The 57,671-nt window shown below is 37.4% G+C and carries 50 protein-coding genes, 1 pseudogene and 3 riboswitches (2 of these 54 cut by a window edge); of the genes and pseudogenes, 40 read left to right on the forward strand and 11 right to left on the reverse strand.

What is annotated here, in order from left to right:
* From NLW78_RS13605 to NLW78_RS13655, 11 genes are all read left to right on the forward strand, one after another.
* A protein-coding gene (locus tag NLW78_RS13605; RefSeq protein ID WP_254497703.1) for a zinc-binding dehydrogenase crosses the window boundary here: on the forward strand, nt 1-141 show its end. The gene continues 918 nt to the left of window position 1, outside the view; the window shows 141 of its 1,059 coding nt (coding positions 919-1,059); its start codon lies beyond the left edge, outside the window; the stop codon is at nt 139-141.
* Between the two features lie 67 nt (nt 142-208).
* Nucleotides 209-1,018: a sugar phosphate isomerase/epimerase family protein gene (locus tag NLW78_RS13610; RefSeq protein WP_254497704.1), complete on the forward strand. Its 810-nt coding sequence runs from the start codon at nt 209-211 to the stop codon at nt 1,016-1,018.
* A gap of 172 nt (nt 1,019-1,190) precedes the next feature.
* The gene (locus tag NLW78_RS13615) at nt 1,191-2,240 is read left to right on the forward strand and encodes a Gfo/Idh/MocA family protein (RefSeq protein WP_254497705.1); all 1,050 of its coding nucleotides are present in this window, start codon (nt 1,191-1,193) and stop codon (nt 2,238-2,240) included.
* Nucleotides 2,241-2,252: 12 nt separating this feature from the next.
* Complete coding sequence (locus tag NLW78_RS13620; RefSeq protein ID WP_254497706.1) at nt 2,253-4,607, forward strand: glycoside hydrolase family 65 protein; 2,355 nt, start codon at nt 2,253-2,255, stop codon at nt 4,605-4,607.
* Nucleotides 4,604-5,734, forward strand: a complete 1,131-nt coding sequence (locus NLW78_RS13625) for a glycerate kinase (protein WP_254497708.1) — start codon at nt 4,604-4,606, stop codon at nt 5,732-5,734. Before NLW78_RS13620 ends, NLW78_RS13625 begins: the two co-directional genes overlap by 4 nt.
* Before the next feature lie 55 nt (nt 5,735-5,789).
* The gene (locus NLW78_RS13630) at nt 5,790-7,469 is read left to right on the forward strand and encodes a sugar phosphorylase (RefSeq protein WP_254497709.1); all 1,680 of its coding nucleotides are present in this window, start codon (nt 5,790-5,792) and stop codon (nt 7,467-7,469) included.
* Nucleotides 7,470-7,787: 318 nt separating this feature from the next.
* Nucleotides 7,788-9,080 (forward strand): ABC transporter substrate-binding protein, encoded by a 1,293-nt coding sequence (locus tag NLW78_RS13635; RefSeq protein ID WP_254497710.1) that lies wholly within the window; start codon nt 7,788-7,790, stop codon nt 9,078-9,080.
* Nucleotides 9,081-9,165: 85 nt separating this feature from the next.
* Nucleotides 9,166-11,325: an alpha-galactosidase gene (locus NLW78_RS13640; RefSeq protein WP_254497711.1), complete on the forward strand. Its 2,160-nt coding sequence runs from the start codon at nt 9,166-9,168 to the stop codon at nt 11,323-11,325.
* A gap of 496 nt (nt 11,326-11,821) precedes the next feature.
* A complete protein-coding gene (locus NLW78_RS13645; RefSeq protein WP_254497712.1) occupies nt 11,822-12,634 on the forward strand; it encodes a transporter substrate-binding domain-containing protein in 813 nt (270 codons plus the stop codon).
* 81 nt (nt 12,635-12,715) lie between these two features.
* Entirely contained in the window at nt 12,716-13,375 is a 660-nt protein-coding gene (locus tag NLW78_RS13650) for an amino acid ABC transporter permease (RefSeq protein ID WP_254497713.1), read from the forward strand.
* On the forward strand, nt 13,372-14,094 hold the full coding sequence (locus NLW78_RS13655; RefSeq protein WP_254497714.1) for an amino acid ABC transporter ATP-binding protein: 723 nt from the start codon (nt 13,372-13,374) through the stop codon (nt 14,092-14,094). Before NLW78_RS13650 ends, NLW78_RS13655 begins: the two co-directional genes overlap by 4 nt.
* Nucleotides 14,095-14,210: 116 nt before the next feature.
* Here the strand turns inward: NLW78_RS13655 and NLW78_RS13660 are convergent, their stop codons facing one another.
* A complete protein-coding gene (locus NLW78_RS13660; protein ID WP_254497715.1) occupies nt 14,211-15,254 on the reverse strand; it encodes a phosphatidylglycerol lysyltransferase domain-containing protein in 1,044 nt (347 codons plus the stop codon).
* A 191-nt stretch (nt 15,255-15,445) separates the two neighbouring features.
* Here NLW78_RS13660 and NLW78_RS13665 point away from each other — a divergent pair, with 191 nt between their 5' ends.
* Nucleotides 15,446-16,183, forward strand: coding sequence for a metallophosphoesterase family protein (locus NLW78_RS13665; protein WP_254497716.1), 738 nt, complete (start codon nt 15,446-15,448; stop codon nt 16,181-16,183).
* Nucleotides 16,184-16,226: 43 nt separating this feature from the next.
* Here the strand turns inward: NLW78_RS13665 and NLW78_RS13670 are convergent.
* Nucleotides 16,227-16,447: pseudogene (locus NLW78_RS13670) on the reverse strand (ectoine synthase); the annotation flags it as partial.
* 147 nt (nt 16,448-16,594) lie between these two features.
* On the opposite strand from NLW78_RS13670, the gene NLW78_RS13675 reads away from it, so the two are divergent.
* From NLW78_RS13675 to NLW78_RS13735, 13 genes are all read left to right on the forward strand, one after another.
* Nucleotides 16,595-17,851, forward strand: coding sequence for a M20 family metallo-hydrolase (locus NLW78_RS13675; protein WP_254497821.1), 1,257 nt, complete (start codon nt 16,595-16,597; stop codon nt 17,849-17,851).
* Nucleotides 17,852-18,055: 204 nt separating this feature from the next.
* Nucleotides 18,056-18,138, forward strand: a riboswitch (cyclic di-GMP riboswitch).
* Nucleotides 18,139-18,256: 118 nt separating this feature from the next.
* Nucleotides 18,257-21,562 carry a response regulator gene (locus NLW78_RS13680; protein ID WP_254497717.1) on the forward strand — a complete coding sequence of 1,102 codons (3,306 nt, stop codon included), beginning with the start codon at nt 18,257-18,259 and terminating at the stop codon, nt 21,560-21,562.
* Between the two features lie 12 nt (nt 21,563-21,574).
* Nucleotides 21,575-22,432 (forward strand): CheR family methyltransferase, encoded by an 858-nt coding sequence (locus NLW78_RS13685; protein WP_254497718.1) that lies wholly within the window; start codon nt 21,575-21,577, stop codon nt 22,430-22,432.
* Between the two features lie 51 nt (nt 22,433-22,483).
* Complete coding sequence (locus NLW78_RS13690) at nt 22,484-24,643, forward strand: two-component system response regulator (protein WP_254497719.1); 2,160 nt, start codon at nt 22,484-22,486, stop codon at nt 24,641-24,643.
* 225 nt (nt 24,644-24,868) lie between these two features.
* Nucleotides 24,869-25,906 carry a Delta(5) desaturase DesA gene (gene desA, locus NLW78_RS13695; protein WP_254497720.1) on the forward strand — a complete coding sequence of 346 codons (1,038 nt, stop codon included), beginning with the start codon at nt 24,869-24,871 and terminating at the stop codon, nt 25,904-25,906.
* A gap of 102 nt (nt 25,907-26,008) precedes the next feature.
* A complete protein-coding gene (locus NLW78_RS13700; protein WP_254497721.1) occupies nt 26,009-27,145 on the forward strand; it encodes a sensor histidine kinase in 1,137 nt (378 codons plus the stop codon).
* Nucleotides 27,142-27,744 carry a response regulator transcription factor gene (locus NLW78_RS13705; RefSeq protein WP_254497722.1) on the forward strand — a complete coding sequence of 201 codons (603 nt, stop codon included), beginning with the start codon at nt 27,142-27,144 and terminating at the stop codon, nt 27,742-27,744. Before NLW78_RS13700 ends, NLW78_RS13705 begins: the two co-directional genes overlap by 4 nt.
* 239 nt (nt 27,745-27,983) lie before the next feature.
* A riboswitch (cyclic di-GMP riboswitch) is annotated at nt 27,984-28,066 on the forward strand.
* A gap of 12 nt (nt 28,067-28,078) precedes the next feature.
* Complete coding sequence (locus tag NLW78_RS13710) at nt 28,079-28,963, forward strand: hypothetical protein (RefSeq protein WP_254497723.1); 885 nt, start codon at nt 28,079-28,081, stop codon at nt 28,961-28,963.
* 276 nt (nt 28,964-29,239) lie between these two features.
* A riboswitch (cyclic di-GMP riboswitch) is annotated at nt 29,240-29,321 on the forward strand.
* Between the two features lie 66 nt (nt 29,322-29,387).
* The gene (locus NLW78_RS13715) at nt 29,388-31,235 is read left to right on the forward strand and encodes a sensor domain-containing protein (RefSeq protein WP_254497724.1); all 1,848 of its coding nucleotides are present in this window, start codon (nt 29,388-29,390) and stop codon (nt 31,233-31,235) included.
* 106 nt (nt 31,236-31,341) lie between these two features.
* Complete coding sequence (yhdJ, locus tag NLW78_RS13720) at nt 31,342-32,229, forward strand: adenine-specific DNA-methyltransferase (RefSeq protein ID WP_254497725.1); 888 nt, start codon at nt 31,342-31,344, stop codon at nt 32,227-32,229.
* 150 nt (nt 32,230-32,379) lie between these two features.
* Nucleotides 32,380-33,222, forward strand: coding sequence for an SAM hydrolase/SAM-dependent halogenase family protein (locus NLW78_RS13725; protein ID WP_302328569.1), 843 nt, complete (start codon nt 32,380-32,382; stop codon nt 33,220-33,222).
* Between the two features lie 71 nt (nt 33,223-33,293).
* Nucleotides 33,294-33,629, forward strand: a complete 336-nt coding sequence (locus tag NLW78_RS13730) for a DUF2680 domain-containing protein (RefSeq protein ID WP_254497726.1) — start codon at nt 33,294-33,296, stop codon at nt 33,627-33,629.
* A gap of 109 nt (nt 33,630-33,738) precedes the next feature.
* On the forward strand, nt 33,739-34,620 hold the full coding sequence (locus tag NLW78_RS13735; RefSeq protein WP_254497727.1) for an NAD(P)-dependent oxidoreductase: 882 nt from the start codon (nt 33,739-33,741) through the stop codon (nt 34,618-34,620).
* Nucleotides 34,621-34,775: 155 nt separating this feature from the next.
* Here the strand turns inward: NLW78_RS13735 and NLW78_RS13740 are convergent, their stop codons facing one another.
* Nucleotides 34,776-35,711, reverse strand: a complete 936-nt coding sequence (locus NLW78_RS13740; RefSeq protein WP_367617689.1) for a ketopantoate reductase family protein — start codon at nt 35,709-35,711, stop codon at nt 34,776-34,778.
* A 73-nt stretch (nt 35,712-35,784) separates the two neighbouring features.
* On the opposite strand from NLW78_RS13740, the gene NLW78_RS13745 reads away from it, so the two are divergent.
* Complete coding sequence (locus tag NLW78_RS13745; RefSeq protein WP_254497729.1) at nt 35,785-36,984, forward strand: serine hydrolase domain-containing protein; 1,200 nt, start codon at nt 35,785-35,787, stop codon at nt 36,982-36,984.
* A gap of 180 nt (nt 36,985-37,164) precedes the next feature.
* Nucleotides 37,165-38,094: a DMT family transporter gene (locus NLW78_RS13750; protein WP_254497730.1), complete on the forward strand. Its 930-nt coding sequence runs from the start codon at nt 37,165-37,167 to the stop codon at nt 38,092-38,094.
* A 20-nt stretch (nt 38,095-38,114) separates the two neighbouring features.
* Here NLW78_RS13750 and NLW78_RS13755 read toward each other — a convergent pair whose 3' ends face one another.
* The 3 genes from NLW78_RS13755 to NLW78_RS13765 form a co-directional block, all read right to left on the reverse strand.
* Nucleotides 38,115-38,609, reverse strand: a complete 495-nt coding sequence (locus NLW78_RS13755; protein WP_254497732.1) for a LysM peptidoglycan-binding domain-containing protein — start codon at nt 38,607-38,609, stop codon at nt 38,115-38,117.
* A gap of 236 nt (nt 38,610-38,845) precedes the next feature.
* Nucleotides 38,846-39,853, reverse strand: coding sequence for a rod-share determining protein MreBH (gene mreBH, locus NLW78_RS13760; protein WP_302328570.1), 1,008 nt, complete (start codon nt 39,851-39,853; stop codon nt 38,846-38,848).
* Between the two features lie 133 nt (nt 39,854-39,986).
* Nucleotides 39,987-40,118: a YflJ family protein gene (locus NLW78_RS13765; protein WP_254497733.1), complete on the reverse strand. Its 132-nt coding sequence runs from the start codon at nt 40,116-40,118 to the stop codon at nt 39,987-39,989.
* Between the two features lie 149 nt (nt 40,119-40,267).
* Between NLW78_RS13765 and NLW78_RS13770 the strand changes: the two genes are divergently transcribed.
* On the forward strand, nt 40,268-41,017 hold the full coding sequence (locus NLW78_RS13770; protein ID WP_254497734.1) for a YkgJ family cysteine cluster protein: 750 nt from the start codon (nt 40,268-40,270) through the stop codon (nt 41,015-41,017).
* A gap of 89 nt (nt 41,018-41,106) precedes the next feature.
* Here the strand turns inward: NLW78_RS13770 and NLW78_RS13775 are convergent, their stop codons facing one another.
* Nucleotides 41,107-41,946 carry an HAD family hydrolase gene (locus tag NLW78_RS13775; RefSeq protein WP_254497735.1) on the reverse strand — a complete coding sequence of 280 codons (840 nt, stop codon included), beginning with the start codon at nt 41,944-41,946 and terminating at the stop codon, nt 41,107-41,109.
* 313 nt (nt 41,947-42,259) lie between these two features.
* Between NLW78_RS13775 and NLW78_RS13780 the strand changes: the two genes are divergently transcribed.
* A complete protein-coding gene (locus tag NLW78_RS13780; protein WP_254497737.1) occupies nt 42,260-42,925 on the forward strand; it encodes an SOS response-associated peptidase in 666 nt (221 codons plus the stop codon).
* Between the two features lie 82 nt (nt 42,926-43,007).
* The gene (locus tag NLW78_RS13785; protein ID WP_254497738.1) at nt 43,008-43,730 is read left to right on the forward strand and encodes a ZIP family metal transporter; all 723 of its coding nucleotides are present in this window, start codon (nt 43,008-43,010) and stop codon (nt 43,728-43,730) included.
* 44 nt (nt 43,731-43,774) lie between these two features.
* Here the strand turns inward: NLW78_RS13785 and NLW78_RS13790 are convergent, their stop codons facing one another.
* On the reverse strand, nt 43,775-45,172 hold the full coding sequence (locus tag NLW78_RS13790) for an alanine/glycine:cation symporter family protein (RefSeq protein WP_254497740.1): 1,398 nt from the start codon (nt 45,170-45,172) through the stop codon (nt 43,775-43,777).
* A 189-nt stretch (nt 45,173-45,361) separates the two neighbouring features.
* On the opposite strand from NLW78_RS13790, the gene NLW78_RS13795 reads away from it, so the two are divergent.
* Genes NLW78_RS13795 through NLW78_RS13805 form a run of 3 tightly spaced genes read left to right on the forward strand, consistent with a single transcriptional unit; the run spans nt 45,362 to nt 46,967 of the window.
* Nucleotides 45,362-45,832, forward strand: coding sequence for a low molecular weight protein-tyrosine-phosphatase (locus NLW78_RS13795; RefSeq protein ID WP_254497741.1), 471 nt, complete (start codon nt 45,362-45,364; stop codon nt 45,830-45,832).
* A 16-nt stretch (nt 45,833-45,848) separates the two neighbouring features.
* Entirely contained in the window at nt 45,849-46,121 is a 273-nt protein-coding gene (locus tag NLW78_RS13800; protein WP_254497742.1) for a hypothetical protein, read from the forward strand.
* Between the two features lie 15 nt (nt 46,122-46,136).
* Entirely contained in the window at nt 46,137-46,967 is an 831-nt protein-coding gene (locus tag NLW78_RS13805; RefSeq protein ID WP_254497743.1) for a YihY/virulence factor BrkB family protein, read from the forward strand.
* A 14-nt stretch (nt 46,968-46,981) separates the two neighbouring features.
* On the opposite strand, the gene NLW78_RS13810 is transcribed toward NLW78_RS13805, so the two are convergent.
* Nucleotides 46,982-48,919: a heavy metal translocating P-type ATPase gene (locus NLW78_RS13810; protein WP_437181982.1), complete on the reverse strand. Its 1,938-nt coding sequence runs from the start codon at nt 48,917-48,919 to the stop codon at nt 46,982-46,984.
* A gap of 229 nt (nt 48,920-49,148) precedes the next feature.
* Here NLW78_RS13810 and NLW78_RS13815 point away from each other — a divergent pair, with 229 nt between their 5' ends.
* Entirely contained in the window at nt 49,149-50,090 is a 942-nt protein-coding gene (locus NLW78_RS13815) for a DMT family transporter (RefSeq protein WP_254497744.1), read from the forward strand.
* On the opposite strand, the gene NLW78_RS13820 is transcribed toward NLW78_RS13815, so the two are convergent.
* A complete protein-coding gene (locus NLW78_RS13820; protein ID WP_254497745.1) occupies nt 50,087-51,268 on the reverse strand; it encodes an MFS transporter in 1,182 nt (393 codons plus the stop codon). The two genes, NLW78_RS13815 and NLW78_RS13820, sit on opposite strands and share 4 nt — an antisense overlap.
* A 215-nt stretch (nt 51,269-51,483) precedes the next feature.
* On the opposite strand from NLW78_RS13820, the gene NLW78_RS13825 reads away from it, so the two are divergent.
* Nucleotides 51,484-52,290 (forward strand): YfkD famly protein, encoded by an 807-nt coding sequence (locus NLW78_RS13825; RefSeq protein ID WP_254497746.1) that lies wholly within the window; start codon nt 51,484-51,486, stop codon nt 52,288-52,290.
* Nucleotides 52,291-52,302: 12 nt separating this feature from the next.
* Here the strand turns inward: NLW78_RS13825 and NLW78_RS13830 are convergent, their stop codons facing one another.
* On the reverse strand, nt 52,303-53,178 hold the full coding sequence (locus NLW78_RS13830; RefSeq protein WP_254497747.1) for a mechanosensitive ion channel family protein: 876 nt from the start codon (nt 53,176-53,178) through the stop codon (nt 52,303-52,305).
* Nucleotides 53,179-53,266: 88 nt separating this feature from the next.
* Here NLW78_RS13830 and NLW78_RS13835 point away from each other — a divergent pair, with 88 nt between their 5' ends.
* From NLW78_RS13835 to rlmD, 5 genes are all read left to right on the forward strand, one after another.
* Nucleotides 53,267-53,419 carry an SE1561 family protein gene (locus tag NLW78_RS13835; protein ID WP_254497748.1) on the forward strand — a complete coding sequence of 51 codons (153 nt, stop codon included), beginning with the start codon at nt 53,267-53,269 and terminating at the stop codon, nt 53,417-53,419.
* A gap of 115 nt (nt 53,420-53,534) precedes the next feature.
* Entirely contained in the window at nt 53,535-54,851 is a 1,317-nt protein-coding gene (locus NLW78_RS13840; protein WP_254497749.1) for a Na+/H+ antiporter family protein, read from the forward strand.
* A gap of 104 nt (nt 54,852-54,955) precedes the next feature.
* Complete coding sequence (gene pdaA, locus NLW78_RS13845; RefSeq protein WP_254497750.1) at nt 54,956-55,762, forward strand: delta-lactam-biosynthetic de-N-acetylase; 807 nt, start codon at nt 54,956-54,958, stop codon at nt 55,760-55,762.
* 97 nt (nt 55,763-55,859) lie between these two features.
* Nucleotides 55,860-56,729: a DNA-3-methyladenine glycosylase family protein gene (locus NLW78_RS13850; protein WP_254497751.1), complete on the forward strand. Its 870-nt coding sequence runs from the start codon at nt 55,860-55,862 to the stop codon at nt 56,727-56,729.
* A gap of 9 nt (nt 56,730-56,738) precedes the next feature.
* On the forward strand, nt 56,739-57,671 hold the 5' portion of the coding sequence (rlmD, locus tag NLW78_RS13855) for a 23S rRNA (uracil(1939)-C(5))-methyltransferase RlmD (protein ID WP_254497752.1). The gene runs 483 nt beyond the window's last position; 933 of the gene's 1,416 nt are visible here — the first part of the coding sequence; its start codon is at nt 56,739-56,741; the stop codon falls past the right edge of the window.

Below are 57,671 nucleotides of genomic sequence, written 5' to 3' on the forward strand. Positions count from 1 at the left end.
ATGCTTAGTAATGGAACACTAAATTGTGAATACATTGTTTCTCCAGTTGTACCATTTCAAGAATCAGCGAAAGCTTATTGCGAGTATGTTGATCATCACCCAGAGAAAAGTATCAAATTGGGAGTTACGTTTCAGAAATAGAATAGCTTAACTGACTTTGGAAACATCATAGAATGATATTAAAAGTCTAGAAAAAAAGAGGGATATCATGAAATTAGCTACACAAGATAAACCGTTTTTTCCTGAAAGTTTAAAAGAGAAGCTAGAATATATAAAATCGATTGGATTTGAAGGATTTGAAATCGATGGAAAGCTCTTGCTGGAACGTTTTGATGAGGTACAGAGAGCAAGCGAAGCAACAGGTGTACCGATTATTGCAGCGTGCGGTGGATATGAAGGTTGGATTGGTGATTTTGATGAGGCTAAACGGAAAAACGGTCTTTCGGAAATTAAGGATATATTAAGGAAGCTTGGAAAGTTGGGGGGGCAGGGCATTGTCGTACCAGCGGCCTGGGGAATGTTCTCAAAACGACTTCCACCTATGGTTCCACCACGTTCTGATGAAGAGGATCGAAGGATTCTAATAGAATCCTTAAGCCAGTTAAATGAAGTGGCAATAGAAACAGGAACATACGTGTATTTAGAACCTCTTAACCGCTACGAGGACCATATGATTAATACACTAGAGGTTGCTTCTAGCTTAATTGAAGAAGGAAACTTCTCAAATGTGAAAATTATCGCTGATTTTTATCATATGAACATTGAGGAACCTATTATCGCTGAAAGTTTAAAGCGTGAAAAGAAATACTTAGGTCATGTTCATATCGCGGATAGTCATCGGTATCAGCCGGGGCACGGACATTTAGATTTCATTTCCGGATTTAGCGCTCTTCAGGAAATCGGCTATAACGGTTATATGACATTTGAATGTCGTGTACTAGGCGAAGATGAACGAAAGCTATACACTCAATCTATTCGCTATATTAAAGAATGTATTGAAAAAAGTAGAGCTAAGTAATAAATAGACGATGTTAAAAAACCTAGTGAGGGTTGTGTGCAAATGCAATCCCCACTTTTTACAGGGACAAGCTGGAGCATTTCTATCATGGTTAATGTCTAATATCTTTTTTTGTGTACGGAAACTGAGCCTTCCCCTTAACGAATGTCCCCATTTTCAGGAGGGAAAAAGAATGAAAAAATTACGCGTCGGAATTATCGGACCTGGGCAAATAGCACAGACAGCTCACATTCCGAATTATGTAAAGCGCCCGAACGAAGTTGAAGTAGTTGCACTAGTTGGTACTTCTAAACATAAAGCAAATCAAATCGCTAATCAAATGGACATACCGTATGCTTTTGATGATGTACAAGAAATGCTGGATACATGTGACCTTGATGCTGTAAGTATTTGTACACCTAACAAATATCATAAAGAAGCTGCCATTTTAGCTTTACAAGCAGGTTGTCACGTATTTTGTGAAAAGCCGCCAGCTATTTCGGTGCAAGAAGCCATAGAAATGGAAGAGGCGGCAAAAGACTTTGGTAAAGTTCTTACTTTCAACTTACACTATCGGCATAGTTCCGAAGTTGAAATGATGAAAAGATTTATTGGTGAAGGAGAACTTGGTGAAATATATTCCGCTCGTGTACATGCACTGCGAAGAAGGGGAATTCCAGGTTGGGGTGTTTTCACAAATAAAGATATACAAGGTGGAGGTCCGTTAATTGATATCGGTATCCATATGCTTGATGTAGCCTTATATTTGATGGACTATCCACAACCAGAAAGTATTTTAGCCGCAACCCATCAACGAATTGGTACGAAAGAGGGGGTTGGCTTGATGGGGGATTGGGATCCTGTTAAATTCTCCGTTGAAGATGCAGCAATGGGGATGATTCGTTTTGAGAATGGAGCATCACTTATTCTCGAAACATCCTTCGCTTTGAACATGAAAAGCAAGTCAAAGATGAACGTGGAATTATTTGGTGACAAAGGGGGAGCAAATGTGTTTCCCCCAACGATTTATCAGGAAAAACATGGTGCTTTAGTAGATATTGATATTCCATTTTTGCCGGACATAAATAAATATGAGAAGGCAATCAATGATTTTATTGATAGTTGTATAGGGAAAAAGGAGCCGCTGATAACGGCCAGACAAGGTGTTATGTTACAGAAAATCATTCATTCATTTTATCAATCAGCAGAAACGGGAAATGCTATTAACTTTAAAAAGATATAGGGGAGCCATTGTATGCTTAGTTACAACCTTGGGAGTGGTGAAAATAGAAACTGGGTCATAGCTGAAACAGAGTTTAACTCAAGCTTATTAGGTAAGTGCGAAACCATTATGGCTTTAGGCAACGGTTATATGGGAGTTAGATCTTCAACGGAAGAATCATATGTAAAACAAACGCGTAATTTGTTCGTCGCCGGTACGTTTAATAGATTCGATCAGACGGAACCATCAGAATTGCCTAATACAGCAGATGTTACGGCACTGGAGATCAACCTAAACGGCGAACAGTTTTCATTGGATAAAGGTACAATACATCGTTATTACCGTTATTTACATTTAAAAACCGGAGAATTAGTGCGTGTTGTGGATTGGGAAAGTCCTAAGAAAGAACGGTTTGAGTTAACGTTTAGAAGATTTATTTCCCTTAAAAATTTACATTTAATAGGTATGAGAGTGGATATAAAACCTTTATCTGAAAAAGCGAATATACAAGTAACATCGGGCATTAATGGACAAATGACGAATTCTGGTGCCCAACATTTCCACGAAGGTGAGAAGCGAATTTTTGATAAAAAATTCCTACAACTGATTCAAACAACAACAGAAACGAATATCGATTTTGTAATTAATGCGACACATCGTTTAAAAATGAATCATGAAGAGATCGACCTTTCACCCCAAATGTCACTAGGAAGGAGAAGGGTAGATTTACAGTATAGCGCAACAGTTGCAAAAGATAAAACATATACAGTGGAAAAACTTTCCACTGTCCATACAAGCCGGGACAGTCAAATAGATTCCCGTTCGTATGACCTGGAAGAACTTAGAAAATTATCTTTAGATGGTATACAAAAAGCACGTGCAGTAGGATATGAACAACTATTTGAGGAAAGTAAAAGTGAATGGTTAAAGTACTGGAACCAAGTGGATATTCAAATTAATAGTGAAAATGAAATTGATCAACTTGCTGTCCGATTTGCCTCGTATCATCTATTAATCATGACCCCACATCATGATTCAAGGTTTGGAATTGGTGCGAAAGGACTAACGGGAGAAGGATATAAAGGTCATTCCTTTTGGGACTCTGAAATCTTTATTCTTCCGTACTTTCTCTATACGAAGCCAGAAATTGCCCGTTCGTTGCTGGAATATCGTTATCACACTATTGATGGAGCAAGAAAAAAGGCGAAAGATAACGGCTACGATGGCGCGATGTATCCGTGGGAATCTGCTTTCACAGGAGAAGAAGAAACACCTTTATGGGCAGCGGTTAATATTTTAACAGGAAAAGCAACGAAAGTTTGGTCAGGGATTATTGAACAACATATTACCGCTGATATTGCTTTTGCGGTTTGGAATTATTACACCGCAACACAGGATGTTGACTTTATGAATAAGTACGGTAGTGAGATTTTGTTTGAAACAGCAACATTCTGGGCTAGCCGAGTTGAATGGGACGACGGAAAAGAACAGTATATCATTACAGATGTAGTTGGCCCTGATGAATATAAAGAGCATGTTGATAACAATGCCTTCACAAATTACTTAGCACATTGGACCATTCAAACAGCCATTAGACATTACGACGAATGTAAAACAAATCGAAAAAACGTATTTGAGCGCCTAAATGACAAATTATCATTAGAAGAGAAATATAAGAAATGGAAACAGGCTGTGGATCATATTTATTTACCTGTACCTAGAGAATCAGACAACTTAATTCCGCAGGATGACACATATTTATCAAAGCCAATCATTGATATTACAAAGTATAAGACGGATTCAGCAGTACAAACAATTTTGCAAGATTTCAGCCGAGAACAAGTGATAGATATGCAGGTTTCAAAGCAAGCAGACGTTGTAATGTTACTTTATCTACTAGGTGATCGTTTTTCAGATTACGTAAAAAAAGTAAATTTAGACTATTATGAATCAAGAACAATCCACGATTCTTCATTAAGCATGGCCGTTCACAGTATCGTTGCAGCAAATGTAGGTGATGTGAAGGATGCCTATGAATATTTTACAAAGGCTTCTTTAATCGATCTTGGCGAAAACATGGAATCATCTGATGCTGGAGTCCATGCCGCATCCTTAGGTGGAATATGGAAAGCAGTTGTGTTCGGTTTTGCTGGCATAAAGCTAACTAGTGAAGTACTAATGATTAAGCCCAATCTTCCAGAACAATGGAATAGTATAACCATTCCAATTTACTGGAGAGGTGACCGATTAACCGTTGAACTTACTTTGAACTCGATCATGATAAGAAACGAAACCGGTAACAACCCAAGTTTACCGATAGAGTTCAATGGAACAAGGTTTAGTTTGCAAGATGTTATTGAACTTAGGAAAGTAGGGAAAGGTATATGAAAATCGTAATAGCACCCGACTCATTTAAAGAATGTATGTCGGCTCAAAAAGCATCAATAACGATGAAGGAAGCTGTACGTAAGGTCCTCCCAAACTCTGATGTTTCAATGCTCCCTGTTGCAGACGGTGGAGAAGGGACGTTAGAAGTTCTAACATATGCAACCAACGGTAAAATCTATGAAACAACTGTTACCGGTCCATTAGGGGAAGAGGTAACAGCACGCTATTCTATTTTAGGGGATAAAAAAACTGCTGTTGTAGAAATGGCAGAGGCGAGTGGCTTACATTTAGTACCGCTTGAAAAGAGAAACCCGCTTTTAACGACTACCTTTGGTACTGGTGAACTGATGAAGGCAGCGTTACAACATAATATCGAACATTTAATCGTGACAATTGGTGGAAGTTCGACAAACGATTGTGGTGTTGGCATGTTGCAAGCCATTGGCGCAAAGATTACTGATGATGAAGGAGTCGACATTACATTCGGTGGGGGATCACTCGATCAAGTTGCTCACATTGACTTAAGTCAAATTGATTCCAAAATGAATCAAGTTACTTTGTCTGTTGCTTGTGATGTCAATAATCCCTTAACTGGTGAAAATGGTGCAAGCTATGTTTTTGGACCACAAAAAGGTGCTACCCCTGAAATGGTTGAGCTATTAGATCGCAATATATCCCACTTCTCTTTGGTTGTAAAAAAAGCTACAGGTATCGATATAGGCTATAAGCGTGGGTCTGGAGCAGCAGGTGGATTAGGTGCAGCACTTCTTATGTGTGGGGGAAAGCTTAAGCGCGGTATTGATTTAGTATTAGATGCACTACAATTCGATGACCAGATTGTAGGAGCGAGCTACATTTTCACGGGTGAAGGGAGAATTGATAACCAGACACCTGATGGAAAAGTGATCGCAGGAATTGTACAGCGAGCATCAAAAATGAATATCCCTGTTATTGCTTTTGGGGGCTCGGTTGCAAGAGGATATGAGCCACTATATGAACAGGGGTTACTATCTGTACACAGCATCACACAAGGACCATGTTCACTGGAACAAGCATTACAAAAAGGTAGAGATAATTTATCGCATACAGTTCAAAATGTTATGAGGGTAATAGCTGGAAATCCGTAAAAACAATTTATATGATGCATCAAAAAAATCTACCTATTTATTAGGAGGCTGGCAAATGAATATTACGATGAGAAAGAGTATAGAAGATAAGCTTCAACTATTGTATGGAGATAGAAGTGAAGAAGTTTATAAAGGGATCGAAAAAGTAATAGAAAAATACGTTAACCGTAGTTCTTCTGAGAAACCATGGGTAACAGAAAATGATGTGATGCTCATCACCTATGGAGACTCTATTAAAGAAACGGGGAAGGCTCCGTTGCAGACGCTGAGGGAATTTTTGGTGAAATATGCGAATGATACATTAACAGCAGTTCATATTTTACCCTTCTATCCTTACACATCTGATGATGGGTTTTCAGTTACTGATTACCGTGAAATTAATCCTGACTTAGGTTCATGGGAGGACGTAAATGAATTAGCGGAACATTTCGATTTAATGTTCGATGCAGTCATTAATCATATATCTAAAAGTAGTGAATGGTTTCAAGGCTACTTGAACGGGGACCCTAAGTACAAGGACTATTTTATTGAAGCTGACCCTTCGCTCGATTATAGCCAAGTTACTAGACCACGGGCATTACCGTTACTGACACCTTTCGAAACAAGCCGGGGTGTTAAGCATGTATGGACAACATTTAGCGAAGACCAGATTGACTTAAACTTTAAAAATCCCGACGTACTGCTTGAAATTCTTGATATTTTAAGTATGTATGCTACGAACGGTGCACGTTTCCTTCGCTTAGATGCAATAGGCTTCATGTGGAAAAAACAAGGGACGACTTGTATGCACCTTGAAGAAACACATGCCTTAATTAAACTCATTCGAGAGGTTCTAGAAATTAGTGCACCTGGAACGATACTGATTACAGAAACAAATGTACCTCATAAGGATAACATTAGTTACTTTGGAAATGGGTATGATGAAGCCCAAATGGTATACCAATTTCCACTTCCGCCATTAACACTATTTTCCTTTTTGACCGGAAATGCCCGAAAACTTTCAGAATGGGCTGCAAGTCTTGAACCAACGACTGAAGCGACATCTTTTTTTAATTTCTTATCATCCCATGATGGGGTTGGGATGCGCCCGACTGAAGGTATACTCACTTCCGAAGAAAAGCAGTACATGGTTGATAAGACACTAGAGAGTGGAGGACAAGTTTCATATAAGGATAACGGAGATGGTACAAAGAGCCCTTATGAATTAAATATTAATTATTTAGATGCGTTAGCAGGACTGGAGGAAGATGACAACGTAAGAGTTGATAAATCTTTGGCTGCCCATACCATTTTATTATCTGTTATCGGCGTACCTGGTATATATGTTCATAGTTTACTTGGCTCACGAAACTACTACAAAGGTGTTGAAGAGTCAGGTATTAACCGACGTATCAACCGTGAAAAGCTTGACCTCGATGAATTAGTCAAAGAGTTGGAAAGCGATTCTCTTCGTCACAAGATCTTTTGTAATATGTCAGATCGGATTAAACTTAGAAGAACACAAAAAGCATTTAGTCCAAATGCATCACAAGAAGTACTGTTTCTTGATGACCGTCTGTTTTCTATTGTACGTCATAATGAGGAAACAGGAGATAAAATTACTGTTCTCGTAAATGTATCCAACGAACAAGTATCACTATCAAATGCTAGTATACAAGGGAAAGACATTATTAGTGGCCGAAATGTAAAAGGCAAACTAGTGATCAATCCGTACCAAGCTATGTGGATTCAGTAGAATTAGTGGCATCTAAAATAGTGTCCTACTCCAGTTAACTTTTTCGACAATTCTAGCAATTATGATATTGACTTGAAAGCGTTTTCCTTATATAATGAAAGCGGTTAAACCAAAAACGTTTTCGTTGATTTAACTAGGTTGGTGATAGAACTATCCGTTCTATCCAAATGAGATTTAGATAGAGAAGAGGGGATATAAGGGGATCTTTAACTTCAATATTATTAATCAAGTTGAATTCATTCTAGTTTTTATTTCATTCTGTTTTTTTACGAAAAACCAAAAACGTTTTTGTATAAGGTGAAAGGGGAGAAAGTTACATTGAAAAAGATATTAGGAGCAGGGATATTTGCTTTATCATTGTTGGGTCTAACTGCATGTGGTGGAAATTCAGGAAGCCAAGGCGACGAAGTAGAAATTCAATATTGGCACATGAATGTTGAGGAAGAGCGTGTAGAAGTCATTAAAGATATCATTGCAGGGTTTGAAGAGGAAAATCCAGGAATTACAGTGAAACAAGTACCAATCGTTGAGGGAGATTATCCAACAAAGATCTCTGCAGCATTAGGTGCTAACCAAATGCCTGCATTGTTAGAGGCAGGAGTTGATACTTCTTTACTACTAGGTGAGGAAGAAGTAGTTGAAACTGGAATACATGAAGACATCATTAATGATTTTGGAAAAGATGATTTCTTCCAAGGTACATTAGATCTTGTTGAATCTCCAGCAGGGGACGGATATTACGGTGTACCATTCTATGGATGGGTACAAGGTGTTTGGTATAGAAAAGATATTTTTGAAGCAAATGGTTTAGAGGCACCAAATACTTGGGAAAATATTTTAACAGCTGCTAAGACGTTACATGATCCTGATAATAAAAAGTACGGTATTGTAATAGGTACACAACAAGACGAATTTGCTGAACAAGTATTTAGTCAATTCGCTTTATCAAACAATGCGAATGTATTTGATAGCGATGGAAATGTAAGTTTTGATTCACCAGCAATGATTGAGGCACTAGAATACTATAAAGATCTTGCGGAATTGACACCTCCAGGTGCTGAAACATGGAGAGAAGCGAAGGATTTATACTTAGCAGAAAATACTTCAATGGTTATGTATTCTTCTTACCTAATGGGCGCGTTAGTTGATGCAGATTTGGCAAATGAAACTGGATTCGCTACACCTGAAAACTTACAGCCTGCAACGTTCGGCCAAATTACATCTTTAACGATTCCAAATACAGTTAGTGATGAGGAAAAAGAAGCGGCTAAGAAATTTGTAAACTATGTTTTAGAGGAAGAAAACTATATTAAGTATCTTCATATGTCTCCAGGTGGGCAAAACCCAACTAGAGCATCTATCGCGGAAGCGCCAGAGTATGTTGACAATGAGGTCTTAAATGCATACGGTGAAGAATCTGCAGTTATCGCATCCGGACTTGAAAACTTACAGCGTTTTGGATTCCAAGACGGAATTCTTTACCCATCAATGGGTGATATCTCAGCAAAACTCATTGTAGGTGAAGCGATATTTAACATGACTCAGCAGGATGCAAGTCCTAAAGAAGTTGCCGAAAAAGCGCAACAAAAGATGGAGGATACTGTTAATTAAACTTATGAAGTCTATATAGAAAAGGCAGGTTCTAATACTAGAACCTGTCTTCCTTTGTTAAGGAGAGATTGAAGGAGGGAACAGGATGCCAATCTACTATCATAAACAAGACAATATCTTTCACATTCAGTCTAAAGGTATGAGCTATATCATCAAAGTATTAGATGGGTTTCCCGTTCATTTGTATTGGGGAAAACGGTTGGAGGACCAAAGCAATTTTTCGTATTTGATTGACCCCATGCGTAGTGAAACAATTGATCGCTTACCCCAAGAGTATCCGCAGTATGGCAGTGGAGATTTTAGGCATCCTGCATATCAAGTACAACTTAAAGACGGAAGCCGTATCACTGAACTTATTTATAAAGGATATCGAATATTTCAAGGAAAACCTTCGTTAGAGGGTTTACCATCTACATACGTTGAGGATAAGCAGGAAGCCCAAACTATACAACTTGAATTGTTAGATGAATATAGTGGGCTTTTCGTAGTGTTATATTATACCGTTTACGAAGATGAGAATGTCGTTACGAGATCAGCAAGATTAATCAATAACGGGAACGGAGACGTGCAAATATTACGCGCACTGTCGGCTAGCCTTGATTTCCATGATCCTGATTATGAAATGATTTATTTATCAGGTGCTTCTAGACGGGAAAGACATATACAAAGAAAGGCTATTGCCCCGGGTAGTGTGAGTATTGAAAGCAGACGAGGGAATGCGAGCAGCCACCATCTTAACCCTTTCTTTGCAATGGTTCGTCCTCATACAACGGAGGATTATGGGGATGCTTTTGGCTTTAGCTTAATTTATAGTGGGAGTTTTAGGGCAGAGATCGAAGTGGATCCGTTTTTTACAACTAGAGCCTCAATCGGTATTAATCCCTTTGATTTTTCGTGGTTACTACACAAGGGGGAGAGTTTTCAAACACCAGAAGTTGTGATGGTGTATTCCTCTGAAGGAATAGGTGATATGTCTAGAACTTATCACAGATTATATCGTAATCGGTTATGTCGTGGAGTTCACAAAGATAACGAACGGCCGATTCTCGTCAATAATTGGGAAGCGACCTACTTCGACTTTGACGAAGATAAAATATTGTCTATAGCAAAAACGGGAAAAGAATTAGGGTTAGAATTGCTCGTTTTAGATGATGGTTGGTTTGGAGAACGTAATGATGATACAAGCTCACTAGGTGATTGGTTTGAAAATAAAGTGAAGCTGCCGAATGGCTTAAAGCATTTGGCAAAACAAGTAAATGAACAGGGACTACAATTTGGTTTATGGTTTGAACCTGAGATGATCTCCCCTAATAGTGAGCTTTACCGTAAACATCCGGATTGGTGTATTCATGTGCCGGGCCGAAGGAGAACGGAATTTCGCAACCAGTTAGTACTTGACTACTCGAGACAGGATGTTCGAGATTATATTTTTACATCCTTGGCTAACATTTTTAAAACAGTACCAATTTCTTACGTGAAGTGGGATATGAATCGTAATTTGATGGAGGTAGGATCTGCTGACCATCCTGTTACTCAGCAACAAGAAATAGGTCATCGTTATATTCTAGGACTTTATGATTTACTTGAAAAGATTACAAATACCTTCCCTCATATATTGTTTGAAGGATGTGCAGGGGGAGGGGGACGATTTGACCCAGGTATGTTACATTACATGCCGCAAATTTGGGCTAGTGATAACACTGATGCGGTGGAACGATTAAAAATTCAATATGGAACTAGTATTGTTTATCCGGTGAGCACAATGGGTTCACATGTTTCAGCTGTACCGAATCACCAGGTAAATCGGATAACTCCCCTAAAAACACGGGGTGATGTCGCTATGTCAGGAAACTTTGGTTATGAGTTAGATCTAACTCTCTTTACTCCAGAGGAAAAAGAAATTGTAAAGAACCAAGTGGAACTATATAAGGAAATACGTTTATTAGTTCAGAGTGGGGAAATGTATCGATTGAAAAGTCCTTTTGAAGGAAACGAAACGGCTTGGATGTTTGTATCGAATGATCAAAAAGAAGCAATCGTTTTCTATTCGAAAGTATTAGCCGAAGCTAACTTACTTCCAAAGGACCGGCTAAAATTAAAAGGTTTAAAACCTTCATTAATATATCAAGTAGATGGTATAAATAATGACTATTTAGGAGACCAATTATTGTATGCAGGATTACCAATCCCCCAATTAAAAGGAGACTTTCAAAGCATGATGTTTTGCTTGAAAAGTCTTTCATAGTGATGGATATAATTGAAATATGGAAGGACAATCTCGATGTATACCGGGATTGTTCTTTTTGTTCGTTAGCAAACTGAGATTATCCGTACTAAGTAAGTGCGGAATACTGTTGATCCTTCTGGATAAAAAGATTCATAAATGTTCTTTTTAGAGAATATGATTGAATTATCATTGTCCTATACCTATACAAATGAGTAACAATTCGTGGGAAATGAATGTGATATGTGCATGATTATGCTAAATATTTTATAAACAGTGATATAGTCCTAAGACTAACTTCGTATATCGTAGAAGATAATAAACAAATGTGGACTAAAGGCGAGTATTTTTGTCAAAATAAAAGTTTTTGTAACGATAGGTTAGGTGAACTGTATTAAATGTGCATAAACAGAAAATAATTCCCAGTTATAGTTGTATATTCAATTTCGTATTTTCTGAAAATTATGGGACAATGTGAATAGAACGACATAAATATTTGGGAGGAGATTTACTTACAATGAAGAAATTATTTTTCTTACTTTTCGCTATTGTTCCGTTTGGAATCCTAGCAGCTTGTGGGACAAGTACTAGCGGTGATGGTGATGGTGATGGCTCAAATAATGGGGATGGGAATGGAAATGGTGAAGAAGAAGTACCAACATACTCTGTCGCGACAGATGCTAACTTCCAGCCATTTGAATACAAAAATCCAGACACAGGTGAAATGGAAGGTTTCGATATTGATTTAATGAGAGCTATAGCTGAAGAAGCAGGTTTTAATGTTGAATTTGAAACAATGGAATTTGATGGTCTGCTAGCTTCTATGCGTACAGGTAAAAACGATATTGGAATTGCAGGAATTTCAATTACAGAAGAACGTAAAGAGTACATTGATTTCTCTGATAAATATTATGATTCCGGTCTAATCTTGGCTGTTCCAGTTGACTCTGATGTTCAGTCAATTGAAGATGTTGACGGCCTTAAAGTTGGTGCACGTCAAGGTTCAACAAGTAACGACTATTTAAAAGAAAATACAGATGCCGAAGTTTCAGCATATCCAGAAATTGTTACAGCTTACATGGATCTTCAACGTGGTCGTCTAGACGCTGTGCTTTATGACTTACCGAACGTTCAATACTATATTAAAGAAAATGCTTCTGACGAGTTAAAAACAGTCGGGGACGTATTGGAAGGACAGCCATATGGTATTGCTACACCAAAAGGATCTGATTTAGTTGGTCCTATTAACGAAGCTTTAGCTACGTTGAAAGAAAATGGTAAGTATGCGGAAATCTATGAAAAATGGTTTGGAACACAACCACCACAATAAAAAAGTACAGCGAAGTTATAACAAATCAAGCGTAACAAGTTGAGGCTTGTTACGCTATTTTATTAAGGAGAGGTTTACTGAATGATAGAAACATTCATAGATAGTGCTTTTGTGAAAAGTTTGCCTTATTTGTTTGAGGGATTAAAGATAACAGTTAGTATTACAGCAATCGGTCTGTTTTTCGGTATGATTATCGGTGCGATGGCAGGGTTAGGAAAACTATCAAAAATAAAATTTGTTCGCAACTTTTGGTCTATTTATGTTGAGGTTGTACGGGGTACACCAATTCTGGCGCAAGCTCTTTTCTTATATTACGGTATTTCGGATATAGGAATAGATATTAGCTCATTTACCGCCGGTGTCATTGCCATTGCAGTAAACGCTGGTGCATACATTGCAGAAATTGTCCGTGGAGCAGTATATTCTATCGATAAAGGGCAGCGTGAGGCAGGAAGATCTTTAGGGCTTTCTGAACGTCAAACAATGCGCTTTATTATTTGGCCGCAAGCATTTAAGCGGATGATACCGCCTCTAGGTAACCAGTTCATTATTAGTTTGAAGGATACGTCTGTATTCTCGGTTATCGCTGTACACGATATTATCTTTATGGGTAAAGAATATTGGAACGCAACATTTGAAATATTTGAGACGCTTGTAATGGTTTGTTTACTTTATTTATGTGTTACGATTCCATCCGCACTCTTTTTGAACAGATTAGAAAGGAAGATGGATGTTAAATGATTACAGTAAAAGATTTACACAAGTCGTTCGGTGATTTAGAAGTTTTGAAGGGAATCGATGCTGAAATTAAAGAACAAGAAGTTGTATGTGTTATTGGCCCATCCGGTTCCGGAAAAAGTACATTTCTTAGATGTTTAAATCTACTGGAGGAGATTACTTCTGGTAGCGTTACAATTGATGGTGAAGAGTTGACAGATCCATCTACAAACATTAACGAACTACGTACGAAAGTAGGAATGGTTTTCCAACACTTCAACCTATTCCCTCACAAAACAGTCTTGCAAAATATTACGTTAGCACCTGTAAAAGTAAAAGGGCTTTCAGAAGAAGAGGCAAAAGAAGTTGCCCTGCCTTTACTTGCTAAGGTTGGGCTGGCTGATAAAGCTGATGCCTATCCTGATAGCTTATCAGGTGGGCAAAAACAACGTGTTGCAATTGCTCGGGCACTTGCCATGAACCCGAAAGTCATGCTTTTTGATGAACCGACATCTGCCCTTGATCCAGAGTTAGTTGGAGATGTGCTAGAAGTTATGAAAGACTTAGCAAAAGAGGGTATGACAATGGTAGTTGTTACCCATGAGATGGGCTTCGCTCGTGAAGTGGGGGACCGTGTCTTGTTTATGGATGAAGGTGTAGTGATGGAGGAAGGAGATCCAGAGCAAATCTTTGAAAATCCACAAGATCCTCGTACTCAATCCTTCTTAAGTAAAATTCTATAATAATAGCTTATAAAAAATCCCCTGTGTTGTACTGCCAAAAGGTAAGATTAAATTCTCGCTTTTGGGTCTACAGTACATAAAGGGGATCTTTTTATTTCTCTCTATATATAAAGGCTTTATACAGTTTCTTCTATCATTTCATCATAATGACCTTCGTTAGGTTGTTGATGGATAAGTGTTAATAATTGTATGAACGTTAATGGTAAGAAACTCGAGTGATATGCTATATATTTTGGCTCCCACGTACATGCAAACTTGTCCTTGAAACGTTTTAGTCCTTTAAAGTTATATCGTTTATTACTCTTTTCATAAATGAAGTGTAATAACTTCTCATAATAACTTGCGTTTGCGTCTGTACCCACGTTTGTAAGTGGAGCCATTCCTAAACTGCACTGTTCAAAGTCTTTTTCTTTTGCCCATTTAAAGATATGAACGAATAATGCCTCCATCGTTCCATTTGGACTGTGAGGGGTTTTACGCATTAAATCTATGCTTATCTTTTTACGATAATTTGTAGCTAAAGTAGCGAAAGCCACGATATCACCATTTGGGTCGGTTATAATCCCTAATGGAAAATGTGAAATATAATCCTCTGAAAAGAACGCTACTGAAAAGCTCTTTTCTTGCCTGCTTCCTAACCATTGTTGCGATATGCTCCTTAATTGGGCGATCGTTTTTTCTGAATAGGGTGGTTCCATAATTTGAAAGGAATACCCACTTCGATTTAACTTATTTAATGCTGTACGCAAATTTCCTTTACTTTTCCCACGTAAAGAAAAATGATGAAGATTCACGATTGCTTCTTCCCCAATTTTTATAACACGATAACCAGTTTCAAGGTAATGTGGTATAAACTGCTGGCTTACTTGGTAGAAGAATACGTTACACCCATTTTTTTGACTATATGTTATAAACTGTTTAATACCTTCATAAAAGAAGAGCGGGTCACCTAGGGGGTCTCCTAATACAAAAAGTTTTTTTCCAATGCGTTTATATAGAATGAGTACTTTTCGTTGTGGATCCCAAAAAAACTCTTTATCTTTAAGAAAACTAAGATGTGATACATGGTTTCCGCCGTATTTCTTTAGGAATGATTTCAGTGATTGGATATCCTTGTCGTTAACAGGGGATAACTCCTTGTTATTCCATAGTCTAATCATGGTCGATGTAGTCTCCTCCTCAAATATCACCTTTATAAAGATAGCACAATATAGTTCCAAAGGAAAAGGGACTTTTTTATCGGATAATAATTACTATAAAATCAATAAGAAAGAGATAATCTTCTCTTTTAAATTAAATAGAAATGGGAAATGTAATTAAAGGGTACAAAAAAGAGTTAAGGGGATTCAACATGGCGGAAAAAGTTGCAATTATTACGGATATTCACGGTAATTATAATGCGTTAAAAGCGGTCTTACATGACATTAATAAGGATGAAGATATAGTTCATATTTATTGTTTAGGTGATTTAATTGGAATTGGTCATGAAACAAATGAAGTTCTCTCATTATTGTCCGTACAAAAGAACATTTCCTTTGTGGCTGGTAACCATGATCAAGCAATTTTAAATATTTTTGCGGGTAAGGAACCTGGAAGTAAGGGAGAAGAAAAAGAACACCATAAATGGATTGCTTCCCGGTTAGATCCTGCTTACCTACCGATGCTATCTGGTCTTTCGCAAAAGTTATACGCAAATCATAATGGGAAAACGTTTTATTTTACCCATTACCATGTAAATGAACGGGGTGATTTTTTACCCGTCGATCAAACCCCTTCAGTAAATAAATTAGATGAGTTGTACCGGGAGTCAACCGCGGACATCGTTTGTTTTGGCCACCATCACGTTGTTCATCATTTTAAATCGAAAGAACGGCTGTATGTAAATCCAAGCTCATTAGGATGTAATCATAAGCCGTTAGCACCATACGGAGTTGTTGAATTAGGAGCATTTGGGAATATAAATATATCGTTTCGAGAAGTACCATATGACAATAAAGACTTTTTACTCTCATACGAGCGCTTAAATGTTCCTGGGAAGGAATTTATTTTAGAAGTTTTTTACGGAAACCAACATTTGCGATATATATAGCAAAAGACAACCTCTTTCAAACTCCGTGGAAGAGGTCGTCAGACTATTCATCGTCTTCAACTAAGGGATACACACCGTTTCGTCGTGAACCTCTTTCCCGGTCAAAGGTGGATTGAATGCGCAAACCATGCGCATATCATGTTTATCTAGGGCATATATTTTACCTGCTGAAATCACAAAAAGCACCTTACCACTGACAATGTCTCGACTTCACCTTCCCCTTTTATACAATAAAACATCTTCATGGTGGCTTTGATACCAAAGCTCTCTCCTAAATAAAAATCATGCTCAATTTATAGAAAATTCTGGTTCTTTACCTTATAATAGTTTGAAATACCTTTGAATAAATACGGTAAGTAAAGGAGACTTCAATTCGTGTTACATAAAAAAGACGATTTATATCATAATTTAATGGCTGATTTCGATTACACATTAAATCATTCAGGTGTATCCGGTAATAGAGTGGCTTCCCGTCTGAATGAGTTATCCTTAATCGGTAAAACAGAGTACGGTGGGTCTTATCGTGTAGGATTTTCTGCTAAAGAAGCTGAAGCGAAAAATAAAGTAATAGATTGGATGAAAGAAGCGGGGTTAGCCGTAACGACTGATGGTGCGGGCAATGTTTTTGGTAGATTAGAAGGAAAAAATCAGTCACTACCTCTCCTGATGTCTGGTTCACACGTAGATAGCGTTCCAAATGGAGGGCATTTTGATGGGCCGTTAGGTGTATTAGCAGCATTAGAAGTAGTTGAAGCGTGGAAAGAAACTGGCTATACACCAGAACGCACGGTTGAAGTTGTGATTTTTACAGATGAGGAAGGGGCACGCTTCAATGGTGGGTTGTTAGGAAGTCAGGCCTTTACTGGGCAAAATGATAAAGAAACGATAACAAAGTTAACAGATACAGAGGGGAAATCTTTCTCTGAGGTTCTAGATGAAATTGGCTTAACAGAAGAAGAATTCTTTCAATCCGAACGGGATCTAACGAAGATAGAAGCTTTTATAGAAGTTCACATTGAACAAGGGAAACGCTTGGAAAAAGAGCAACTCCCTGTTGGTATCGTAACAGGTATTGCTGGACCTTGTTGGTTATCTATGAACTTTAAAGGACAAGCAGGTCATGCTGGAAATACCCCCATGGATGAAAGATGTGACGCCCTCGTTGCTGCCGGAAAGTTTGTAAGTGAGATTCATAATCTACCTCCACGAGTTAGTTCAACGGCAGTAGCAACTGTTGGAAAATTGAACGTCAAACCAAATGGGGTAAATGTAATTCCAGGTGAAGTGGACTTAACGGTTGATATTCGTGATATCCATGAGAATACACGTGATCAACTTGTTGGGTTAATAACCGATGCAGCACAAAGTGTTGCCAAGAAGTACGGCATAAACGTTGCATGGAATGAAACCGTACGAGTTGATCCGTTGTTAATACGAAAGGATCTACAACAAAAGTTAGATGCATCGATTGTGGCAAATGGCATAGAACCTTTCTATTTACCGAGTGGAGCAGGTCATGATGCAATGGTCGTTGGGAGAAAAATTCCATCTGCCATGTTGTTTGTGCAAAGTAAAGATGGTATTAGTCATAACCCGGCAGAATGGTCTTCCTTGAACGATTGTGTTCAGACGATCCATGTTTTAAAACACTTCATAGAAAACTACTAATGATTCATATACGCTGTGCCTAGAATAGGTACGGCGTTTTTCTATATAAATGGTTTCAAGTCATGGTGACCTACATCTATTTTAAAATGGAATTTTATTTCATTCTATAATAATTACCATCATCCTAGAATGAAAAATATGTTAAAATAAAAATAGTGAATATGTACTAGAAATATATAAAATATAGAAAGAAATAAAATAATGGTACGATAAAGGCAAACTTGTCGAAAGATGAGGACGCAAAGCCTCAGGTCTAAAGCGGAAGCTAAGATGGCTGGGTTACCGTAGGGAAAGAGAAGTGACTCCCTTTGCGGGCATTACTTCTCTTTTCATATTTTCATTAACGTTCTGAGCTTTGTCTATCATTGTTTTTTATGAATATATTTAGAAACGGGGCGTTAGGAGATGTCGGTTAAACGCAGGCTGATTATTGGTTCAGCATCTGTAATGTTTCTATTAGTTGTGCTAGCAACTACAGCAGTGGTGCTATTAGAAAAATTTAATCATAATATTGAAACAGTTGTTGAGAAAGATTATCAAAAAATTGTTCTACTGAATCGATTGGGAAATGATTTCAGTTCTTACGTTAAATTAGTAAGAGAGGCTGAATCATTTGAAAATGAATCTGAGACTTTTAAATTTTTGAATGCAGTGGATGAAAAGCGTTCAGATATAGAAGTTACAATTGCATCGCTGGAAAATGTCATTGTCCAAAGGGAGGCCATTTCTACCTTTAGGAAATTAAAGGTGGAATACCAGAACTATAATAACCTAGTTGATCTTTATCTTGCATCAGATAGCAGAGTGAATCGACCATTTTTTAATGAAGAAAGTGTCCGCATTCAAACAGAACTACTTGATAACATCACTCAACTTACAAACGTCTATGAACAAGATATGGAAGAGATTACAGAAGAATCTCAAGCGTTATTTGAAAATACAAGAAAAATTATCATTATTTTATCTACGCTAGTAATCGGTGCCGGTCTTGTGATTGCCATTATAATCATTCGCAATATTACTAAAAACTTAAATCTGCTATTAAATGGAATTGAAGGATTTACATCTGGAAAACTCGACCTGACCAAACGATTAAGCGTTAAATCAAAGGATGAATTTGGTAAGTTAGCAGATGCTTTCAATCGTATGATTGACTGGTTACAAGAGAAAACAGACCGGGAACGTGAAACAGCAGTTTTGAATGAAGAGCAAGCATGGCTGAAATCTAACATTGCCGAAATAACAGTTGAATTGCAAGGGAATCCGGACTTGCAATCACTGGCGAAAACATTTGTGTCAAAAGTCACCCCGCTAGTCAGAGGGAATTTAGGGGTCTTATACATTACAGAAGATAGTGATGAAGATGACGCACCTGATTTAAGGCTAGTGGGTAGTTACGCATATAAAGAACGAAAACATTTATCAGATCGATTCTCCTTTGGTGAGGGCTTAGTCGGTCAAGCTGCGTATGAAAAAGAAACGATACTTCTTACCGATGTCCCTGATGACTACATTAAAATTAATTCAGGAGTAGGAGAAGCTACGCCATTAAATATCATCGTACTACCACTTATTTTCAAAGGGAAAGTGCTAGGTGTACTAGAAGTTGCTTCATTCCATCAATTTAAAGAGATTGAGAAAGAATTATTAGAACAATTAACAGATAGTATTGGTATTGTGATTGAAAATATTAAAGGGCAAATGCGCACCGAAGAGTTGTTAGAAGAGTCGCAAGTTTTAACAGAAGAGCTTCAAACACAAGCAGAAGAATTAGAAGTTCAACAAAAAGAATTAGAGCAAATTAATGCCGAACTTGAGCAGCAGACAAAGGCTTTAAAAGAATCTGAGCGTGTCCTTCAACAGCAACAGGAGGAGTTGGAGCATAATAACACAGAGTTAGAAGAAAAAGCCCAACAACTAGCAGAACAAAATCAAAAGTTTGAGCAAAAAAGTCAAGAAGCTGAAAAAGCTAAAGTAGATGCTGAAGAGAAAGCGAAACAACTTGAGCTTATATCTAAATATAAATCAGAGTTTTTAGCAAACATGTCTCACGAGCTACGAACTCCGTTAAATAGTTTATTAATTTTAGCGAAGCTTCTTTCTGAAAACAAAGAAGGAAACTTCACAGACAAACAAGTAGAATTTGTCAAAACAATCTATTCATCTGGTGCAGACTTATTAAATCTCATTAATGATATCCTTGATTTATCAAAGGTAGAGTCCGGGAATATGGAAGTTTATAAAAGCCGCTTCCTATTGAATGATGTGAAACGTTTCGTGGAAGATACATTTAAACCCGTAGCAGAAAATAAAGGAATCGAGTTTGATGTTCAATTAAGCAACACGTTACCTAAAACAGTATTTACAGATAAAAAACGATTTGAACAAATAATAAAGAACCTACTATCAAATGCCTTTAAGTTTACGGAAAGAGGTCATGTAAACTTAAACATTCGGAGGGCAAGTGAACAAGAATTACAACAACTAACAGGAGAGGCTTTCCATAACGGTGATGTTACCGTTGCATTCTCCATTTCAGATACTGGTATTGGAATCCCTAAAGATAAACAAGAAATTATTTTTGATGCCTTCCAACAGGTAGATGGAACAACAAGTCGAAAGTATGAAGGTACAGGTTTAGGACTTTCCATTAGTCGGGAATTTGCTTCTATGCTAGGCGGCGACATAAAAGTCGAAAGTATAGAAGGAGAAGGAAGTACTTTCACCCTTTACTTGCCAATCTCTTATGTAGGACCAAACGAAGTAAACCAGCAAGAAGAGACACCTATTATTGATGCACGAGACGAAATTGCATCCACTCGAATTGCTGATCCTGTTGTCACGGACATACCTCCAATAGAAGATGTCGTATCAGATGAAGAACTAGTCCGAGAAATGGAGTCCGACCGAAAACGAATTCTTGTCGTTGAGGATGATGCTACACAACGGAACAGTATCGTAGAACTCATCCAAGGAATGTATGTAGATATCGTTTCTGTATCTTCAGGGGAAGAAGCATTACAAGAGTTAACCGGCAAATTTTTCGATTGTATGATATTAGATTTAGGTTTATCGAAAATGTCTGGTTATGAATTGTTAGAAGAAATCGAGAAAGAAAGCTCGTTACACTATATACCAGTCCTTATTTATACAGGAAGAGACCTATCTTCAAAGGATGAGTTAAGATTAAAGAAGCATGCGAAAACGATCATTATGAAAGATATTTACTCACCCGAGAGATTGCTTGAGGAAGTATCATATTTGTTAAACAAAAAAGATGAAGATTTATCAAATGTGAGTATCGAACATGTTCAAGAAACTTTGCAGGACAATCATTTTGAAGGTAAGAAAATATTAATCGTTGATGATGATATAAGAAATGTCTTTGCTTTATCTAATATGCTTGAACATCATGAAATGGAAGTGTTGTTTGCTGAAAACGGAAGAGAAGGAATCGAAACGTTGCAGAGAAATGAAGATATCGATCTTGTCTTAATGGACGTCATGATGCCTGAGATGGACGGATACGAAGCGACGCAAAAGATTCGCAGCAACCCTGAATTTAAATCATTACCAATCATTGCATTAACAGCAAAGGCGATGAAAGATGATCGGAAAAAGTGTTTAGATGCGGGTGCCTCCGATTATATCGCGAAACCAATTAACAATGATCAATTATTATCGTTAATGCGAGTTTGGTTATATAAGTAAGGAGAATGATGAGTGGAGGAAAATCTATTTAATGAAAAAAGTTGGACAACTTACGACGGGGTGGAAAAGATTGAAATACGTCTACTCCTCGAAGGGATTTTCCTTCGTTACGGATACGACTTTCGAAATTATTCATATTCGTCTCTACGGAGGCGTATATGGCATCGAATAAAAGCCGAAAAGCTTAGATCTATTTCTGAATTAACAGAAAAGGTACTCCACAACCCGATTTTTATGGAAAGGCTCCTCGCCGATTTTTCCATAAATGTTACCGAAATGTTTCGGGATCCTAGCTTTTTCTCCTCATTTCGAAAGAATGTTGTACCATTGTTAAGATCCTATCCAGTCATTCGAATTTGGCATGCAGGGTGCTCAACTGGTGAGGAAGTATATTCAATGGCAATTACGTTGAAAGAAGAAGGTTTACTAGGAAAATGTAAGATTTATGCCACTGATATGAACAAAAATGTGTTAGAAATTGCTAAAAGTAGAAAAGTACCGTTAGAAAAGATGCGAAAGTATACCTATAATTATCATCAAGCAGGCGGTGAAAAAGACTTTTCCAAATATTATTCGGTACAAGGGAATTTTGCTATTCTCGATCAAAGCTTAACGGAGAACGTTGTTTTTGCCCAACATAATTTAGTTACAGACGGTTCTTTTAACGAATTCAACTTAATTTTGTGCCGAAATGTCCTTATTTATTTTAATAATGAATTACGTGATCAAGTTCACGATTTGTTTTATCAAAGTTTAAGCAGGTTTGGTATATTAGCGTTAGGGGATAAAGAGTCCATTCGATTTACACAACATGCACAACATTTTGAAGAAGTATTGCCAACTGAGAAGTTCTATCGAAAGACGAAGTAACCAAAATCTACGGAATTCCAAGCTGAAACTTAATAGGTTAGGAGTCTAAATATGCAGCGAAGTGATAAAATTAACATCTTAATGGTAGATGACCGTCCCGAAAACCTTCTAGCACTTGAAGCTGTACTTTCCAGTCCGGAGTACAATTTAGTTCGGGCAACATCTGGTGAAGAAGCTCTTAAGTTTCTCCTGAAAGATGACTATGCAGTCATTTTGCTTGATGTTCAAATGCCTGGTCTGAATGGATTTGAAACAGCACAAGTCATTAAAAGTCGACAAAAAACTCAACACATTCCAATTATTTTCTTAACAGCCATCAATAAAGAGCCAGAACATGTATCGAAAGGTTATTTAATTGGGGCAATTGATTATTTATTCAAGCCATTTGAGCCTGATAATTTAAAGGCTAAAGTCGACAACTTTGCCAGTATTTATGAAAAAAATCAAAGAGTAAAAAAACAATCTGATTTGTTGAAGAGAAGCTTACGAGATTTAGAAAAAGCAAACCAGGAATTATCAAGACAGGCGGCGGAATTACGGAAAGCAGAGGCTATTTCGCGTATTATTGGGGACGCTTCAATTGACACGATGATTGTATTTAATAATCAAGGCGAAGTGTTAACGGTGAATCCTGCCGTAAAGGGAATGTTTGGCTATTCTCAATCAGAGTTGATAGGGGATAATATTGTTGCACTGATTCCTCTATTTGGATCGGATAAATTAAATGTTATTTTTAATGATGAAGATGGCAAACATGAGCACATATTTGAGCGTTTAATTGAAACACAAGCCCTTCAGAAAGATGAGTCATTATTCCCAGTTGAGATACAAATTGGAAAGGCTATTGTCGATGGTAAAAGGTTATTTGCTTGTACCATTCGCGACATAACGGAACGGAAAAAGCAGCTAGCAGCATTAAAACATCAAGCTTTACATGATAGTTTAACAGGGCTACCGAATCGTACGTTATTATATGATCGAATTCAAGAAAGTATGGGGAAAAGTAAAGCTTCCTCCACTGAAATGTCCCTACTCCTCTTTGATTTAGATCACTTTAAAGCAATCAATGACACCTTAGGCCATCATTGTGGTGATCTTTTATTAAAGCAGATAGCGAATCGACTTGAGACCCTTGTAGGGGAAGAAGACACAGTCGCACGATTAGGTGGGGATGAGTTTGGTGTACTATTGTCCAATATGGATACAGACAAAGCAGTAACGTTGGCGAAAGAAATTATTGAAGTCATTGAACAACCGATTGAAATTAATGAACAGACATTGATGGTTCGTCCAAGTGTCGGTGTGGCAATATTCCCATATCATGGTGACGATGTGGAAACGTTAATGCGAAGAGCAGATGTTGCGATGTATACAGCGAAGCGTACGGGAAGTGGCTACGCTATTTATTCAACCGAAAATGATCCAAACAGCTTAAATCGCCTACAATTAATTAGTGAACTTCGGGATAGTATTGATCATGACAAGTTAATGGTTTATTACCAGCCAAAACTAGATGTGAAGTCTAATCGAGTATTCGAACTTGAGGCTCTTGTTCGTTGGGAACACCCGATACACGGTTTTATTCCGCCGGATGAGTTCATTCCTTTAGCAGAGCAAAATGGATTAATTAAATCACTTACTTTAACAGTGTTGAACAAGTCCTTAGGTCAACTCGCCCGTTGGCGAAAAGAAGGGTACAATACGGGAGTAGCCGTTAATTTATCAACTCGCAATTTACAAGACATATATTTGCCCGACCAAGTAAAAGAATTATTAGAGAAATGGGAAGTGCCACCACAGTGTTTAACATTAGAAATTACGGAAAGCTTTATTATGGCAAACCCAAAAAGGGCAATGGATATATTATTGAAACTAAGAGGACTCGGAATTCGCTTGTCTATAGATGATTTTGGAACAGGTTATTCTTCGTTGGCCTATTTGAAGAACTTACCAGTTGATGAAATAAAAGTTGATAAGTCTTTTGTTATTGATATGACAAAGGATCCGAACGATGCGATGATTGTTCGATCTGTCATTAGTTTAGCGCATAATTTAGGAATTTCAGTTGTAGCAGAAGGTGTAGAAACTGAAGAAATATGGGATATGTTGGTTTCATTGTATTGTGATTCAGTACAAGGTTACTATTTAAGCCGCCCATTACCGGCTGATAATATTTTTCGTTTCTTAATGGAAAGAGAAATAAGAGTTTAGGATATAAGGAGCGTTGTCTGAACTGTAGACAGACACGCTCCATTTTATTGTTCATTTTTTCGTGAATGTTACGCCCCTTTTTATGGAATATTAATGTTGAAAAAGCCGCCGCAAATCAAATATATGACATTTGTCATAAAAAACTGCTGACGTTCATGACTATTACGAAACAAGAAATTCACCTATCATTAAGACTAGGTCATAAAGGAAACAAGGGGGATAATTATGGCTAACTCAAAATTAGCGCAACTACGAAAAAAAATTAAACAATTTGAAACATCAGATACAAAGGCAAGTGTATGGCAAATGATTAATACAATAGTGCCATATATATTGCTATGGTACTTAGCATACGAGGCGATTTCTATATCTATATGGTTATCATTAGCGATTTCAGTAATAACGGCAGGGTTTGTTGTGCGGACATTTATTATTTTTCATGATTGTTGTCATGGATCATTTTTTCATAACCGCAAGCTAAATAACATTGTCGGTACTATTACCGGAATTTTAACAATGTTTCCATATGAAAAGTGGAAACGTGAACATTCAATTCATCACGCTACTAGTGGAAATTTAGATAAACGTGGAACTGGCGATATCTGGGTTATGACAGTTGATGAGTATGTAAAAGCGACAAAGCTTGAACGTCTGCAGTACCGTTTATATCGTAATCCGTTCGTAATGTTTGTACTGGGTCCACTAATGTTATTCTTTGTGGAAAATCGAAAAAACCGTAAAGATGCTCGAAAAAAAGAACGAATCAACATGTATGTTACGAATGTATCCATTGTTGCTATTGCAATTGTTTTAATGTTAGCCATCGGTTGGGTTAACTTTCTAATCGTTCAATTACCAATTATGTTCGTATCAGGAATGCTCGGAATATGGTTATTCTACGTTCAGCATCAGTTTGAAGACTCCTATTTTGAAGATGAATCGGATTGGGACTACGTGAAGGCGGCTATAGATGGAAGTTCATATTATAAACTACCTAAAATATTACAGTGGATTACGGGTAATATCGGTTACCACCATGTTCACCATTTAAGTCCGAAAGTACCGAACTACCATTTGGAGCCTGTACACAATTCAACACCAGAATTACAGCAGGCGACAACGATTACGGTTGGTTCAAGTTTAAAATCCATTCGTTTCCGTTTGTACGATGAAGAAGCGAAAACATTCGTTACGTTTAAAGAGGTTAAACATTTATTAAAGCAACCAAATAAAAAAGTATCCATGCAAGTAAATAAAACGTAAAAGTCTAAGGGAAAAACCGTTCAAATGTAAATTGAATGGTTTTTCTTTTATCATAATGGAAGATGGTATAATAGATAGGAATTGTAAGGAAAGGAAACGAATATGCAAAATTGGTATAATATTTTTCCGAAAAACAAAAGTTTAAGCATTTACGTATGGATCATATTTAGTTTATTACCTTTTTACTTTATATTTAAGTCGACTATGCTTTGGGAAATCGTGTTCGGATTCGTCATGATCATTTTATTCTTCGTAGCTTACCGGTTATCTTTTTTGTCTAATGGATGGTTTCTATACGTATGTGTTTCCATCATGATATGTATAAGTGTAGGCATGTCACTTTTTTATGGGTATGTATATTTTTCACTATTTTTAGCCTTTTATATTGGGAATGTACAACATAAAGGTGGATTTATAACCCTCTATATTATTCATGTTGTAACGACCATTACAGCTGCGTCATTGAGCGTATTGACACAACGTGAATTATTCTTTTCACAATGGCCTTTTATTGGGGTTACAATCTTAGGGGTTGTATTGTTGCCTATTAATACATATAACAGAATTAAAAGGCAAAAGCTCGAAGTTCAGCTTAATGATGCGAAAGAAAAAATTTCACAATTAATGGTTTACGAAGAAAGACAAAGAATTGCACGAGACTTACACGACACACTTGGGCAAAAATTAACGTTAATTGGGTTGAAGAGTGACTTAGCGAGCCGGTTAATTCATAAAGACATAAATGGTGCCAAAAATGAAATTACGGATATTAATCAAACCGCGAGAACAGCGTTAAAAGAAGTGCGGGATATGCTTGCGGATATGCGTGGGGCGAAGTTAGATGAAGAATTGAAACATGTTCAGCAACTTTTAAAAGCTGCCAATATTGACGTATCCATACATGGGAAAACAAATTTGCGCAATACGCCTGCATTAGTGGAAGATGTAATGAGTATGTGTTTAAAAGAGGCTGTAACAAATATCGTAAAGCATAGTGGAGCAAAATCTTGCATAATTGAAATAAACGAAACGATTGATCATTTTCGTTTAAAGATTGAAGATGACGGGGTTGGATTTAGTGACGAAAGTGAACAAACAAATGGTCACGGTTTAAAAGGTATGGCTGAACGTTTAGAATTTGTGAACGGCCAAGTGAACATTACGAACAAAAATGGTACCACAATAGATATAACCATACCTAATGTTATGACAATGGTAAAACAGGGGGAAGAGCGATGATTCGTATCGTCATTGCGGAAGACCAGCGAATGTTACTCGGTGCACTCGGTTCTTTACTTGATTTAGAAGATGATATGGAAGTAGTAGGGAAGGCTGCAAATGGACAAGAAGCAGTCGATCTGGTGAAACAGCACAATCCGGATATTTGTATTATGGACATCGAAATGCCGGTAATGAATGGGCTAGATGCTGCTGAAGAAATGATTGACTTGCCATGTAAAACCATTATCTTAACGACCTTTGCACGAGCAGGATATTTTGAACGTGCACGACAAGTGCAAGTTAGTGGCTATTTGTTGAAGGACAGTCCTAGTGAGGAGTTAGCAAGTTCCATACGGAAAATTATGAACGGTGGAAGAGTCTATTCCCCTGAACTCGTTGATTTAGCTTACGAAGAAGCAAACCCACTTACAGAGCGGGAAAATCAAGTGATAAAGTTGATAGCAAAGGGAAAAAGCACAAAAGAAATTGCAAAAGAACTCCACTTAACGTATGGTACAGTTCGTAACTATATATCAGTCATCTTTGACAAACTGGACGTATCAAACCGGGTTGAAGCTGTTTCAAAGTTTGAGGATAAAGGTTGGTTCAAACAATAATGTTTAAAGTAAGACACTTTGGTATAAGAAGTGTCTTTTTTTATTTTAAAAAGATGTTACTACTTTAAAATAGAAATCGTCTACTTTACATAATGATAGGTTAACAAGAACGGTGCACATAGTGAACATTTTTCGTTATTTTGGAATAGTTAACTGCTTCAAAATCTTATTGTGGGTAATAAGAGTTACTTTTTGTTGGTACTAAAGTATGATATTCTATATTTATGTAAATATTGCCTTCAAGATAAGGGCAAACCTATCGAAAGATGGGGACGCAAAGCTTAAGGGGCTAAGGTGTAAACCATGCCAGCCAGCTACCAGAGGAGGAAAAGTCATGCAAATTTATAAAGACCAAGCCAATTACCAGCCATTTTGGAGAAATCAATCTTATAACACTACATATCAGCAACAACCAAATCAACAAAACAAAGTGACAAACCACCCCCAATTAAATGAAACTAAAGGATTTCAAAATGAAACAGGTAGTCAAAAGAACAACTTGCAAAGTATGCAAAATGTGCTGAATAACTACTATTCTATGAAATCAGGTTTTAATAGTAGTGGTGACTTGAAGAAACAGTTAAATCAATTGGCAGAAAAGAGTATATCTTATCGTGTAGATAAGCATTCTGAAAAGTTCGAATCGAAAGTTCATAACTTTAAGATGGAGATAAGTCGCGAAGCCCACGAAGCATATAGTAAAAGTCGTCAAAATAATTCTGCGGCGCATCCATCTGAAAATCGTAACAATGCAAGTGTGAATGGACAAGCCAATCGCAATGACAAAGCAGCAACAGCTAGTAACGGTAAGAATATCTCAAATGAAAATGCTGATAATAAAGGACGCTCTCAATCTAGTGCAAATGATGAGAATCGATCTGCTTCAAATCATACAGAAAATGAAACATATACGAATCAAGTTGAAAACCGTGGTCGAACAGAATCTAACGTAAAGAATCAATCAAGAACGAATTATACTGAAAATAATTCGACTGCAAGTGGTAATAGTAGTTCCAGTACAGCAGCTACTGAGGCGGCCCGTGGTACACAAGTACAAACTAAAGATACGAACGTAGAAGTGCAACGTGGCGACGGTTTTATGTATAATCAAACCGATAACACAACGTCTCAAGAAGGTGTATCTAGTAGAACGTCGGTGCAAAATGACGGCACATGGGAAGGTATGAATACTTCTGTAAATAAAGATACAACAGTTTAGAATACAGAAGTACAAACCGAGTCCAATAAAGTAGGCACATGGGAAAGTATGAATAACGAGACTACAGTCGGCGTAACTAATGGTGAAAATGTATTTAATACTGGACCAATAGGATCTAATATAGACTATAAAATGTAAATATGAATAATAAAAAAGTGAAGGTATAACCTTCACTTTTTTATATAGTTGAAAGAGGTAGAGGAATGGATAAACATAACATTTACAATGTGTGTAGGGCTATGGTACTGTTTCTTTAAGACTACTAAAAATTAAAAATGGATGAAAAGGCAAACCTACAGAAATGTAGTGACGCAAAGCTAAAGGGGCTAACGTTTTACTATGCCAGCCAGCTACCGTTTTATTAAGGGACATCCGTATAAAACGGATGTTTTTTATTTATATTGATGATTGGGGACACGAGCCGATGAAATATATTGGACGCTTAATTATGTTAGGAGTTGCATCCATTAGTGTTTTCGGTTGGACCAGCTATGACTTTTTTTATCATGGGCTGTTTTCGCCGACGGAAATACTATTAAAAGGTGTTTATTTTCCTTTTGCTTGGTGGGCTGGCTACCAGTTCGATAAAGCAAAATTTTTAAATAAGAAAGTGATAGAAAAGCAAAATGAATTGCAGGATACATTTGAAAGTATGACATCTGCGTTTTTATCCCTTGATAAAAACTGGCGTTTAACTTACGCGAATTCAAATGCTCTTAAACTTTTAGAAAAAAACGCTAATGATATAATAGGAAAAATTATTTGGGACGAGTTCCCTGAGGCAGTTGGATCTACCTTTCATATAAATTATTACAAGGCTCTCAATGATCAAGTAGAAGTACATTTTGAAGAGTACTATGAACCATTAGAGGCTTGGTTTGAGGTCCGTGCATTTCCGACAAAATACGGGTTATCAGTGTATTTCCATGACGTAACTAGTAGAGTTGAATGGCAAAGAAAAGTCGATAAGCTTGCAAAGCATGATATATTAACAGGCTTACCGAATCGTTACTATCTCACTGAATATTTAGAGGAAATATTGAATGCAAAAAATCATGAGGATCATGTCACTACACTACTATTTATCGATTTAGACCGCTTTAAAGCTATTAACGATTCTTTAGGACACCATGTAGGTGATGTGTACCTTGAAAAGACTGCAGATCGTATTAGAAAGCTCGTTCCTTCAAATGGGTTCGCTTCTCGATACGGAGGAGATGAATTTGTCATTGTGTTAAAACAAACGAGTAAAACCGATACAGAAGAGTTTGTGAAAGAGGTAATCGATTATTTAAATCAACCTGTCATCGTTCAAGGTCAGCAACTGTACACTACACCAAGTATCGGTATTAGCGTTTACCCTCAGGATGGAAACAGTACAAAAGAGTTATTACAGAAGGCAGATCAAGCAATGTATGCAGTGAAAAAACAAGGGAAAAACAACTTTCTATTTTATTCTCCTAATTTTATGTTATCGTCTAGCAGAAAAATGTTAATTGAGAGTGAGTTACGCAAAGCAATCGAACATGGGGACCTATCTGTACATTATCAACCACAGTATAAAATAGGGAACCATACGATAGTAGGTATGGAGGCGTTAGTGCGGTGGGAGCATGAGACGCTTGGCTTTATACCGCCATCTGAATTTATTCCTATTACAGAGGAAATAGGATATATTCATAAGCTTGGGAAGTTTGTTTTCAAAGAATCTTGTAAGCAACTACAACATTGGCATACTCAAGGTTTTAACGATATTAGTCTATCTGTCAACGTTTCCACTATCCAATTTAAAGATAGGAACTTTATGAATGATATTCGCGAAATTTTAACGGAAACAAATGTAGACCCGCAATATGTACAAATCGAGATTACTGAAAGTGCATTGCATAATTACGAACAAACAGAACAAGTGTTACAACAGTTAAATGAACTTGGTGTAAAAGTATCAGTAGATGATTTTGGTACAGGTTACTCATCATTAAGTGTATTACAACAATTAACGATTCACAGGTTAAAAATTGATAAATCATTTATTGATGGGATCCATGCAAAAAACCATCGGAGTAAGGCAATAGTGAAAACGATTATTGATATGGGACATCACTTGAATTTAGAGCTCATTGCAGAAGGTGTTGAAAATGCTGAACAATTAGCGTATTTACAACAAAACCAATGTGAATATGTGCAAGGATATTATTTCAGCAAGCCACTGTCAGCTTATGAAATTAACGTACTGCTCGAAAAACACAACACGTTTCATCAATCGGTGTAGAAAAAAAGGATACATGATGTATCCTTTTTGTTTTAGTTGTCAGGGGTAAGATTGGAAAACAAATCGTGATATGATAGAGATAAGAAAGCTTATAGAGGTGGAATAAATGTGGACAAGCATATTTAATCAATTAAATTTTCCATATGAAAGCAGTACGCAAAGTTTTGTAGGTTTAGGGGACTCACTTACTTTACTGCAAAAAATGAAGGACGAAACGGTCGATTTAATATTCGCTGATCCACCGTATAATATAGGTAAAGACTTTGGGAATAACCAAGATACGTGGAAAACAACGAGAGATTATGTAGAATGGTGTAAAAGTTGGATTGATGAATGTTTTCGCGTATTAAAGCCTAATGGAACTTTTTATTTCATGACAGCTACACAACATATGCCATACTTAGATATATACGTGAGTGAGCATTATCATATTTTGTCACGTATTATTTGGAGTTACGATAGTTCGGGTGTGCAATCAAAGAAACTGTTTGGTTCTTTGTATGAACCAATTATTATGGCAACTAAAAATAGCAAAAGTAAATATACATTTAATTATGAAGATATTATGGTGGAAGCTAAGACTGGTGCAAAACGGCAGTTAATCGATTATCGAAAAACACCACCACAACCATACAATACGAAAAAAGTGCCAGGAAATGTCTGGGATTTTCCTAGGGTAAGATACAAAATGAACGAGTACGAAAATCACCCTACCCAAAAGCCAGAGAGCTTAATAGAGCGTATCATTAAAGCGTCAAGCCATGAAGATGATTATGTACTCGACCCATTCTCAGGTTCGTTTACGACGTCCTCAGTAGCTGTAAAACTAAATCGAAAAGCGGTTGGGTTCGATATTAATGAAGAATATTTTAAGATAGGATTACGCAGGACCGGAATATCGAATGTTTACCAAGGTGAACATTTAGAGAAAAAAAAAGTTCGGAAGACGAAAAACAAGTCGAAGCGAGACCATGATATGATGAAAGAAACTTGATATTTATAAAGAAATAGTACATATGTAAATCTATATTAATAATTCGTGGGGTTCGTTAATATATAAATAATTGTATAAGGTGATTTTACCGAAGTATTCGTCCTTGTCGTCTTGATAAGGACATCTTTTTTTATTGAGGAGGGTTAGCAATTGGGAAATTCTTTAGTATTGCAATCTGATTTTGGTACAAGTGATGGAGCCGTTAGTGCAATGTATGGAGTGGCGAATACAATAGATCCAACATTACGCATTTTTGATTTAACCCATCATATATCACAGTTTAATATATGGGAGGCATCCTACCGTTTAGTTCAAACTTTACCCTATTGGCCAGAACATACTGTGTTTGTTTCAGTTGTAGACCCTGGAGTTGGTACAGACCGACGTAGCGTTGTCGCGAAAACGAAGACGAATCATTATGTCGTAACCCCTGATAACGGAACGTTAACCCACCTTAATCAACAGTATGGAATTGCTGAAGTTCGGGAAATTGATGAAACAATCAATCGTTTCCCCAAATCGGAAAATTCCTACACTTTTCATGGTCGGGATATTTATGCTTATACGGGGGCGAAATTGGCATCTGGAGTTATCACTTTTGCCCAGGTGGGACCATCAGCAGAAGAGGATATTGTTCTATTACCAATGTTTGAGTCCCGAATTGAAGGAAATAGTGTGAAAGGAAATATTGATATTTTAGATGTTAGGTTTGGTAATGTTTGGACAAATATTAATCGCTCATTATTGCATGATCTTAATATTCAAACTGGCGATATGGTTAAGGTGAAAGTATACGGAGAGTTAGGAACCATTTTAAACAAACGTTTGATCTATGCCCGTACGTTTGGAGAAGTACCTGTAGGTGAACCTGTCATGTATGTGAATTCGATTGATAAAATAGGTATTGCCATAAACCAAGGATCTTTTGCTGATCTATATAATATAAGTATGGGTAATAAATGGTTTATCAAAATTACAGCCTACGATAGATAAACATGATGTATACTCCTTTCCAAATTAAGAAAACTAAAGAAAACTGTGTATCATTGGAAGGAGTTCAGTTCATGAAAAAAATGTTTTATGTTTTTATTGTTGCACTAACATGTATACTTCCATTTTCCAGCATGGAAACGACTGTAAATGCCGAAGCGGAAGGTGAGAAGGGAGAAAAAATTACCCTTACAGCTGAACAGCAAAAAGAAATGGATCAATTGTATCAAGAGTTAATTGCTAAGCATAAGGAAATCATCGAAAAGTATAAGGAATATGGTGTATGCTCAGAGGAAAAGGCACAAAAGAAGATGACACGCCTGGACAATTATTATGAAAAACTAAAGGTGAATGGATTTGTGCCAAATTGGGATCATGATCATTGGAAGAAAAATAAAGCGACATATTAAATGGAAAAGTCCTTATAGATGATCTATAAGGACTTTTTTATGTAACAGAGCAGGGTTCACATAAACTATTATTGAATAGGTATATAAAGTGACAAAAGGAGGAACGGATATGCCTAGCAATAACTCGATTGGATTTATTGGGTTAGGAGTTATGGGGAAAAGTATGGCTCAAAATTTAATGAACGCAGGTTATCAACTTAACATTTATACAAGAACGAAAGAAAAAGGTCAATCACTGCTAGATAAAGGGGCTAAATGGCGTGAAACACCAAAAGATGTAGCTGAACATTCCTCTATAGTGATTACTATGGTCGGGTACCCTTCGGATGTGGAGGTCATCTACTTCGGAGAAGATGGGATATTACAAGGTGCAAAAAAAGGATCTTATCTTATTGATATGACGACATCAACCCCCACACTTGCCCAGAAAATATATGGGCAGGCAAAAGAGCAATATCTATTTGCCCTCGATGCTCCTGTATCAGGCGGAGATATTGGTGCTCAAAATGGAACCCTTACGATTATGGTTGGCGGTGAAGAAACTGCATTCCGTGAAATGAAGCCAATTTTTGAAGTATTAGGTAAAAATATTGAATATCAAGGTTTGGCAGGTGCAGGACAACATACAAAAATGTGTAATCAAATTACAATTGCCTCGAATATGGTAGGGGTATGTGAGGCTTTAATATACGCAAAGAAATCTGGTTTGCAATTACATAATGTATTGAAAAGTATTAGTTCAGGTGCGGCAGGAAGTTGGTCGTTATCAAACTTAGCGCCACGGATTACGGAAGGGGATTTTGAACCTGGTTTTTATGTGAAACATTTCATTAAAGATATGGGGATAGCATTAGAAGAGGCTGAACGCATGGGAATTGATACTCCAGGCTTACAGTTAGCAAAAAAGCGGTATGATCAGCTACTTAATATGGGAGAAGGAGAGAAAGGTACACAAGCGTTGTATAAATTATATGAACGGGAGTCTATGTAAGTAACGTACACAAAATTGTGTGCGTTTTTTATATGTTGAATCAGAAGGGCTCTCTCCCCTTGGATGATGTATGGATTTCGTCACAACAGGAAAACTAATTTTTAGATTGATTGTATAAAAAAGATAGCACCCTTTACCAGGGTGCTAATAATATTTTATTCTGTTGGGCTACCATGTTCATATGGTTTTATAACACCGTGTATTGTTTTAATCACCGGTAATTCAATGCCAATTTTTTTAGCTAAACGCAATGCTCCCCCATGAAGGTGATCGACTTCAATCGTTAAACCTTTTCGCTTATCTTGGTGCATAGAAGAAGTGCCATCATTCGGGAATTGAAATAAAAGGTTTACGGCATTTTCAACATGATCCTCAGTAATGAGTGCATCATATCCATTGGCAAGCCGCTTCATCTCAAGCAATGTATCTTTAGCGACTTGTAATGTTTGGTCATTGTCACGTATCGGTCCAATAGGTAAATTCGTAGCTGTTGTAATACCGGAAAAGGCAGTAATAAACATATATTTGTTCCATAATGAGGTTAATATATTTTCATGTAGTTCATTTTCCATATTCGCTTTGTTCGTTATTTCATGAAATTGCTCACAAAGTTGTTCTTGGGAACTATGTAATGGTCCGAATACGAAACGGTGTTGCTCACTCGTGTGAACAACGTGGCCTTTTTTGTCCAATGTTGCAATGATGAAGGCGAGACCACCAATTACGTTCTCTTCCCCTAACTCTGTTTGAAGAGTATCGATATGCTCAATTCCGTTTAATAAAGGAATTACCTTTGCTCCTTTTTGGACAAGTGTTTTTAATTGAGGTAACGTCCCATCTAAGTGATATCCTTTAACCGCTAACAAAACGATATCTGCAGAATCGATATCTTGAACATCTGTTGTGTAGGAAACGTTTGGTAATGGGTAATCCCCTTTTATACTTTTTATTGCTAGACCATGTTCACGTAGTTCAGTGGCTCGTCGTTCACGTACAAGGAATGTTACATTCTCTCCTACTTCTTGGAGTCTCCCGCCAAAATAAACACCTAAAGCTCCTGCCCCAATGATTACAATATTCAAATGATCCACCTCCACTTTTTTATATCATATCATGAAAACGCTAACTTTTGGAATGAACTAGCTTAAGAAGGAGGTATGCACAATGAAAAATAGGATACCGATTGAAGGTTATATTGATGCCCGATTTAAAAAAGTGAAAGAAGCATTCATTGATAATTTTATTGAGTATGATGAAGTGGGGGCAGCTTGTACAATTTACTACCGGGGTCAAAAAGTAGTGGACCTTTGGGGAGGATTTAAGAATGACGAAACAAAGGAGGAGTGGGATAAAGATACATTACTTCTTGTTTTCTCGGCGACAAAGGGGTTTGCGGCATTAACGTTGGCAGTAGCACATTCCAGAGGCTATATTGATTTTGACGAACGAGTGTCTACCTATTGGCCTGAATTTGGACAAAACGGGAAAGAAGATATTACTGTAAGGCAACTGTTAGATCATCAGGCTGGTTTATGTACATTAGAAAGATTGCCAATTAGAAGTCCTCTTGATTTAGATACAATCGAAATCAATGAACATTTGGCGAAAAAAACTCCCGAATGGCAGCCAGGTGATTATTCTGGTTATCACTGCTGGACTTTGGGATGGTACATTGGTGAGTTAATACGAAGAGTTGATCCAAAAAAGCGGAAACTAGGAACTTTTTTTCAGGAGGAAATTGCGACCCCGCTTGAAATTGAAATATATATCGGTTTGCCTGACAGTGTCCCTTCAAAGCGTATTGCTAAGCTAAAGGGGATTGATACAATCCCTAAGGCAATTCCGCATATCTTTGAAGCACCATTCAAACTGGAAACTCAGTATCTATGGAAGTATTCGATAACTCACAAAGCGATTATGGATGAGGACCGGGAACTAACGCAAGAACAGTTTAATCGACGCGTGTTTCAAAAGATTGAATTACCATCTGCTAACGGAATTGGCCAAGTTCGAGATATGGCAAAACTATATGCACACATATTAGAGGGTGGAAAGGAAATTGGGCTAAATCGAAGTACACTGCAGGAATTAATGGGCCCTGCACAGAAGCCGAGGAAAGGTTTTAAAGACAAAGTGTTACAAACAGAAGTAAAATACCGGTTAGGTTTTTGGAAACCAAACCCAACATGTCAGTTCGGTCGGTCCGAAAAAGCCTTTGGACACCCAGGGGTTGGGGGAGCATTTTGTTTTGCTGACCCGGATGCCGAAATTGCTTATACCTATGCCCCTAATAAGTTAGATTTAAGAATTTGTAACGATAAACGTGAAAGGCGAATTCGGGAAGCATTATACACTTGTATATAAAGGGAAACGCTAATCTCATGTTTAAATCACGAAGATGGATGTATAAAAAGTAGTGAAAAATACATCAAAATTTTAAAAAATCCTAGGTTGAAATGTTATACTGAACATAGATAAGCACATTCTTAATTAGCAGAAAACAGATGTTTTCTGCTTTTTTTATAGAGAAAAGGTGATAATGTTATGCTTAAATCTTATTTATTACTAGTGGTTACAGTCATAATTTTTTCAGGGAACTTATTAGTAGGGAAAGCGATTAATGACTTACCTCCTTTTACAATTACCTTCTTTCGTTGTTTCATTGCGTTTCTCGTTATTCTCCCTATTGCTTTTAACCAGCTCCGGGCTAAAGAGGAGCTTTTTCGAAGAGAGTGGAAAGCAGTGGTTGGGATGTCATTTTTCGGTATTACTTTGTTTAATGTTCTCGTTTATTCATCGTTAAATTTCACAACATCTACCAATGCCGGGATTGTGGAGGCGACCACCCCCATTTTCACGATCATATTAGGTGTCATCTTCTTAAAAGAACAAATAGGAAAAATTCAACTTACAGGGATGTTTATCTCATTGGTTGGGGCAATATGGGTTATTACGAAAGGGTCTTGGACAATCATTTCACAGTTACAATTTAATATCGGTGATATTATTATGCTGTTAGCCATTATTTCATGGTCCATTTTCTCCATTCTTATAAAACAACACAATAGTAAATTCCCTGTATACGGAAGTATTGCAGCAATGTTATTTGTGTCGTTAATCATACTTCTGCCTTTTACGATAATTGAGTGGTATTTCATTAATCCGAAACCATTTCAATTAAAATTCATGTTAGGACTGTTGTATTTAGGGATATTCCCATCTGTTATCGCACTTTTGTTTTGGAATATAGGAGTAGCGGATATAGGACCTTCACGGGCGTCGATTTTTTTAAACTTGTTACCTGTTTTTACAACAATAGGAGCCGTTTTATTTTTAGGGGAACAAGTTATTTTAGCGCAACTTCTCGGTGGAGTTCTCGTTATAACAGGAGTGCTGTTATCTACGGCAAAAGTAAAAAAGAAGGTAAACAACACATCACAAAAGCAGGAAGTGTCTATAACGCAAAAGCAGTGAGTGAAATCTCACTGCTTTTGTTAATCTGGTATGATAATAGCGTAACCTGGAATTAGGAAGTCTAGTGAGAAGCCTGGTCTGTTTTGATTCAAACGAGCTAAATGGGACATTCTCACGTTAAATCGAGACGAAATTTTTTGTAAGCTGTCTCCTTGTGACACGATATAGATGCTCACCGGTACCCGAATTGGTTCGTTTACATCAATGTTATTTGGATCCGAAATGTGAGGGTTTAATGCTAACAAATCTTGCACAGATGTAGAAAATGTCGTTGCTATTCGATTTAAAGTATCCCCGGGGTTTACTACATAAAATACTTGATTCATCTCATTACCTTTAAAAGGCGCGATTAATGTCTGGTTCACATAAATAGTACCTTGGTCTGTAATAGGGGGAAACAAGGCATTTAACTGTTGCATTTGTTGTACATTACTATCTAACATGTCGGCTACTGAATACAATGTGTCATTAGGCCGTACAGAGTAAAGAAAAAAGGTTCCATTTGCAAGTGGCAAACCCATTCCTCCTTTAACTTATCGTCAATGACTATGATATACAAGAAAGTGTGATTCGTGCCTAAATGATTAGAGTTTATGGGGAGGGAATAAGTGGAAGTAGGTCATGAACCTATAAATGACGGGCGTTAATGGGTTAATCTGTTGCATAAATAAAGGTAACGGCGTTTTTATATTAGCGTATGAATGCAAAAAAAGGAGTAACGAATGTCGAAGCATTCGTTACTCCTTTCTCATTATTTTGCTGCTTTTTGAAGTTTGCTAATCATCTTTAATGATTTTCCAGTACCGATCGCAACACAAGCTAATGGGTCTGGAGCAACGTGAACAGGCACATCTAACTCGCCTGCCAGCCATTCTTGCATTCCTTTCAAGAGTGCTCCGCCTCCTGTTAAGGTAATACCATGATCAACGATGTCCCCACTAAGTTCTGGTGGGCAGTTTTCTAATGTATTTTGAATCGCTTCTAAAATTTGTTCTAATGATTCTTTTAACGCAGACTGAATTTCACTGGAAGACAACGTTATTGTCTTAGGTAAACCAGTAACCATATCCCGGCCGCGGACCTCCATTGTTTGTAGCTCATGATTTACAAGAGCATGTCCAATTCCCATTTTCACATTTTCAGCAGTACGTTCGCCAATGAGTATGTTGTATTCCCTACGAACGTAGTGAATAATAGATTGATCCATTTTATCTCCACCAACTCGAACTGAACGGGCAGATACGATTCCACCGAAGGAAATAATAGCTACTTCACTTGTTCCTCCGCCAATATCAACAACCATGTTAGAAACAGGTTCTTCAACAGGCAATCCAGCTCCAATCGCCGCAGCAACAGGCTCTTCAATCAGATGTACATATTTCGCTCCATACTCTTTGATCGCGTTATGAATCGCTCGTCTTTCTACAGAAGTTGCGCCGGTAGGCGTACATACGATGACAGAAGGTTTTCTTAAGGAGTGTCCCAATTTTTTGCTAACTTTTTTGAGCATAGCTTTTAGCATTTGTGCCGTTACATCATAGTCAGCAATGACTCCATCTTTCAATGGACGAACGGGAACAATATTTTGGGGTGTTTTTCCTATCATTTGTTTTGCTTCGTTTCCTATAGCGATTACGTTTTTCGTTCTAGTGTCTATTGCCACAACGGAAGGTTCGTTAAATACAATTCCTTTATTTTTTGTATAGATAAGTAAATTTGCTGTGCCGAGATCGATGCCAATTTCTGCAGATGAAAACATTTGATTTCCTCCATTAAAAAGTTTCTTTTTTAACATAGTAGTTCTTTGATAGTTTATCATTTTTTGTCCGTCTGGAAAATTAAAAAATTTTACAAAAAAATAACAGGAGGGTATCCTCCTGTAATAATTTTGGCTACTTTTGCTTTTCGTATAACAAGTTCGCTAAAATGTGTGTTTTGTAATTTTCTAACTTACGCTCCTCATAGTGAGTTACGCCAAGTTTTTTCAGTTCGCTGACAAACCAGCCTTTACTTCCGATATGCATGTTTCTCTTCCTCCCTTAAAGCATTATTGTGAAGAGTGGGGTCCATTGTAACATCTATAAGAAGAGCTATGATAGGGATAGGATAAAATTTTTATAAAAAATGTGATAGAATAAATAGGTTACGTTTCATTCAGTAAAGGAGCATAAGCATGAAGAAATGGTTGACGTATGAGGAGGTCCAAAAGGGAATTTCTCATTTAAATAATCATTATGAAATAGATGAAGAGCGGTATTACTCTGTTATAGAGAAATGGGCAAACAGTGAGAATAGTGCAGATAAAATGTTAAAAGGGGCATTCCTTGAATTGTTGCAAGGGGTTAGTGATGAAATTAACGATATGAATGAGGCTTCCAATATGAAACCTACATGTCGTTTAGGTTGTGCGTTCTGTTGCTACTTTCCGATTATTGTGAACGGAATGGAAGCAAAATTAATGGTTGAGGCCATTGAAGATATGCCTGTCGAGCGGCGGAATGAGCTCATCAATCACTTACAACAATACTTTGTGAACTATGAGGAACAGATAAAGGAGGCAACTTCTTTAGATTTTGAGGAAGATCCTCATTTTAAGAAAAAGTATATTCAAAAACAGCTTCCATGCCCATTTTTAGATACTCAATCAAACGTTTGTTTAGCATATGAGGCTCGCCCAATACCTTGTCGTACGTATGTAAATTATACGAATCCGGAAGTTTGTGAAAAGGAATTTATGCCGAAAGAGACATTAAGTTATGAATTCCTCTATCATGAATATATGGGACCGTTAAATGAGCTTGCCCAATATTTATTTGAACAAGGAGATACAGGTAAGGTACAATATCCGAATGATGTGTATGAGCATAATTATTTACCAGTATGGCTAAAGAACTGGATTGAAGAGAAAGGTAATGAGGCATAACAGAAATAGAAAATGATATAAAAGAACCGGCATTCAACAGAATGCCGGTTCTTTTTATGTTTAATATTGCCAATATATATTTAATTTCTTTAACTTTTAATTTTCATGTTTGCCAAGCTGGGAAACATTGTGAATTTTTCATCTTGAACAGGATGTTGTGTTTCCTTCGTTAGCCAGGCTGCATACATACCAAGTTGTAACGCAGGTGCAATTTCATTCATGAAGTTATCCCCGATAGAAAGAACTTGCTCCGGCCTCACGTCGTACCGTTTGATCACTTCTTCAAAATACGGCTTTGTTTTCACTGGCTTTAGTGCACTGGGCACGATATCAGTGAAAAATTTATGTAGTCCGAGGAATTGTAACAGTCGCTCTACATCTTCTGCATCACTATTCGTCATTAATACGAGGTCCTTTTCAGTTGATAATGATGCTAAAAATTCTTGTAAGCCTGGTGTTGGGTGTAAAAAACCTTCTAAGTTGGCCATTTGCTCTTTTGTTTCGTGATAAGCATCCTGTGTTCCCTTGCTTGATAGACCGAAATGACGTGCGATCGTATGTGGTGGCCACCAGCCATCCCCGAGAGGAATCCAGCGCTCAAAATCAAATTCATTTACCCCTAACGTATTAGGGACATTTTCAACTTCGACCGTTTCATTATCCCAATTTCTTGCCTCTACTAATTTTTCTGTAAATGGGTCCCACGTCCAGATGAGATCCTCTTTTGCATCGTATATTTTTCCAATTGAGAGTGGATGGTTCCCTGCTAATACCTCAGCATAAATATAATCAAAGGATTTTCGGTGTTGTTCTGGAAGACGTTTTTTTAAATTTTCAGCTAGTAAACTGAAATGTTTCTCTCCCTCGTATAAAGTCCCATCTAAATCAAAAATAATAACATCTGTTTTTGCGATAAACTGTTGTAGCATTACCCATTTCCTTTCTACACAAATTCATAATTGTTGTAAAATAAAGTTGTGAATATTACCTCATTTTAACATAGTCATAATATAAAAAGAATAAAGGGTTATCATATGAAGATGTTTAAAACCTTAATATATATTATTGTTTTTTTACTTTTCTGTATCCCTTCTTTATGGAAAGTTATAATACTACATAATTATAACTGGGCGGAGGATGTAGATAGAAATGTATCTCAGACGGCCGAAAAAATATCAATAAAAGGTATTAGATACTACAATAAACGTTATGTAATGATATGAGAAAGAAGGTGGGTAAACTATGTGTGGACGTTTTACGTTAACAACCAATCAATTCGATATTATGGACGCCTTCCACTTAGACAATATGCCGGAAGATTACGAACCTCGTTATAATGTTGCACCAGGACAGAATGTTCTTGTAGTGATTCATGATGGCAATAAGACTAAAGCAGGGACATTAAAATGGGGATTGGTTCCGAGTTGGGCTAAAGATCCTTCCATTGGTTATAAAATGATTAATGCGAGACTTGAAACCGCACCTGAAAAACCAAGTTTTAAACGGCTTATAGAGCGACGGCGCTGTCTAATTGTAGCAGATAGTTTTTATGAATGGAAAAAAGAAGGAAAGAAGAAACAACCTGTTCGTATTTCCTTAACGAATCGAAAGTTATTCTCTTTTGCTGGATTGTGGGATCGCTGGGTTCAAAACGAGAAGGAGATCGTGTCCTGTACAATTTTAACGAAGGAACCGAATGATTTCATGACGGAAATTCATAATCGTATGCCTGTTATATTACCAAAAGAGGCTGAGAAAGAATGGATTGAGCCTGAAAAGAAAGATGGCCACCGAATGAAAGAGTTTCTATTAAGTTTAAACGATGAAAAACTGGTGTCCTATGAGGTGAGTTCTTATGTGAACAATGCCAAAAATGATGGACCTGATTGTATCTTGCCGTTAGTGTAAATAATTCAGTGGTAAATTACGCTTTTAGTAACCCTCCTAAATGGGAAAAGCTAAAATAAGAAATATTGAAGAGGGGATTTTCATGAAGGAAGCGCTATTGTGGGGTGGATTTTCAGGGTCTGCTCTTTTTTTAGGTGCATTAGTTGGACTTTTTTTTCGAATCCCTAACAAAGTAACCGGCTATGTTATGTCATTAGGTACGGGTATTCTAATTGGGGCTGCAACCTTTGAACTATTACCTAATTCAGTCGAAAAGGGTGGAATGTGGGCAACATCGATTGGCTTTCTTCTAGGGGCGTCAACCTTTACGTTTTTCAATTTTTTATTAGCTCGAAAGGGTGCACACAATCGAAAGCGTTCGAAGCAAAACCCAACCGGTCATTCAGGGCTAGCAATATTTATAGGGACGGTCCTTGATTCTCTCCCAGAAGCAATTGTGATTGGTATTAGTATGATTGATACAAAAGTGAGTATGGTGTTAGTTATTGCAATTTTTATAAGTAATTTACCTGAAGGGTTATCGAGTACAATTGGAATGAAGAAGGACAACTACTCAAGGGCTAGAATATTAACACTCTGGATTGTAGTATTCTGTTTAACCGCCTTAAGTGCGTTAGGTGGATATGTATTGTTAGACAATGCTTCAGCACAATTAGTCTCATCGATTAACTCGTTTGCTGCAGGCGCTGTTGTTGCTATGGTTTGTTCCACGATGGCACCGGAAGCTTATGAGGATGGTGGTCCTGCAGTTGGATTAATTGCAGCAGCAGGCATAATTGCTTCTCTCATGTTAACAATGCTCTAAATGAAAAAACCCCGTTCTCATTACGAGAACGGGATTTTTGTAAGTTACACGTTTGTTGAAGCACTGTTGTTTTTCTCTTGAAGTTTTTCTTCTTTTGCTACCTTCATGAAACGTTTCGTCTCGGATACAACGACACCAGATAGGACAAGTAGTCCAATTAAGTTCGGGAATGCCATTAATCCGTTCATAACGTCTGCGAAAGTCCAAACAACCTCAAGTGAAATGACAGCTCCGAAGAATACTGCAGCAACGAATACGAATCGATAAAATGGTATTCCTTTTTCACCTACGAGGTAACTAAAGGACTTCTCACCGTAATAACACCATCCAAGGATAGTTGAGAAGGCGAAGAATACAAGTCCAATGGTTACGATGTAAGATCCAAAATCACCTAAGAAGAAGGCAAATGATTCAGATGTTAAAGCTGCACCTGTCATTTGTTCACCGTCAACCATAGGTGTACCGGATCCGTAAAAACCACTCATTACGATTGTAATACCTGTAATGGAACATACAAGAATCGTATCAATAAATACTTGTGTCATAGAAACTAACGCTTGTCGACCTGGATAGTCCGTCTTAGCTGCTGCAGCAGCAATTGGAGCCGAACCTAAACCAGCTTCGTTGGAGAATACTCCACGGGCAACCCCGTAACGAATTACAGTACCTAAGATACCTCCACCAACTGCTTCTGCAGTAAATGCGTCTGTGAAAATAACACCAATAGCAGCCGGAACTAAATTAATATTGGAAATTAAGACGATTAATCCACCGATAATATACAATACAGCCATGATTGGTACGAAAAAGGCTGTAACTTTACCGATACTCTTAATTCCACCTAAAATGACTAAACCAGTTAAAACTGTAAGAATAAGACCTGTTACCCAAGTTGGGACAGCGAATGTAGAACGTAGTGCATCTGATACAGAGTTGGATTGTACTAAGTTACCGATGCCAAATGCGGCAATAGAGGCAAAGATGGCAAATAATACCGCTAACCATTTCGCATTCATTCCTTTTTCTAAGTAGTACATCGGTCCACCGGACATCTCTCCCTTAGAATTTTCCGTCCGGTATTTAACGGCTAAAATGGCCTCAGCGTATTTTGTAGCCATTCCAAAGATTGCGATAATCCACATCCAAAGAACGGCACCTGGTCCCCCTAAAACAACGGCTGTTGCAACCCCGGCGATGTTACCAGTACCAATGGTTGCTGCTAAGGCAGTCGTTAACGCTTGGTAATGCGAAATATCCCCTTTTGACTTCTTGTCCTGTTTTTTCTTACTAAAAGCTAAGCGTAATGCGTAAGGCAACGCACTAATTTGTAAGAAACCCAGTCGGATTGTTAAGTAGATACCAGTACCCGCTAATAAAATGAGTAGAGGTGGCCCCCAAACTAATCCACTTAATGTACTTAAAAATTCATTAACTGCTTCCAAGCTTTCTCCCTCCCCATATATAGAAATAAATACCTACAATTAAAATATTCCGAAAATTCTGGCCTAATGTCAATAGAATATCAGAAAAAAAGACAAAAACCACCAATTATTTTTCATGGTAAGAAAATGAAGAACATATTTGTTATATTTATAAGTAGTAAGTAACATTCTAAAAGCGGGTGATAAACTATGATTAAAGTGCTATTTGTCTGTTTAGGAAATATTTGTCGTTCCCCAATGGCTGAGGCGATGTTTCGTGAAATGGTAAAGGAAAATGATTTACAAGGGAAAATAACGGTTGATTCAGCGGGAATTGGCCATTGGCATCAAGGGCAACCACCGCATGTAGGCACACAAAATATACTGAAAGATCACGTCATCTCGACTAAAGGGATGACAGCAAGACAAGTGAAGTATGAGGATTGGGACGAGTTCGACTATATTGTCGCAATGGATGAACAAAACATGCAAGACCTTACTGGCATAAGAAAAGAATTCAACAATGTAAGAATTCAACGATTAATGGATTACGTTCCAAATGCTACGAAAGAAAACGTACCAGACCCATACTACACTGGAAACTTCCAGGAAGTATATGACTTAGTTAAAGCAGGGTGCGAGCATCTTCTTCAACAAATAAAGGAAGATTATAACTTATAAGGAGGCAATAGGTAACTTGAAAAATTTAAATTTCAAAAAGGGGATAGCAATTGGAACGATGGTAGGGCTCCTACTGCCACTTCTAGAAAAGGAAAATAGAGTTAGGCTAAAGGGTAGTGCCTTCCACGTAGTAAATCAAATCTGTTTTTATCGAAAACAACCTTCAGTTGCAGTTCATGATCTACGGGTAGGAATTGGGAAAATCGATGATTATCTAGATGAATTAACAAAATATGTGGAACAAGGCTCAGCATTGATTGAGGGAAAAGCTTCAAAACGGAATTCATAAAAGGTGGGTGTTACTTTGAAAAAGATCAAAACTTTCTTTACCCTCCTAATAAAACGGTTTTTAGAAGATGATATTGCAGGAAAAGCGGCACAGCTTTCCTACTTTTTTCTGCTATCTTTGTTTCCTTTCTTAATTTTTCTTATTACTCTCATCGGATATTTGCCACTAACGGTTGACCAAGTGCTCCACCTGGTTGCAAGATATGCCCCCGGTGACACAATGGCACTGGTAGAGGATAATATTGAAGATATATTACCCCAAAAAAATAAAGGGCTTTTATCAGTTGGTATTATTGGGACATTATTTGCCGCATCAAATGCCATAAACGCTTTAATGAGATTGTTAAATCGAGCTTATGAAACAACTGAGCAACGTCCCTTTTATATTTCCCGTTTAGTTAGTATCGTTTTAACAATAGCAATGGTCCTTGTCATCGTCATCGCTTTGTTACTTCCGGTTTTCGGAAAGGCAATCGGTACTTTTGTCTTTTCCTTATTTGGTCTATCTGCTGGGTTTTTAAAAGTTTGGAACGGAATTCGTTGGGTAATTTCCATTATTATAATGATGATTATCTTCCTATATTTATTTAAGCTGGCACCAGATAAAAGATTAACATTTTCGGAAGTATTACCTGGTGCTTTATTTGCTACGATAGGTTGGCAACTGGTTTCGTTGGCTTTTGCTTTTTACGTTGATCATTTTGGATACTATTCAGCTACATATGGAAGTGTCGGAGGAGTTATTGTTTTAATGATTTGGTTTTATTTATCTGGCCTTATCATTTTAGTTGGTGGAGAAATTAATGCGACAATAAGGAAAATGAATAACGAAGAGGTACAGCCATAAACGGTCTGTATCTCTTATTTTAATAAACGCAATCCATTTAAGATAACTAAAATCGTGCTTCCTTCGTGGCCAATAACTCCTAAAGGTAAATGAATGAGCTGAAGAAAGTTTGATAATAACAACAAGATGATAACTGTAATGGAAAAGACAACGTTTTGTTTTACAATCCGATTCATCTTTTGTGAGAGTTGTAAGGCGTAAGAAACCTTCGTTAAATCATTTTTTATCAGTACTACATCAGCTGTTTCTAAAGCTACGTCCGTTCCATCCCCCATTGCAATACCTAAGTTTGCAGTAGCTAATGCCGGGGCGTCGTTAATTCCATCTCCTATCATTGCTACATGTCCATGCTTCTGCTTTAATTCCTTTATCTTTGCAACTTTATCCTCGGGCAAACAGTTGGCGTAATATTGTCGAACTCCTGCTTCTTCAGCAATTGCCTTGGCTGTTTCTTCATGGTCACCTGTAAGCATAACAACTTCGATGTTTTCTTTTTGTAACCCTTTGATGGCATCAACAATATCTTTTCTAATTGTATCCTTTAATGCAAATAAGGCAACGACTCCGTCGTCATTAGCAACGAAAACAAGGGTTTTGCCTTGCTTGGCAAGTTGTTCATGAATTCCGTTATAGAAATGACATATTGTTTCCGTTCCGATTAACGATTCATTTCCAATCCACCAAGTCTCCCCATTTACTTTCGCCTTCAAACCTTTTCCCGGTATGTCCTGGAGTGAGTCAATTTGTTCGTTTTGCTCAATATTTTTATTGTTAATGTATGACACAATGGCATTTGCTAATGGGTGATTTGATTCCTTTTCAATAGAACCGATGACTTGTAACAGCTTCCCTTTCGAAAAGGAACTGTTTTCAGCAAAGAGTACATCTGTTACTTCAGGGGTTCCATTTGTAATCGTACCGGTTTTATCAAGAGCGACGGCCTTTACTTGAGCCAGCCCTTCTACATGTACTCCGCCTTTAAATAGTATCCCTTTTCGTGCTCCGTTTGAGATCGCAGATAATGTAGCAGGCATAATCGATGCGACTAAAGCACAAGGTGAAGCGACCACTAAAAAAATCATAGCTCGATAAAATGTTTCCTGCCAAGTCCAACCGAACGCGTAATAAGGTAAAAAGAGAAGCACTGAACCAGCGAAGAGTACTACCTTAACATAGGCTCCTTCAAATTGTTCGATAAATAATTGTGAAGGTGACTTTTCACTTTTTGCTGATTGAACAAGATGGATAATCTTCTGAAAAACACTTTCACTTGCTGGCTTTGTCACCTGAACAGTAATACTCCCGTTTAAATTCATTGTGCCGGCAAATACGTCATCACCGGTCGTTTTTTTGTTCGGGATTGATTCGCCTGTAATTGCCGCTTCTTCAAGTGCCGTTTCCCCTCTGAAAATAGTCCCGTCAGCAGGTACTCTTTCTCCTGCTTTAACGAGAAAATGATCTCCCACTTTTAAATCTGTTACCGGGATTAATTGTTCTTTTCCGTCCCGCAACCGTAAAGCCGTTTCAGGCTGGAGGTTCATAAGTGATGAAATTTCCTTTTCACTTTTGTTCATCGTATATGTTTCTAAAGCACCGCTTAAAGCGAATATAAAAATAAGTATCGCTCCCTCGGTCCAGTAACCAATTGAGGCAGCTCCTATCGCGGCAATAATCATTAATAACTCAACATTTAACTCTTTATGAACAACAGTCTCCTCAATACCTTCCTTTGCCTTTGCAAAACCTCCTATAATATAGGCAGTTACGTATAATGTGACGGTCCATGGTTGTGAAAGGTATTCTTCTAATAACCATGTCATGAAAATAAGAAAACCACTGAATAGAGCAGCGATAAGTTGCGCATGTTTACACAACTGGCTAAAACGTTTCGGTTTGTTTACGCAAGCTTCATGCTCTTTATTCATGGGCTGAGTTAACGTTTCAATGCTCATAGTCTCAACTCCTAATAACCAATAATCGTGTTCCTATATAAAATCGACATGTAATGAAAGGAGGTGTAACAACTTATTTGTTATATTTATTAATTTATAATAATTATAATTTAATTATTAATATAATATCACATATTCCACACTTTTCAACAAAGGTGTTTTAAGGGTGAAAATTCTCTTGTTGTGTTATTCTATGATAGGCAAACAATCAAGAGATGAGGTTTTTAACATGACAACAAAAAAGTTTTTTCAACATCCTTTAGGGGTAATGTTTGCAGCTGTAACAGCAACCTTTTTATGGGGAAGTGCGCTCCCTTTTGTGAAGTGGAGTTATGAAGTTTTAGATATACATCCTAATGAGACATGGGAACAGTTACTGTTTGCAGGTTATCGATTCTTCTTAGCTTCTTTGATGATAATCGTGTTTTTTCAACTGATTGGTAGAGGGATAGGGAAGATTACACTGTCGTCTACTTTTACATTAGCAAGAATCGGTTTTTTCCAAACGTTTTTACAGTATATTCTTTTTTATATTGGTTTAAGTCACTCAACTGGAATTCAAGGATCGATTATTGCGGGTTCAACTTCTTTTTTTCAAATGTTATTGGCTCATTTTATATATCAAAATGATCGTATGAATGCGAAGAAGTCCATTGGACTTGTAGTAGGTTTTTCAGGGGTTGTACTTGTAAACGTGCAACAAGGAACGTTAACGTTAGCTTTTGGCTTAGGAGAAATATTGCTGACATTTGCGATGTTAACTAGTGCATTTGGGAACATTTTAGCACGGGAAGGGAGTCAAAAACTCCCAGTCCCTTATTTAACAGCGTATCAAATGTTGATCGGCTCGGTTGGCTTACTAGTTATCGGTGGGTTAAATGTAGGATGGTTCCCTTTTGACTTTACCGGGAAAGCCGTTATGCTGTTAATATATCTGTCCTTTATATCAGCGGCAGGCTTTATACTATGGAACAATGTAATGAAGTATAACAAGGTAGGGAATGTATCCATTTATCTATTTTTAGTACCAATGTTCGGTGTTATGTTATCAGGGATTGTTCTTAAAGAATCGGTTCACATGTTTGCCTTATTAGGTTTAGCACTTGTGGTGTCCGGAATTATCATTGTAAATAAGAAGAGTAAAAAACCCCAGGTTCAGAAGGAAGTTTAACCTCTTTCTGCAAGGGGTTTTTTTGTTGGTTTCTTGATAAGCACTGCTGTAAAAACGATGATCAACGTGACTGTAATAATGTGAAAAAACGAGAACATCGGGAAAAACTCAATGAATAAACCGCCTAGCAGCGGGCCGGTAATGCTTCCAACACTAAATGAAATACCACACAAAATATTTCCAGCAGGTAAAAGTCGTTTCGGTAACAGATCCGCCATATACGATATCCCTAATGAGAATAATGAACCGACAAACATCCCGCTAAGTGTAAATAAAATAATTAATGAAAAGGCGGAGGTTTCGAAAATGGATGCAAATAAAAAAGAAATAGCCCCTAAAAATAACACATACAATAAGATCGGTTTTCGGCCAACTTTATCGCTCAATGTCCCTAATGGGATTTGGGAAATTAAACTTCCGGCCGCAAAGCACGGTATAATAATCGATAACATATCAACAGAGTGCCCAATACGCATACCATATACAGGGAAGTTGCCGTGAAGTGTTGCTTCCAAAAATCCGTAAGTTAACGGTAATAGAAATGCAACCCAAGCAATCTTTAACGCTTCCCAAAAGCGGATAAACGACCCTTTTGTTGTCGTATCTAATTCTTGATCCTGCTCAGGAAACTCATTACGTAATAAAAACATAAGGGACCAAACAGCCATACTTAATAGCGCACTAATAATAAAGGGTAAGCCAGGATGTATGGATAAAAACCGGGTCATTAACGGACCTAGCGTAAAACCTATCCCAAAGGACATTCCATAAAATGCGATGTCTCTTCCTCGATTATTTTCATGACTTGTAGTTGTAATCCATGTTTGGGTTGCGAAATGCAAAATATGATCCCCAATGCCAATGGCCATTCTTAACATGAACCAAAACCACAAAGATTCCCATAACGTAAAGAAAAATAGAGAGGTGAATACTAAGGCACCACCTGTTAGTATCACAGGTTTAAAGCCAAATTTTTGTAACGGCCTTTCCATGAAGGGGGAGGCTAATAAAACCCCGATGTATAAGCCAGTTGCATGAAGACCATTTATTGTCGACGACACGTTCGCTTGTTCCAAAATGACTGCGATTAAAGGTAGTAACATTCCTTGGGAGAAGCCTGAAATACCGACTAAACTAACTAATATAAAAAATCTAGTTTTTGCTGAAACAGGTTGCATGCTTTCACCTCGAATATCGTTCACATCAGCATTCATTGTAACGTATGGGAAAACAAATGTATATTTTTACATTTCAAGCATGATGACACATTTGCAGGAAATGCTAAAAAAGAGATCGACTAGGTTAATCAGCTATTGGGCTATGAAATGAAGATGTATAGTTTCTGTTATCCGTAAAAAAATAAAAAAAAATGTGAAAGGACTGTGATAAAGCAATGAAAAAGCATATCTCCAGCATGTTCATCTTCGTCATCATTGCTGCAGTTGTAAACCCGTTCAATGTTTTTGCGAAAGAAGAGAATGTGAAAGATAAGAAGGAAGAAAAAGTACCTAGTCACGTCTTAAATATTTCAAAGGAGAACACATATCCAAACTCGTCTAAGGATCAAACTGTCCTAGAACCGAATGCTCTGGCAAAACAGCTTATCAATTCATCTAATGTAAAAATTGATAATCCGGACTTAATTAAAATGCTCAATGAATCTTCTCTTAAGCCATCTAAACTAGCCATTGGATATCGAGGGGAGATCTATTTAGGGGATTGGCCGCTAAATTACAAATCAAAAGAAACAAATGTAAATTGGGAGTATCAACAAATTAATGTGAACCGGTTAGATAATTTAGGTGGTAACAATAAGAAGACGCTTAATTACAGCCAAGAGGACCATAAGACGATTAAAGGTGGACTCACGTCTAAAATTGAAAAAAGCGATAATGTTAGAAAAATGATGTTACAAGAAGCGAAAAAGGACACAGATTTACCGTTATCATTTGAGACCATTTTCGGTAAGGGGACAAAAACAGGCCAATCCTACGGTATCCCACCGAAAAAAGTTGGCTACTTATATGCCTTCGCTCCGGCCGTAAACGAGAAAGGTGTCGTTACTTTTGGTGAAGTTTACTTAGTTTTAAAAGGTTCGAAAAAGTTTTTAGAAGTGCGAAATGTAACGAAGCAAGGCATCGGGGCATGGATACCAATACAGGACCACGTATCCTTTACATTCCAGCTTAAAGACCAATAAAAAAAGGTCCGCTTATTCTGGCATTATGCCAGAAGCGGACCTTACATCAATGTGTTGTTCAGCCATCTTAATATTATGCTCAAACATCGTTTCCGCAATAATGAAACGAACTTTCCGTGCAGCCATCCAATACCCATCGTCATTCACAACACCTGTTACAGTGTACTGATAGCCTCTATATCCATCGTTTAATGATGTCATGCCGTATATTTGAAAGGGCTCTACTTTATTACCTTCTTCATCGATACGTAAATAAGAATCTAATTGCTCATTCATTTTATGACAAGCGATCTGTAAGGCGTGCATCACTTTATCTGGATCTTCATAAAAACTTGTTGTTACTTTTTCGATTACCCGCATGAATTCGAAATTGTAATTTTGAATTGTATTGATTTGTCCGTTACTAATTGTTAATAATTTGCCGCTCCACTCTCTTATTTTTAAAAATCGTAAGCCAATATCTTCAACTGTACCGTGAAACGTATTATTAATTGTGATAAAATCGCCTTTGTGCAATTGTTTCTCATAAAGAAGGAACAAACCTGATAAAAAGTCTCTAATCAAGCTTTGGGCGCCAAGACCGACTACTATACCAACAATACCCGCCCCAGCTAATATTTGGCCGATTGGAATGTGAAAGAGTCTAACGAGAACGAAGATAATAAAACCGAATGTGGCAGCATAGCGCACAATGGAATTAATCATAGCTTCAAGAGTTTGTTCAACCCTTTCTTCTATAAGGCTCGTTCTCCGAAAAAACTGCTCAACAACTTTTCGGACTGCAAACACAACGATCAAGGTTATGGTTCCAACAATGAGAATTTGCAGAAGTGTATTTTCACTAAACGAATTGATCATTTCTTGTGATGTTTCGAAAACAGAACTCATATAACTTCCTCCTTGCTAACACTATAGCTATTATACTAAAGGAAGTTTCCGTGTAACAGTAAAAATAACAAGAAAGAGGGATTCATGAATGTACGATCAACAGGAAAAAGTTATAGAACTAAAACAACGCTTAGCAGAAGTCATGACAAGGATAGAAGGTATTGAACCAGAGAAGCTGACAGTGGAAGATATCGATGAGTTTATTCATGTTCTAGATCAACTGGAAGAAAAATGTAAGTAAAAATTAACTCGTAGGGGTTGATTTTTACGCCGTTACACTTTAGTATATTAAACTGTTAGCGTGATAATGCACTAATCAAATAATGAGATACACATAAAAAAAGGGAGAGATTTATATGGCTATAGCGGTTGTAGCATCTGTGCTCGTTTTAACCGTATTAAGTTTGTTAAGAGTTAACGTACTACTATCACTTATTCTGGCTACCATTACGGCAGGAGTAATTGCACAAAATTCGATGGTAGACACAGTTGGCATGTTAGTCGATGGAATGGCTGGTGGTGCTAACACAGCATTAAGTTACATCCTGCTTGGTGCTTTTGCCGTAGCTATAAGTTTTACCGGCATTACACAATTATTAGTGAAATCTATGACAAAAGTAATTAAAGGAAAACGCAGTATCATGTTGCTAATTATTGCAGCAGTTGCGTCCTTATCACAAAACGTTGTTCCTGTTCATATCGCTTTTATTCCAGTTTTAATTCCGCCTTTGTTGGCATTGTTTGACAAAATGAAAATTGATCGCCGTGGTGTAGCTACAGCTTTAACGTTTGGTTTAAAAGCACCATATATTACGTTACCTATTGGTTTCGGTTTGATTTTCCAAGGTATTATTCAAGATGGTATGGAAAGTAATGGTGTTGCCATTTCGTTAAGTGAAGTGACATTAGCGATGATTGTACCAGGCATTGCTATGCTTGTCGGATTACTAATTGCGGTTTTCTTCACATACCGAAAAGATCGTGATTATGCATCGATTGAAGCTGAAAGTGTTAGTGCAATTGACGTTAGCGAAGAATCTAATAAAGATGTGAAATTTGAATTGAAGCACGGCATTACAGTTATAGCCATCATAGCAGCTCTAGGTATTCAATTAGCAACAGAAAGTTTAGTTCTGGGTGCGTTAACCGGGTTAATCCTGATGTTCTTATTTATTGCTGTTCCGTTTAAAGAAGGAGAGCGGGTAATGTCCCAAGGGATTACGATGATGGGTATGATTGCGTTTATTATGATGGTTGCTTCTGGTTTTGGAAATGTGTTGTCCGAAACAGGATCTGTTGAAGCACTAGTTGAAAGTACTTCCGGTGCACTAAGTGGAAGTAAAGCAATGGTTGCATTTATTCTTTTATTAGTTGGTTTACTTGTAACAATGGGTATTGGTACATCATTTGGTACAATCCCAATCTTAGCTGCATTATTCGTACCATTAGCAAGTACAGCAGGATTCTCACCAGTTGCGATTGCCATTCTTATTGGTACGGCTGGAGCTCTAGGAGATGCAGGTTCTCCGGCATCTGACAGCACATTAGGGCCGACAGCTGGATTGAATGTTGATGGAAAGCATAATCACATTTGGGATACTTGTGTGCCAACCTTTGTACACTACAACATCCCACTGTTCTTATTCGGGTGGATTGCTGCAGTTATATTTTAATTAAGAATGAGAAGACTATGGGTCCGTCCATAGTCTTTTTTGTTTGGATTACATGCATGACTATCGCCTTTCTTACAAAAGATAAAGAAAAAAGTGTGGTGGGTATGTTGAATAAATTAAAGGTAATTTCATTTTTGATTTCTGTGCTTTTTTATTCTGTTTCACCGTCAACCAATATACATGCGCTTGCGCTTGATCATACAACATTCGGGTGGGGTTATAAGAAAAACACAGAACATAATCCACCTGATGCAGGAAAGTATGCTCCCCTTTTAGAAGAGTATGGTGGTTTTTATGTTGATAAATCCGGAGAGAAGGTCGTTTACTTAACCTTTGATATGGGATATGAGGCTGGTTATACTTCAGATATTTTAGACATTTTAAAAGAGCATAAAGTTCCAGCAGCTTTTTTCTTAGCTGGTCATTATATTGACAGCCAGCCAAAACTGTTGAAACGAATGAAGAACGAGGGACATATTATTGGGAACCACTCCTGGACACATCGAGATTTTACGACTTTGTCCGAAGGAAAAATAAAAGAGGATTTGGAGAGAATTGAAAAAGGTGTAGAAAAAGTGTTGGGGGATGGTGACTTAAAATACGTACGCCCACCAAGAGGGGATTTCAGTGAGCGTACACTAGCTATCACAAGTAAGTTGGGATATGTAAATATATTTTGGTCTTCTGCTCTTGTCGATTGGGGCGGAAGGAATAGTGGATGGCAAGCCGCTTTTCGTAATGTAATGGATCATATCCACCCAGGAGCAATTATTCTTCTACACGCAACATCAAAGGCTAATGCTGAAGCTCTAGAGCATTTAATCCAAGAATTACGGAAAGATGGCTATGAATTTAAAAGCTTAGATTACCTATTGTGGAAAGAAACAGTAGAACCACCGTTTAACTTTTAGCATTGGAAACTGATATTCCAATGCTTTTTTCTATTGATTTTATTTAGATGTGTTAAGATGTAGTATGTTGACCACCAAAGGTAAAGGAGTGACCTGTATGTGGCTTTATGAATATGAGAGTGACTATATTTATGATTTCGATTATACACTTTTACGTTTAAGTTTAGACCCGTTACATAAATTAAATCGTACAGAGAGATGGGTGGATGTACCATTACGTCTTGGGAGTGACAAACATGTAGTGCGAGTGGAAGCGAAAGGGACAACCTCTAAACCAGTTTTTCATATTAAAGGGGATAGTGAATTACATAAAGGTGAATTGGTCAGTGTAATCTTCCAGTTATTTCAGTGGGATATGGATCTTAGTAAGGTACATGCTCACTTTCAGGAAACGAATTTAAATTCGTTATTTCAGTCATTACCAGCTACTCCAATCGTAAAAGATTTTGATTTATATGGTGCGTTAATGAAAATTATTATACATCAGCAATTAAATATGAAGTTTGCCCACACTTTGTCAACCCGGTTTGTTCAAAAATATGGAGAAAAAATCAATGGTGTTTGGTATTACCCCGAACCCGAAAGAACTGCGACAATCCCGTATGAAGAATTAAGGGAACTGCAGTTTAGTCAGCGTAAAGCAGAATATGTTATAGATACCTCGAAACGAATCGTCGACGGAAAATTAGATTTACAGACCCTAGCTGGAAAGAGAGATGACGAAGTAGAGCAGGAGCTTACGAAAATACGTGGAATCGGAAAATGGACTGCGGAAAACTGGTTGTTATTCGCGTTAGGTCGGCCTAATTTATTGCCCGCTGCTGATATTGGGATTCAAAATGCCTTAAAAAAATTACTTCAATTGGATGTAAAACCGAAAAAAGACGAAATATATAAAATGGGGGAACAATGGGCGCCCTATCGAAGTTATGCGTCATTGACATTATGGCGAAGCATTGAAAGTTAGGTGATAAATATGAATAAGCATAAACATCAAAAAGGTCGTCAAAAACAGAAACATCAACAAAATCAACAGAGTGATAAACCTGTCGAGCTGCTCATTACAATTAAACGTATGGGGATTAACGGTGAAGGAATTGGGTACTACAAACGAAAAGCCGTCTTTGTCCAAGGAGCATTGCCTGGAGAAGAAGTGATAGTTGTTGTAACTAGGGAGTACCCAAAATATATACGGGCTGAAATGAAAAGAATACGAACAAAATCAAAGGATCGTGTTGATCCCCCTTGTGATGTATACGAAGCTTGTGGAGGCTGCCAACTTCAACATCTCCGTTATGAAAAGCAGCTCGCATTTAAGCGAGACTTAATCCTTCAGTCACTAGAACGGTATGTGAAAAAAGAAGTTGATCCTAGTATCATCAAAAAAACAATTGGTATGAAGCATCCGTGGGATTACCGAAATAAAAGTCAGCTACAAGTTGGGAGAATTCGTGACAATGTCATCGTTGGGTTATATGGCCAAGGTTCACACCGTTTAATTGACATTACAGGTTGTCTCGTACAACATCCGAAAACCAATGACGTTGCATTACAAATGAAGAAAATTATTGCTGACTTAAATATTCCTGTATATCAAGAGAAAAAACATGAGGGGATAATTCGTACGATTGTAACTCGGCTTGGATTTGAGACAGGTCAAATTCAGTTGGTGTTAGTAACGACGAAAGAAAGTTTCCCGAAAAAACAGTTGTTAATTAAGGAAATACAAAAAAGGTTGCCGCAAGTCACATCCTTAATGTTGAACGTCAATAATGAACGAACATCCCTTATATATGGAGAAAACACCTTCCATTTATCAGGGGAAGAATATATTGAAGAAAAGCTTGATGAAATTGGCTTTGAATTATCGGCTCGAGCATTTTTCCAGTTAAATCCGGCGCAAACGATC

The sequence above is a fragment of the Salirhabdus salicampi genome, assembly GCF_024259515.1.
Taxonomy (GTDB): domain Bacteria; phylum Bacillota; class Bacilli; order Bacillales; family Alkalibacillaceae; genus Salirhabdus_A; species Salirhabdus_A salicampi.

Coding starts and splice junctions, on each gene's coding strand:
- NLW78_RS13705 (WP_254497722.1), top strand. CDS start 27,142: ATGATTCGTATCGTCATTGCGGAAGACCAGCGAATGTTACTCGGTGCA.
- NLW78_RS13660 (WP_254497715.1), bottom strand. CDS start 15,254: ATGATTAGACTATGGAATAACAAGGAGTTATCCCCTGTTAACGACAAG.
- desA (WP_254497720.1), top strand. CDS start 24,869: ATGGCTAACTCAAAATTAGCGCAACTACGAAAAAAAATTAAACAATTT.
- NLW78_RS13665 (WP_254497716.1), top strand. CDS start 15,446: ATGGCGGAAAAAGTTGCAATTATTACGGATATTCACGGTAATTATAAT.
- NLW78_RS13815 (WP_254497744.1), top strand. CDS start 49,149: ATGACAACAAAAAAGTTTTTTCAACATCCTTTAGGGGTAATGTTTGCA.
- yhdJ (WP_254497725.1), top strand. CDS start 31,342: ATGTGGACAAGCATATTTAATCAATTAAATTTTCCATATGAAAGCAGT.
- NLW78_RS13630 (WP_254497709.1), top strand. CDS start 5,790: ATGAATATTACGATGAGAAAGAGTATAGAAGATAAGCTTCAACTATTG.
- NLW78_RS13640 (WP_254497711.1), top strand. CDS start 9,166: ATGCCAATCTACTATCATAAACAAGACAATATCTTTCACATTCAGTCT.
- NLW78_RS13810 (WP_437181982.1), bottom strand. CDS start 48,919: ATGAGCATTGAAACGTTAACTCAGCCCATGAATAAAGAGCATGAAGCT.
- NLW78_RS13795 (WP_254497741.1), top strand. CDS start 45,362: ATGATTAAAGTGCTATTTGTCTGTTTAGGAAATATTTGTCGTTCCCCA.
- NLW78_RS13840 (WP_254497749.1), top strand. CDS start 53,535: ATGGCTATAGCGGTTGTAGCATCTGTGCTCGTTTTAACCGTATTAAGT.
- pdaA (WP_254497750.1), top strand. CDS start 54,956: ATGTTGAATAAATTAAAGGTAATTTCATTTTTGATTTCTGTGCTTTTT.
- NLW78_RS13835 (WP_254497748.1), top strand. CDS start 53,267: ATGTACGATCAACAGGAAAAAGTTATAGAACTAAAACAACGCTTAGCA.
- mreBH (WP_302328570.1), bottom strand. CDS start 39,853: ATGTTTTCATCTGCAGAAATTGGCATCGATCTCGGCACAGCAAATTTA.
- NLW78_RS13690 (WP_254497719.1), top strand. CDS start 22,484: ATGCAGCGAAGTGATAAAATTAACATCTTAATGGTAGATGACCGTCCC.
- NLW78_RS13655 (WP_254497714.1), top strand. CDS start 13,372: ATGATTACAGTAAAAGATTTACACAAGTCGTTCGGTGATTTAGAAGTT.
- NLW78_RS13645 (WP_254497712.1), top strand. CDS start 11,822: ATGAAGAAATTATTTTTCTTACTTTTCGCTATTGTTCCGTTTGGAATC.
- NLW78_RS13850 (WP_254497751.1), top strand. CDS start 55,860: ATGTGGCTTTATGAATATGAGAGTGACTATATTTATGATTTCGATTAT.
- NLW78_RS13775 (WP_254497735.1), bottom strand. CDS start 41,946: ATGCTACAACAGTTTATCGCAAAAACAGATGTTATTATTTTTGATTTA.
- NLW78_RS13615 (WP_254497705.1), top strand. CDS start 1,191: ATGAAAAAATTACGCGTCGGAATTATCGGACCTGGGCAAATAGCACAG.
- NLW78_RS13625 (WP_254497708.1), top strand. CDS start 4,604: ATGAAAATCGTAATAGCACCCGACTCATTTAAAGAATGTATGTCGGCT.
- NLW78_RS13780 (WP_254497737.1), top strand. CDS start 42,260: ATGTGTGGACGTTTTACGTTAACAACCAATCAATTCGATATTATGGAC.
- NLW78_RS13700 (WP_254497721.1), top strand. CDS start 26,009: ATGCAAAATTGGTATAATATTTTTCCGAAAAACAAAAGTTTAAGCATT.
- NLW78_RS13610 (WP_254497704.1), top strand. CDS start 209: ATGAAATTAGCTACACAAGATAAACCGTTTTTTCCTGAAAGTTTAAAA.
- NLW78_RS13785 (WP_254497738.1), top strand. CDS start 43,008: ATGAAGGAAGCGCTATTGTGGGGTGGATTTTCAGGGTCTGCTCTTTTT.
- NLW78_RS13770 (WP_254497734.1), top strand. CDS start 40,268: ATGAAGAAATGGTTGACGTATGAGGAGGTCCAAAAGGGAATTTCTCAT.
- NLW78_RS13715 (WP_254497724.1), top strand. CDS start 29,388: ATGAAATATATTGGACGCTTAATTATGTTAGGAGTTGCATCCATTAGT.
- NLW78_RS13825 (WP_254497746.1), top strand. CDS start 51,484: ATGAAAAAGCATATCTCCAGCATGTTCATCTTCGTCATCATTGCTGCA.
- NLW78_RS13620 (WP_254497706.1), top strand. CDS start 2,253: ATGCTTAGTTACAACCTTGGGAGTGGTGAAAATAGAAACTGGGTCATA.
- NLW78_RS13745 (WP_254497729.1), top strand. CDS start 35,785: ATGAAAAATAGGATACCGATTGAAGGTTATATTGATGCCCGATTTAAA.
- NLW78_RS13765 (WP_254497733.1), bottom strand. CDS start 40,118: ATGCATATCGGAAGTAAAGGCTGGTTTGTCAGCGAACTGAAAAAACTT.
- NLW78_RS13710 (WP_254497723.1), top strand. CDS start 28,079: ATGCAAATTTATAAAGACCAAGCCAATTACCAGCCATTTTGGAGAAAT.
- NLW78_RS13680 (WP_254497717.1), top strand. CDS start 18,257: ATGTCGGTTAAACGCAGGCTGATTATTGGTTCAGCATCTGTAATGTTT.
- NLW78_RS13750 (WP_254497730.1), top strand. CDS start 37,165: ATGCTTAAATCTTATTTATTACTAGTGGTTACAGTCATAATTTTTTCA.
- NLW78_RS13830 (WP_254497747.1), bottom strand. CDS start 53,178: ATGAGTTCTGTTTTCGAAACATCACAAGAAATGATCAATTCGTTTAGT.
- NLW78_RS13820 (WP_254497745.1), bottom strand. CDS start 51,268: ATGCAACCTGTTTCAGCAAAAACTAGATTTTTTATATTAGTTAGTTTA.
- NLW78_RS13650 (WP_254497713.1), top strand. CDS start 12,716: ATGATAGAAACATTCATAGATAGTGCTTTTGTGAAAAGTTTGCCTTAT.
- NLW78_RS13730 (WP_254497726.1), top strand. CDS start 33,294: ATGAAAAAAATGTTTTATGTTTTTATTGTTGCACTAACATGTATACTT.
- NLW78_RS13735 (WP_254497727.1), top strand. CDS start 33,739: ATGCCTAGCAATAACTCGATTGGATTTATTGGGTTAGGAGTTATGGGG.
- NLW78_RS13675 (WP_254497821.1), top strand. CDS start 16,595: ATGGCTGATTTCGATTACACATTAAATCATTCAGGTGTATCCGGTAAT.